Here is a 57,671-nt window from a genome sequence, read left to right as displayed (position 1 = left end):
AAACAGCTCATGCTGCGTGACGACATCATTGCTGCCGTCAAAGCGAACGAATTTCATATTTATGGTGTCTATACACTGAGCGAAGCATTGACGCTGATGACTGGTTTGCCTATCGATACCATGAACAAGAAAGGTCGCTATCGTAAAGACACGTTGTTTGGCAAAGTTTTAAGTCGTCTGATGTTATGGGATGAAAATCAAGATAACAATGACGATGGTATGGATGATAAAAAGTCCAAAAAGAAAGATAAAAAGAAGCAGAAAGCAAAACGTCAAAAAAAACGGGACAAGAGAAAAAAGGAAAAACACAAAGACAAGGCGGAGCACAACGAAGTCAGTATAAATGATGATCAAGGTATCAACCAAAGCATCAATCAAGGTATCGATAAGAATGCCACTAAAACGCCCATTGACGCCATATAAGCTGATTTATAGTGAAATTTAGCTGTATCAAAACCAATCCATAAGTCAGTGTGCTAATTGAAGACATGCCCTAGACGCTACGATACTTTTCTGCGATGATGAATGGTTAATACTCCGCTAAGCTATACAAAAGCCAACTCGTAATTTCATAAAGGTTATCGCTTAATGACTGTACATTCTACTGACGCCGACCACTCTCATGCTCAAACGAACTCTGTTGAGCAAGCTAATACTGTAGCGGCAGCGGACAGTCATGTCTCAGGAGATAACAACGATAATCGCCATGGCGCGGCGACGACGGCGCGCCAGTGGCAAGTGCTATCGCAACTACAGCGCAACCGCTGGGTGGGCACAACCCATATCTACGAGCAGCTGATGATGGCAGGTTTTGACATCAGCCTACGCACTGTTCAACGCGACTTAAATGCGCTAGCAAAACGCTTTCCTATAGAAAAAAACAACGCCAACCCACAAGGCTGGCGCTGGCGTGATGACGCGCCACTCCAAAGCTTACCGCACATGAATCTATCGCAAGCAGTCGCCTTTAATATGGTTGAAGCCAATCTAACTCAGCTACTACCACCTGTTATTTTAGATGAATTATTTCCGTGGTTTGACTTGGCAAGGCGGCAGCTAAAAAACAGTAAAGTCACCCATTCATGGATCGACAGAGTGCGTATTGAGCCTGCCACTCAGCCACTAATCGCGCCGCATATTGACTTGGATAGCAAAGACAATATTTACCATGCGCTATTTTATCAATTACAAATCAAAGCCTGCTACACACGCAGCAATAAATCACAGGCCAGTGAATATCTTTTGAATCCCATCGCTATTATCCAGCGCGGTGTGATTATTTATCTGCTGGCAACTCGTACTGATGATCCAAACTTTACCATTCGTACCTTTGCCCTACATCGATTTGCTAGCGTTGACATTCTTGAAAGCGCCGCACAAACACCTGAGAGTTTCCAACTCGATAATTATTTGGATGCGGGTGGTATGGGCTTTAGCCACCCCTTATTCGGTGAGCTGCCTAATCATGGCAAAAACACCGCTATTGAGCTACAATTCACCAAACAAGCGGGCAAAAGCCTGACTGAAAGCAAGCTCAGTGACGACCAAACTGTTACGTTGGATGATGACACGCTGACTATTCAAGCCACTGTCAACCTAACTTCACAACTGGTTTGGTGGTTGCGTGGTTTTGGCAATGGTTTATTGAATGCCAAACCAGCATTGTTACATCAAGCCGTATTGGATAAGTTTTTTGATCATAAATAACAACTGCGAGTAATGATGCTCAAATTTAACCGTATTCAGACGATTACCATTATTTAAAAATGAAGAACGAAAGTAGATAAGGAATGTTATGCCGACCACTACCTCATTGCCATTACTGTCAGACAGTTTAAGAGGACTGGGCTTAGACGCGGGAACCTTATTTTTTGCGCTAAACTATGAATTTACCAAGATTGAGCCAAAAGGCATGTTTAAGCGCTTTAAAAAAAACCAGAGCGCTATTGATATTGATTTGGCTTGCGTACTATATGACGACAATTGCACCATCAGTGATATCGTGTGGTTCAAACAATTGCGCGATAAAGCGGAATCAGTGAAACATCAAGGCGACAGTCTCAATGGCAAAGATCGCGGCGAACAAGCGATGTATTTGGCACCTCTTGACCAAGAGCAAATCAGGCTTTACTTAGATAAAATCCCAGCACATATCACCCACATTGCTATGATAGCCAACTCTTACCACGGTCATCCGTTTTCAAGAGTCAAAAAAGGCGAGATTCATCTAAGCGATGATGAAGGCAATCGATGCTTTGAAGTCAATCTAAAGCAACTGCCACGTGATTGCACGACGCTGTGGGTGGCACATTTACGCCGAGAAGTGGATGATTGGCATCTCACACTACAAAACTTACCCCTTACTGCCGAAGATTTAGCAACGGCGGCGCAGCAAGTCGCCCATGAATTGGCCCGTGCGCTACCCATTCCACAAGCTATCTAAATACCATAAAATATCCGTTTATTGCTAATAAAAAGGGTGCAACGTTCTGATAACATTGCACCCTTTTGTTAAACACCCATTTTTTGAAACCTGAAATAATTACTATAAAAGACTTACAGTGGCTCACCGCAATGTGGGCAAAAGTTCTTTTGTCGTTCTTCCACTTCTCTTTCGCGGCGCTCAAGCTCTTGTTCGCGTAATACCTGCAATACGATATTTTGCGCCTGCTCTTTATCCAGTCCCAGCTCACGGCGAATTTTATCGATCATCATCTGATTTTTCACCAAATCAAAATCGCTATCAATCAGCTGCGCTCGAAAGTCTTGTTCAAGCTCTTCACGGCGCTGAGCAAGCTCATTTGCTAAACCAGTCGCTAAAATACCTGCAGGTAATGCCGCCAGACCCACACCTAATATGGTAATAACCGCACCCAATATTTTACCCGCATTGGTAATCGGCGTGACATCGCCATAGCCCACCGTCGTTAGCGTCACCACCGCCCACCACATCGCTTTAGGTATCGACTCAAACTCTTCTGGCTGGGCGTGGTTTTCAACCAAGTAAATGCCACTAGATGCCGTCACAATCATAATTATTAAAATAAAAATAACCGCTTGGAATGAGCCTTTTTCTTTACTAATGACCACCAATAAGATGCGTAACGAAGCAAAATAGCGTGTCAGTTTGAGAATGCGGAATAAACGTAAAATACGTAAGAAGCGTAAATCAATCGTAACAAAGAAATTCAGGAAAGCTGGCGCAATGGCGACTAAATCAATCAACGCAGAAGGACTTTTCAACCACTCCCAACGCTGACGCCAAGTAGTGTCATCTGGTTTTTCCTCGGCCACACTCCACAAACGCAGCAAATACTCAATAGAAAACACCACGATAGAGAAATTTTCAAACCAAGTAAAATACTCCTGATAAGGGTAATACCAACTGTCAACCGACTCAGCAATGACCGCTGCTACATTGGTCATGATTAGAAATATTAAAAAGTAGTCAACGCAACGGCTAAACAGCGTATCGTGCTCATCATTTTGCAGAATATCGTATACGAAAAGACGCAAGCGCCGTATAGATTGGAATAGCATGCCGTCCCTATGCGGTGAAACACCGGTCTTATATTAATATAATAAAGCAGTCATCACAGAATATGACATTAATGCTCGGTCACCATCAGTATTTCATACCCATCACTACTTGACGATGTAGTGCTCTTAAAGCATTACTAGTGATAGGACTGGCTTATTTAGTATGAATCATGATCGGTGATTATACTAAATTTAAATAATACATGTAGGCAAACAAAATTAGCATCAGCACAATGGCGATGATAGCGAAGCGTAAAAATCGTTCGTCAGCGCGTAATTGCTGACTGATATCTTGAGCAGGCAGCAAAAATAAGTTGCATTCAGGACAGCAAGAGTCCATGCGATCCAATATCGTCACAGAACGTGCGTTTGTGCAGCGTAGAGGAGAATTACTACAATAGCCAAGCATAATATATTACCCCTCTTTTCCCACTCTCATTATTCATTCGAAAAGTAATGAGACTATCATTACCGGCTCTAAGTTTTTGACATTTTAATACGCTAAAAGTATCAGCGAGAGTTTAGCATCATTGACTATCGACCAAATTCTAGCGCCGTGCCTCTGTATAACATCGGTATGATAGAATCTAAGTCCTGCCTCACAAACACTAACTGTCCCAAGTAATTTTTAATTACCTCGACAAATATACCTTTTACGGTAAATTTATGCCATAAAAGCCATTAACATGCATTTAAAACCTTACAGTAAATATGGTTTTGTATTATAATGGCGTTGTAATGTTACAGGTTAGTCAATAATCATAACATTGTGTATCGGTACCTAATGTCATCCCTCGTTAGATAGCCACCGATAATCTTCTATCACGTTAAGGAATCAAATGATGAAACTACAATCCCTAGTTTTAGCCACTGCTGCTGCACTTACTATGACCACAGCATTTGCTGTACCAGCTGGTACTTGGTCTGTCGCTGCTGGCGCTCACATGGTTGACCCAAAGAGCGATAACGGTACTCTGGAAGATGGCACTATTGGTGTCGACGTAGACAGTGATGTTCAACCAACCATTAGCGGCGAATATTTCGTTGCCAATAACATTGGTATTGAATTACTAGCGGCTACACCATTCCATCATGACATTACCTTAACTGCTGGCGATGCTACTATCGATGCTAAAACTCAGCATTTACCACCGACTCTATCGGTACAGTATCACTTCGATGGCTACAACATGCCTATGAATGTGAAGCCATTTGTTGGTGTTGGTGTGAACTATACGACTTTCTTTAAAGAAAAAATCTATAGCGATGCTTTCGAAAAATTAGAACTTGATGATAGCGTCGGCGTTGCTGGTCACATCGGTCTTGACATACCTTTTGCCCCAACTGAATACTTCCGTATTGATGCTCGCTATATGGACATCAAAACAGACGCCAGCGTAAAAGCTAATGGTGAGACCATTGAACTTGGTGAAGTTGACATCAGCCCTTGGGTATATGGCGTTGCTTTTGTTAAGACTTTCTAATATAACATAAAGCAATGTGAATAAAAAAAGCTGGCTTAATCGCCGGCTTTTTTGTGCTTAAAGTTTAAGCGGCAATGACTATAGATAAAAAAATTATAGATAAAAACGATTGTGCTAAAGTCATTAACTGCTAAAAATCTGGTGACTATTAGTATCAAATTTTAATCATAAAAAAAGACCATCCTAAGACAGTCTTCTTTTTTCAGAGCCTTTTAGTACAAACGATTCTTATAGCAAAATACGGCGCGGATCAGCCAGCAATGTTGCGATATAGCGGGTAAATACGGCAGCATCTGCGCCATTAATCACACGGTGATCGTAAGACAGTGACAATGGCAGCATCAGACGCGGCTCAAAGCTTTGCTTTTTAGAATCCCAACGTGGCTGCATGCTTGCCTCAGACACACCTAAAATACCCACTTGAGGCCAATTTACTAATGGCGTAAAGGCAGTGCCACCCAAGTTGCCTTGGCTTGATATGGTAAAGCTTGCGCCTTGCAAATCTTTAGTAGTGAGTTTTTTGTCACGCGCTTTTACCGCAAGCTCACCAATTTCAATGGCGATTTGCTTCAAGCCTTTATCCTGCACATTTTTGATAACAGGTACGATGAGACCATCATCCGTTGCCACCGCGATGCCCATATTGACGCTTTTACGCAAGATAACTTGCGTATTGTCGTCGCTTAAATGACTGTTAAAGCGTGGATGCTGCGTTAAAGCATAGGCCGTCGCTTTGACCACGAACGCTAAAATCGTGAAGCCTATACCTTCAGCTTTCATACTACCTTTTAGCTCGCCACGCAGTTTTTCTGTCTCAGTGATATCAGACAAGTCAAACTGGGTCACTTGTGGCAACAAGGTATTATAGTTGAGCTGCGGTATCGAGACTTTTTGTAGACGGCTAAGGTCTTGGGTTGTTGTTTCACCCCAAATCTCAACGTTGCTCATGTCAGGTAAGCTTGGCAGGCTAGCGCTGGCTACACTGCCACTGGCAGGTGCCGCTTTTTGAGTGCTTAAGCTTTCTTTAACATGCGCAAACAAGTCTTCTTTTAGAATGCGATCATTTAGCGCCGAACCATTCACTTGGGTGATATCGACACCCAACTGACGTGCCAGCTTGCGCACGGCTGGACCTGCATACACGTCAACCAACTTTTCATTAACCTGTGCTTCAGTCAGCTTATCAGCTTGCTTACTAGCGACCGCATTAGGCGTTGTAGATTTTTCTGCCTGTTTTGGCTCACCCGTTGTTTTAGCAGCAGCTTTCTCTTCTGATTTGGCTGGTGCTGAAGGCTTTGGCTCAGCGCTATCTGATGTAGACTCACTTGTATCAGCAGCATCTGCACCACTACTCATGATAACGATAAAGTCTTGACCATTAGCGACCATGTCACCTGTTTCAACCAGTATTTTTTCAATCTTACCAGCGACTGGTGCGGGTACTTCTACCGATGCTTTATCAGATTCAATCAATAGAATTGATTGATCCGCAGTCACGATGTCACCAACACTGACCATGATTTCAGAAACTTGGGCTTCATCGACACCTAAATCTGGCAATGCATGAGTGGTCGATTTACCAGCGTTAGACGCAGGCTTTTCATTAGAGTCAGACGAGGCTGATTCAGTTGCCGCAGGCTCAGGTTTTATTTCTGGTTTAGCAGCCGTTTCATCTGCCTTTTGCTTCTCGTCAGCAGCGCTATTTTCTTTAGTGTCTACATTGCTTTCTGCACTGTCTTCTACGCTTTCAAGCTCAATCATTACCATACCTTCACTGACCTGATCACCAACAGCAACGCTGATTTTGGTGACTTTGCCAGCAGCAGAGCTTGGCACTTCAACTGAGGCTTTGTCAGATTCTAATAGAATGATGTTGTCATCTTTTGCGATGACATCACCCACTTCTACCATAATTTCGCTGACTTCGGCGCTATCAACACCCAAATCGGGGGCTTTAATATCCATGATTTATCTCCTAGTCTTATGATTATTATTCTTTGACATCACCGTTATTAAGTAAAGTCGCATCCGCTTGGTCTTCAGCCCGACCCTCGTTGCTGATTTCATCATCATCTTCAGCGACAAATTCAGGGACAGGATTTGGATTGACATTACCAGGTGCTGGTGCATCGGGAGAATGATCATAATAAGGCTGTTGTTGCCATGCTGGTGGCTGATCCACATCGATGCCTAAACTTGAGATGGCATCTTTCACCAAACGCATCTCGACTTCACCCTCATCCGCCAGGCGTTTGAGCGTCGCAACCACGATATGTGCGGCATCAACGTTGAAGAAACTACGCAAATTTTCACGAGTATCAGAACGACCGTAGCCATCTGTGCCTAGCGTAGTATAAGGACGATTATCTGGCAACCAAGCACGGATTTGCTCCGAATAATTGCGCATATAATCCGTCGCGGCGACTACGATACCTTCGTGCGGCGCTAACTGCTCAGTGACCCATGGCACCCGCTCTTCATCCATTGGATGCAAGCGATTGTAGTCATCACAAACCATGCCGTCACGAGTCAACTCGTTAAAGCTGGTCACACTCCAAACGTTGGAGGTGATATTGAACTCATCTTTTAGAATCTGCGCCGCTTTTTGTACTTCACGTAAAATAACGCCAGATCCTAACAGCTGCACTTGAGTTGAACCATTGTCTTCGAGCAAATACATACCACGCTTGATTCCTTCTTCCGCGCCTTCTGGCATCGCAGGTTGCTCGTAGTTTTCGTTCATTAGCGTTAAGTAATAATAAACGCGTTCGCCTTCACCATACATACGGCGTAGGCCATCATGCATGACGACTGCTAGCTCGTAACCGAAGCAAGGATCATAAGTCACACAGTTAGGCACGACGTTAAATAAGATTTGTGAATGACCATCTTGATGCTGCAAGCCTTCGCCGTTCAAGGTGGTACGACCAGCTGTTGCACCCAGTAAGAAACCTTGTGCTTGACAATCACCTGCCGCCCAAGCCAAATCACCCACACGTTGGAAACCAAACATCGAGTAATAGATATACATCGGAATCATTGGTAGCGCGTTCACAGAGTAACTGGTTGCAAGCGCAATCCACGTACTCATTGCGCCTGCTTCGTTGATACCTTCTTCTAGCATGTGACCGTCGATGGCTTCTTTATAGCCCATTAAAGCTTCACTGTCTTCTGGCGTATATTTTTGACCAACAGCTGAGTAGATGCCCAATTGACGGAACATACCTTCTAAACCAAAAGTGCGTGCTTCATCAGGTACAATCGGCACGACGCGATCTTGGATGTCTTTGTTTTTTAGCATGGCTGACAATAAGCGCACAAATACCATCGTCGTTGATTGCTCTTTACCATTGCTGCCTTTTAATACCCGATCAAATATTGACAGTTCAGGAATATTCAATGGGATATGCCCACTGCGGCGATTTGGTAAATGACCACCTAGCGCTTCGCGGCGACCTTTAAGGTACTTCATCTCCGCTGAACCTTCTTCAGGGCGATAGAATGGTAGCGTCTCTAGCTGCTCGTCAGTAAATGGTAAATCAAAGCGATCACGGAAATACATCAACGCTTCTTGATCGAGTTTCTTAATCTGATGTGATTTATTGACCGCTTGTGTTTGAGCTGATAAACCATAGCCTTTAACGGTTTTAACTAAAATAACGGTTGGCTGACCTTTAGTTTTCATCGCTTCACTGAATGCAGCATACACTTTCATTGGATCATGACCACCACGATTCAAGCGCGAAATATCCTCATCAGATAGCGCATCAGCCATCTCTTCTAACTCAGGATATTTACCAAAAAACTCTTTGCGAGTGAACTCAGCTGTACGGGCTTCGTATAGCTGATACTCACCATCGACCACTTCTTCCATACGATGTTTGAGCACGCCAGTTTTATCATTGGCAAGTAAGCTGTCCCATTTACCACCCCAGATAACTTTAATCACACGCCAGCCAGCGCCGCGGAATACAGACTCTAGCTCTTGGATAATTTTACCGTTACCACGGACTGGACCATCAAGACGCTGTAAATTACAGTTGACGACCCATATAAGGTTATCTAGCTTTTCACGGCCAGCGAGAGAAATAGCCCCTAAGCTTTCTGGCTCATCCGTTTCACCATCACCCAAGAATGTCCAAATCTTACGACCTTCTTTCTCTAGCAAACCGCGGTTTTCCATATAGCGATGTACATGCGCATGATAAATCGACATGATCGGACCAAGTCCCATCGATACGGTTGGGAACTGCCAATAATCAGGCATAAGGTATGGATGCGGATAGCTTGATAAGCCTTTGCCGCCGACTTCACGACGGAAATTATCAAGCTGATCTTCGGTCAATCGACCTTCTAAATAAGAACGCGCATAAATACCGGGTGCTGAGTGACCTTGATAATAAATCATGTCACCACCGAAATGATCGCTAGCAGCACGGAAAAAATGGTTAAAACCTGTCTCATATAGCGTGGCACTAGAAGCGAATGTTGCTAAGTGACCACCCAAATCGTCGTCATTTTTGTTCGCGCGCATGACCATGGCCAATGCGTTATAGCGAATCAAAGCACGGATTTTGCGCTCAATGGTTAGGTCGCCAGGGTACATCGGTTCATCTTCAACGGCGATGGTATTGATATAAGCGGTATCGAGACGATTGAACGGCAGGTCTTCTTGAACTGCCATATTGTATAAAGCTTTTAGCAGAAACTGAGCACGATCTTTGTCTGCATGTTTGATAACAGATTCAAACGCTTCCAGCCACTCTTGGGTTTCGGTGCTATCAGCATCCTTATAATAATTCATCACTATTGTCCTTTTTTATCAGTCAGTCCTGCCCGAAGACAGGATATTATTAAATCAAAGTGTTACTTCAATATTGTCGTGCGGGAATAATTTTCTCAATGACTTCCTTGTTAATTTTAAGAAGCGAGATTTATAGTAGGGTGCGGTTATGCAGCAGTATTTGACCGACTCATAACCTGGAGCAGCCTCACATAGCCAAAATAAAAACAGCGCTACTATCCATCGCATATGAACTGAGTATTTAAAAGTGGTTAGATAATAAAATGCTAACCCAACTTTTATAGTCAATTATCAAATGATAATAACTCTTTATTATAGGCTTTTATGCTGCAGTTGTTTATAGCTGTAAAGAAATGGTGATATGACAAGTATTTTTGAAATAAATAATCATTAGTTTTTTTAGAAATGTTTCAAAGAAATATAAGGATTGTTTGCTAACAAGCTAACATCTATAACCAGATACTGTAGCTGGTCATGAAATATCTGCCATTCATCCATTTCGTAGGACTTTTACGAAATTATTGCTTAATATGTTAAGTTACGTAATATATACATTAGTTTAGTTAGTGAAATAATTGAGAACTAGTTAAACGCTTATAGCAAGTTTTAGCTTCTTATAGGAATAATCATATGCATAAAATGCCATACGTTCTAAATTCAATAATTTCACAACTATTCAGTGAACATATATATCGGGTGCTGACATTGATAGCCGCGATTATTATGCTTTTAATAAATAGTTCAGCCTTAGCTGCAGTTGAGTGTCCTGTTGGTTATATTTCTGATAATTTTGATAGCAAGGATTATAATAGCTTAGCTCCAGTTGCCTCATCCCCAAATCCTAAAATAGATCAAGATATAGTTGGTATAGGCAATGAGAGTTACCTGATCGCTTCTAATGTTCTAACTACCGCTGGGATCTTAGATGCTGGAGGAGTAAATACATATCAATCAACATTCATTGCAGCTACTACCACTAGTACAGCGGCTCAAGTTTTTAGGTTTTATCAAGATTTTGCTAATAAAACAACAACAAGAACTGTCTCATATACCTTTAAGAATAAGTTTGATAAACAGCCCCAAGCGCTTAGTAATGTGAGCTTAAGTATATTTGATATAGATACAAACTATGTAGGGTTTACATCAAGCCCTACACGTAAAGATTACTTTGAATTTTTTGATCAAGTAATTATTGAAGGTGTTACTAGCTCAAATCAAGTAGTCGAGCCAACTATACAGTCTAAAGGCACAGGAATATCTAGCTCAGCACCTTATCGCCAAACCAACACTACTAGTAGCATTAGTTGTGGTGGTCTAGATAACAATTGTAAAGTGTCAGTGTTGTTTAGTCAGCCTATTGTCAGAGTAGATGTAACATACGGCAACAATACAGACTTGAATTATTATGATCAGAGCGATGATGATAAGGATGATGTCTTTTTTGATGATCCTGGCGATCAACTAGTTGATATTAGATTTGATAGTTATTGCTATCAGCCACAGCCGCGCTTAACATATTCAAAAGTGCTTTCGACTTATCGTAAAACGAATACTGATCAATTCACTGTGCAAATCAAAGATAATGCCGATAGCTCAGTCGTCACTAATGGCATCGCTTCAACTACAACAAGGGGTTCAGGTAATACTGTCACTACTGGTACGGGCACTACAGGGACTTTTAAAGTTAACCCTACTAAAACTTACACATTAACAGAAGCGTTAGCTGGAACGACTAACTTAGCAGACTATGCTGCTTCATATGTATGTAAAAATTCAGGTAATAATGAAGTCATAACCATTTTAGACCCAAAGAATATAAAGATGACTTACGGAGATAACTGGACTTGCATAATCACAAACGGCAGACCTAATTACGTGTTCTCAGGCATTGTTTTCAACGACAATGGTAAAATCATAAACCCAACTAAAGATGATGTATCTGATAAATATTTAAATAACATTTTTTATTTTAATGGTAGATACGATTCGTCAAATGAATTGGGAATTCCATTCACTTCAGGTCATACTATCACCTTAAATAAATGTACGGGTGATACGAGTACATTTACACCTCAAACTGTCAATATCAATCCTGATGGAACCTATAGTTTCACTCTGACACCTGCACAGCTTGGAAGCAATACGAGGCTCTGTGCTACTCAGAATGAACCTAATAATTACACATACTCTGTGGACACTACGAGCAATGTGCGACAAATAAACATTACAAATAATACATTTAATTATCCTGATAACAACTTCGGTGATGTTATTCAAGATAATGCAGCTCTAGTACTGTTCAAGAGTCAATATGTCCATGATTGCAGCTTGACTGACCTGACGACCATTAGTGTTAATTATACGGGTAGCGCCAGTACTGTTTATAGTACAAACCCAATATCTAACATCATACCAGGCCAGTGTATCGCTTATAGGATTGAAGCGGTTAACCGTGGTAATGTGCCTTTGACAGATATCATTATTAGAGACACCTTACAGAAAAAAGGAGAAAATGGTGCTCTTGTAACGTCTACTTTAGCCACGCCTACACCTATTGGAGAAAACAGCGGTGTACCTTCTTTTTCTAATAGTTCAGTATCGATTGGTAATAATGGTCAAGTGCTAACTAATGGCTTCCCGCTAGGAATTACTAGCTCCGATCGCCGTCGAGCTATTCGCTTCAACACCGAATACGGCACTACTGTGAATCCTTAGTAACTATTCCCCCTTGCTATATTATCAACTCTAAAGAATATTTTTTACTGACAAAAGCCCTATCTCTATAGATAGGGCTTTTACCGTTTGTGTACTCCAAAATACCATTTGTCGTTTTTGTGGTGAATATTTGTATTGTTTGCGTGACAATCATATTAAGGAACAATTCTAACTTTATCAGCATCTCTTATTCATAGTTGATTGCAGTTTTTACATTGCATGGGACGAAGTCAAGATTGACTTGATAATAATGGTTTAAGCAAGGAATACGATATGAAAGGTTTTAATTTTTTACGCAGTGCCATATTAGCAAGCTTAGCGTCGGTAATAGCACTAAGTGCTGCTCACGCCAATGATGCCTTAAAAATGGATTTAACAGCCAATCAAGTCACTAAAAACGCCGAAGGTAAGATCTCTTATCTACCAGTTCGTAATGCTCCAGCGGGTACAGTCATTCAGTATAAGGCAACATACAGCAATATTATTAACAAAGATATCCAAGATCTGGCGGTCGTATTGCCTATCCCTGCCAATATGGCTTTCACTGGTGAAGCTAACCCTACCAGTGCTCAAGCCAGTATCGATGGCAAGAACTATGCCGATATGCCACTGATGCGTAAAGTCGATGGCAAAATGGTCAAAATTCCGTTTTCTGAGTACCGTACCCTGCGCTGGAATATCAAGTTATTACCAGCACAAAAGTCTGCCGCCGTGGCACTTAACACGATTGTCAACTAGACCTCTCCTTCAACTCACAAAATCTTGCTTTTCTAATTTTAGGATATCTCTATGAAATCAAAAAACTTTAACCATTCTCTATTGGCCGTTGGCGTCGCTGCGGTAATGGGTTTATCTACTGGTGCTATCGCAGGTGAACAATCTACTGCAGGCTCTGCTTCTATTACTAACGTTGCCTCAGCAACCTACTCTGTTGGAGGTCAAGAGCAGAAGAAAGTTGATTCAAACCCAGTAGTAATTAGTATTACTGAAACAGTTAAATTCTCATTAGTGGCTACTAATATTGATGGCGATAATGACGTTAATACTAATAAAGGCATAGCTGTTATTCCTAACGGTACTATTACCTATAATCATACTTTGACCAATGGTGGTAACTTTACTGATAGTTATGATATGGACTTAGGTAGTGTAGATGCTACACAGCTTGCCAATATAACAGTTACTTACCAAACGCGTAATACTGCTGGCGACTTAGTCACAGTAACTAATCAGTCAGGTGCTGATTTTGCCAATGCCATTATTATCCTTAAAGCTGGTGATGTATCTTCAATTGTGATCAGTGAAAAAACTTCAGGTAATAAGGGTGGTTCTACTACAGATTTAACCCTGTCTGCTACTAGTGACTACTTATCTAAAGACAAAGTTACCGGTAACGAGAAAATCACTAACAACGATGATTCAATTACTAGACTACCAGTATTCAGTATCGTAAAGAGAGTAACTAACTCTTTAGATCTTAACAATATTAACGATACAGCAGAATATACTATTACTGTAAAAAATGACGGTAGCGCAACTTATGCAGCTGATGCTAAAAATATCAAAATCGTAGATATTTTACCCGCTGGATTGAAACTAGCAACAGCAAACGGTAGTACCTTACAACCAATTACTGTCACTAACTCCACAAGTGGTGATTCTGTTGGTACTACAACTACAACTAGTACTTCAAGCTCAGTTCCTAATGGTTTTACAATTGACGGTGCTAATTTGAAAGTTGGCAGCACCATCACTATCGTTTTCAAAGTCCAAAGGATTGATGCAACGACAGTATTAGCCGCCTCTACAGTCAACCATGTCCGAGTTGAAGACCTCTTAGATGATACTGCAAATACGACTAACACTAGTAAAGTGATAGATAGTACTAATGCTAGCCCTGCTGGCACTCAAGACGATCCTGCTCAGACTACTGGCACATACTATCCTAGTGGTAGTGATTCAGAGACTTTAAATGGTGCTGTGCCAACTACTGTTGGTAGTGACTATGCACAATCTTTAATAACCACTAAGCGTGGATTAAAGATTGAGGGATCAGCTACCAAAGAAATTCCAGTAACCACAAATGGAACAACTCGAGCCAACTACGAGTCAGTTATTACTAACTCTGGCGATCAGGTTGAAGGCGATGTATCAGGTGAGCTAACGTTCACTATCACTGGAGATACTACTGATACAGACGTAAACATTGGTAAACGTGCAAATACTCAAGTCAGAGATGTAACCGTAACGATAGGTACTGTCACAAGAGACATTTCTCCTACCACAGTAGGCGGCAATACATATGATATTTTCAGCGCTTTCCCTTCTGGTATACCTGCTAATGGAACAGCCACGATAAAATATAACGTTGTCTCTTCAAATGCCATTATCAATACTACTAACAATACGCCAAATGAAACTACTATCGTAACGTTAGTACCACTTGCACCAGGTAATGATAATAGTGTGCCAACAGAAGGTGCTCGAGTAGTAACTGACAATACTTATGTAAGAGGACTACTGTTGAGTAAAAAACAAGTCATAGACACAAACTGTAACGGCACAGTAGATAGTGGTGAAACATTAGTAAATACCAAAATATCAGCAATTCCTGGGCAATGTGTCATCTATCAAATCGTAGCGGAAAATAATTCATCTTCTTCAGCAACACCGACAGGCTTAGGCTTTAGTATTACAGATCTAATTATTTCAGATGAACTAGCTAAGTTCACAGGTAATGCTATTTATAAAGATGATGCTATAACCACTACTACTGGTGGCACTATAACAACAACAGCTACAACCTCAGGTGGCTTTGTTACAACTACTGTTAATCCGCTAACCCCTAAAGGTACAGCAACTTTACAGTTTTCAATTCGTATCAAACCTAATGCTGCGACAGTAACACCTAATTAATTTTATAAGAAATTCCAAATTCTACAAGCATCAAACGATGCTTGTAGGACCCCTCTAGCTTGACCTAATTCTTTTATATTAGCCAAGCTAGAGAATCTCTACCCTTACCCTCACTGATATTTTATTGGATAAGCGACATATGACTCTATCTACCATGACACCGTCTAATCGTACTGCATTGTGTTCAGCGAAGATCTCTGCGCTGTCATTGGCAATGTTGCTTATGCAATCAAATATCGCGATTGCAGCTGATGCAGCAAACCCTAAGCTGCAAATTATCAACAATATTGCAAATGCTAGCTATAACGTCAATAACCAGACTGACGTCACAATATCTAGCACCTCAAACCAAGTACAAGTCAAAGCCTCAGACCTTCCTGAATACGGTATTGAACTCACTCAACAGCCGTTACTCACCGTTATGCCTAACGCCTTGGTTAACTGGGTAAACGTCCTAAGCAATACCAGCTATAGCAACCAGACTGTGGAGCTAACATTAGCTGTATCTCCAACGCTCTCAAACTTAAAAGTCTATCAAGATCTAAATAAAAACGGCGTCGTTGATAGTGGTGATACTGAAGTTATTTTCGATAATTTAAGCGCACAAATCAAACTTGGACACAGTGAAAGTATCCAGTTTATCGTGCAAGCTTTATCAGATGCTAACGGCAAAAGTGGCGATACTGCAGATATTAAAATTGGCGCTGTCGTTCTAGAAGACCCATCCGTATCGAGTGTCAACGCAACTGATAGACTGATCATCGTTGAGCCTGAAATCAAATTTACAACGCCTAAATTTGACGAAAACAAAACCACCTCGCAAATCGATGAAAACGTCTATATCGATGCCAGCTATGCGCAGTGTAACGTTCAACTAGATAAGCCAGATCAAGTATGGGTCACGATTACCTCTTTGTTGACGGGTGACAAATACGCATTGAAAGCGATTGAGACGGGCAATAGTACTGGTAAATATCAGCTATCAGCACCAACACAAAACAATGCCAACGCTATCAATGACAAATTTATTCAGACTCTAGCAAATGATACGTTGACTGCAAGTCTAGATGCCTGTATCGCGCCTTCTGTCGGCACTGGCGCTGAGCAGCTACCAAGCGAAGGTGACTTCACCGTACGTATCGATGACTTAGATACACAAATCAATATCGTCGATGATAGCCCAAGCTTAGTCGTCACCAAAGAAAGCGACGTTAAAAGCGCTGAATTTGGTGATTATGTTAGCTACACCATTAATATCACCAATAGTGGCAACTCTACCGCTTACGATGTGCAACTAAAAGACGCCCTACCACGTGGTTTTGCTTATGTAGATGGTAGTGTACGTGTCAACCAAACTACTGATATCAATATCGACCAAGCGCAAACCACTGAGTTTAAAGCTGATGGTAAATATCAGGTGCTAAATTTAGGTAATATGGCAAATGGCGAAAGTAAAAAAATCACGTATCGTGTCTTAATCGGTGCCTCATCATTAGGCGGTGATGGCATCAACCGCGCGACTGCCGTTGCTAGCAATGAACAAGGTAAAAGCTTAGTTTCAAGAGAAGCACAGTGGAAGATTGAAGTAGAGCGCGGCGTCATGAATACTGATGGCATCATCATCGGTAAGGTCTACCACGATATCAACCGTGACGGCATTCAACAAAAAGAAGATGGCGAACTTGGCGTTGCAGGCGTGCGTATCTACATGGAAAACGGTAACTTTGTCGTGACTGATCCTGAAGGTAAGTATAACTTCTATGGTGTCAGTGCCAAAACTCACGTCTTAAAAGTTGACCGCACCACCATCCCTCACTCAACCGAGATGGTCACCCAAAGTAATCGCAATGCTGGTGATGCTGGCAGCCGTTTCGTTGACTTAAAATATGGCGAATTACATCGTGCCGATTTCGGTATCGTGGTCGGTATGGGCGATAGCACTGAGCGTTTGAATACAGAGCTTGTCGCTCGTAGCAAATCAGTGAGCGCTAAGAATGATAGCCTTGAGCAAGCAGTAAAAACCGAGCTAACCCTAGACCCTGACTACAATCGTGACTACGATGATAATGTAGACGCCAGTGGCTGCAACATCAATGGCGACTTAGATCTGGGCAGCAACTGTGACTCTGCTATCGTCAATGAGATGATCAATCCAGCCGCCAATCGTGTTGATATGACCGTAACTACGGTAGCACCGCCAGTAGAAAAAGAGTTGGAAGAATATCTCAAAGAAGTGGCTAACAATGACGTGGCTTTTATCAATTTAAACGAAGGTCAACAGCTCAGCACTTATAAACAAATGGTACAGGTGCAAGCGCCACTGGGTTCAATATTTACACTATATGCCAATGGAAAAGCAGTATCAGAACAACAAATCGGCAAAACAGCTGAGCAAGAAAAACAGAATGTGACTGCCTTTGATTACTATGCCGTCGACTTAAAACGCGGCAACAATACCCTTCGCGGTGTCGCTACTGACGTGAATGGCAAAATTATCTCTGAGCAAACCATTAAAGTATCAACGCCAGACAATTTACAAGCCATTGACTATCGCACTCAAGCGCAGCTAGTACCGGCAGATGGCGTTAGCGATTATCAAGTCGTTATTAGCCTAAAAGACCGTGATGGCCGTCCTTATATCGCCTCAACACCTATCACTATCGATACCAATATCGGCCGTATCAATCTTAATGACAGCAGTAAAGATCAAGCTGGTACGCAAGTTATTGTCTCAGGTGGTGAGCTACTCATACCCGTGACTGCACCAAGTGTACCGGGTAAAGGTGAGTTGGTCATCGACACTGGTAGCAGTAAACAGATTATCCCGTTACAATTTACCGCGCAATTACGTCCTCTCATTGCCGTCGGCATCGTCGAAGGCGCGATCTCACTTAAAGACTTTGATGGCAGCAGCATTACTGACGCCCAAGGCGCTTTTGAGCAAGAGCTCAATGATTTCGCTGGTAACGATGACTATACCGCTTCTGGTCGCGCCGCGATGTTCCTTAAAGGCAAAGTACGTGGCGATTATTTGCTCACTTTGGCTTATGACAGCGACAAAAAAGGCGAGCGTCTGTTCCGTGATATCGAGCCTGGTGAATACTATCCTGTCTATGGTGATTCATCAGCCAAGGGCTTTGATGCGCAATCTACCAGCAAACTCTATGTGCGCTTGGACAAGGGTCGCTCATTTGCTATGTATGGCGACTTAAAAACTCAAATCGATAACGATGAAGGTATTAAATTAGGTCAATATAACCGTACGTTGACTGGCCTAAAAGCCCAGTATGAAGATAGCAATACTCGCATTACTGCCTTTGTCGCGGAGACGAGTACTAGCCAGCGCGTCAATGAGACTCGTGGTCTTGGTATCTCAGGCCCTTATCCATTGGCTGAAAACTTTGATGCCGTATTAGAAAACTCAGAAACTGTCGAAGTGATCACTCGTGACGCTAACAATCCAGGCTTGATCATTAGCCGTGAGACCCTTACCCGCTTTGCCGATTATGAAATTGACCCTATCAGCCGTAGCTTATTTTTAAAAGCCCCTATCGCTAGCCAAGACATCGATGGCAACCCTATTTATCTACGAGTCACTGTAGAAGTCGATGAAGGCGGCGAAAAATACTTGGTCGGTGGCATTGCTGCCAAGCAGCAGTTGACTGATAAAGTCGCCATCGGTGGTAGCTATGTCAACAGTGATGACCCTCTTAACAAAGAAGAGCTGGCTAGCGTCAACAGCGTTATCAAGTTTAACGATAAGCTAAAACTGGTCGCTGAATACGCGATGAATAAAGCTGAGAATCCAAATTTTCAGCCAAGCAATCAAATCAATGCGACAGAATTAGACGGTCAGGACGCAGAAGGTAATGCCTTGCGTATCGAGCTTGACTTTGATAACAAGAAAAACACTCGTGCCAAAGCTTATTATAACGATACTGACGAAGGTTTCGTGACTGGTGCCTCGCCGCAGACTGCTGGGCGCGCTGAATCGGGCGTCGAAGTCACTCATTTAATTAATGACAAAAAGACCGCGCTAAAACTAGAAGGCGTGCGCACTAAAGATCATACCACTGATGCTAGCCGCCAAGGTGTCTTAGCCAGTATTGAACAGCGTTTGAGCACCAACATCGTTGGCGAGATTGGCTTACGTTATTATAAGCAAGATGCAACGGCAGCTTCACGCAATATCCAAGCGGTAACAGACGTCGTAGATGTGACTGACAACACTCTCTTTAATGACGATATTATCAATCAATCGGCGCTAAATAATGTCAGTGATTCTGAAAAAGATATTGAAGGTACTACCGCCCGCGCTCGTATCACGGCACGGTTGCCCAAGCTCAATGACTCTTTAGTATTTGCAGAATACGAGCAAGATATTGATAACAGTAATCGTAATGCCACCTCCATCGGAGGCGAGACGCCGCTAGGTGGTTTAGGCCGCCTATACGCCCGTCATGACTTGATCAACAGTCTATCTGGTAGCTATGGTCTTGATGATACTGAAGAACGTCAGCGTACCGTATTTGGTTTTGATGTCGCTTATATGAAAGATGGCAAAGTCTATAGCGAATATCGCATGAGTGACGCCATTAGTGCTCGCGAAGCGGAAGCGGCCATTGGTCTAAAAAACAAGTGGTATGTTCAAGAAGGTCTGACTTTAAACACCTTATTTGAGCGTGTTGAATCATTAGAGGGCGATACCGAGAACACCGCAACGGCAGCTGGCATTGGTGTAGAGTATCTTGCGAAAGAAGATTATAAAGCCTCGGCGCGTTTTGAGAAGCGTTGGGGTGAGACCAGTGACACATTGCTAGGTAGCGCTGGTATTGCTTATCGCTATACCGACGATGTGACTCTGTTGGCCAAAGACATCTACTCGCGCGTCGATTATGACGATGGCAATCGCACGATTAATCGCTTCCAGCTAGGAGCTGCCTATCGTGATTATGATAGCAATCAGTTAGACATGTTAGCCAAGCTTGAGTATCGCTTAGATGATAACAGTACTGGCGATGACGCCTATCAAAAAGATGCCGTTATCTGGTCATTGAGTGGTAACTATCATCCAACGCGTCCGTTGACGTTGTCAGGTCGTTACGCGGGTAAATATACTCAGTTTGATGCTGATAATATCAGTAGCGACAATACAGCCCATGCGCTTTATGCTCGTGGTCTATATGACATCAGTGAGCGCTGGGATGTGGGCTTGCAAGCAGGCACTTATTGGAACAAACAAGCAGATGATATGTCTTATATGCTGGGTGCGGAAGTAGGCTATAGCCCGATGACCAATCTTTGGTTGTCACTAGGTTATAACTTCATGGGCTTTGAGGATGAAGACATCGCTTATGACGATAGCACTATGGAAGGCGCTTACTTTAGATTACGTTTCAAGTTTGACGAAGACCTATTCAAACGTGATGATCCACGTAAGAACCAACGTTTGACGACTCACTCTACATTGTAATTTATCCCCATTGTCGTGTTATCATCTGACGACAATGCGGGCGTCATCGCGCTGTTCATCATATTATATGACAGATATATTTTAATAAGCGATGAGATCAGCGCCGAAAACCGCAAGTACCAATACCAATATTGATACTGATCCGCTTAATATGAGGTTTTGCATCATGCCTAATCCTGCCAACAAAGCAGCCCATTATAAACAGCCTATAAAGGCTTTATTATCAACCGTTTTCTTCCTGACAATGACCTCGGTTGCATCGGCGAGTCATCATACGCCTGAAGTGGCAGTAACCCATGACGCTACTCACTGTGCCAATGATGTTCAAACTCAGTCTCACCACCCAAAATACCAAAGTACGCGCCAACGTGCTATGAATTGTATGTTGAAAGAGTTACAAGCATATCAACAAAAAAATATGAGCGCACGTCAACAATACTTTGCCTATAAAGCTCAGGCTTGGCTTAACTACGCCATCCATCAAGACAGCATGAATAGTCGTTCACCTGCTGGGCAGCAAGCCGCACAGGCGTCAGAGACGATTTTGACTACCTTAAGAAATGGCAAGGAACAAGATCTCAACCTTATTCAAGACATACCCTCAAACTCTGCTCTCATGCGCCCCGATCTATGGGCAACCTTAAGCGCGCTAAAAGATAGCGGTGGTATCGAGTCAGCACCACGAGAGATAGCTTTCAGCGAGGTCGCTTTAATTTGGGCCGCTACGAACCAATGCGAGCGCGGCTGGCGGGAATCAGGCATCCATTTTCGCATGGCAGATCGTTGGCTTGAACAAGCCCGCGAAGCTTACGTCAATACCCATGATTCACAGACCAACGTCGCTTTGGAAGAGCTGATCGTCAGCTATTATAAGCAATATGAGACATTAGATGCGAGTGCTGATATTTGCCGTGGGCAAGTATTAACCCCTATCCGTTAAGTCTATTACTACCACTGCTCATCAAGGCAGTAAATACAAAAAAGCCGACATTATATGTCGGCTTTTTTGTATTTACTTAGCAGATATTAAAGCATGTTAACCATGCCCTAATGTCTATGCATCATCTAAATAGCGAAAAAACTAGCGATTCTTACGCGGTAGCTTTTCTGGTAGATAGCAACGCAAATAAGCGATAAACGCAGTGTTTGCTTCTTGGATATATTCATTGGTAATGCTTTGATGACGGCGATAAGACAATGTGAATATCGCATTGATAATGCTATAAGCAATCAATAGCGTGTCTTGAATATCATGGAAACTCGGCATCTCGTAGCGCTCTGATAAACGCTTATAAACCAAATCGACAATTTGATGATCAATATCTTCACCAAAACTATCACCTTCAAAATCAGGCGTGTTCGTGTCATAAATGAGCTTGGCTTTGGTTTCGTCGTTATGGAATATCGTCACACAATTATCAATAAGTGCCGTCAAATAGCCCTGCCATCTGTCATAATTACCAATATCGACTGTTTCTACTATTTCTAATATTTCGATAGCATTCAAAAAACGCAATGCTAAAAATATCGCTTCGATATTAGGAAAGAAGTGATAAGCAGAAGCTCTTGGAATGCCTGCTTCTTCACATACAGCTGCCAAAGTAATGTCATTGATAGGTTGGGTTTCACTTAACTTCTTGGCACCAGCCAAAAGTTTTTGACGGCGCGCACGGCCTTGTTGGCTGGTAAACTTAAACTTATTCGGGACCAGTTTTTTTGCCAGTTCCGAATCTACCAACACATCTTCAATCTTTTCGTCTTTATTTTCGCTCATCATAAGTCTCTTAATGTTACACCCTATTTTATAAATATAATCTTCGATAGATAGTATTCGCCCTAAATTGAAGAATTACATCCTATTAGCTAATAATGTAGCACTGATATTAGCGCTACTATGTCTAATGGAGAGGCATCATAAACGCTTGTACACTATCAAGCAAGGGAGATAAATGGGTTAAAAAATAATGTATAGGTCAACCATTTAATAGCGTTAACCACGTAATGTAAAAAATTTAATCATTGAGTTTAATTTTCGCTCTTATAATACCATGATCGATGACTCTATCTGCATAGTCCCACTTTAAATGGTCATTGAAATAGTCTACTCTTTCAACCTGACCCAGTGAAAACTTGCTATCAGGAAGAAACTCTTCTGAAACAAATAATTGATCAATCACTTCTGGCATACCTTGATATATATGGGTATATGCCACATCTTTCATCCAACCATAGCGTGCTTGGATACGCGCAGCATCGAATAATGCAACATCGCGCATGCCTTTATCGTAATTAACTTCACCAGTCTCAGCCATCAATTGGGTGGTGACGCTACCAGTGACATCGTTCATATCACCTAACAAAATCAATGGCTCACGAGTATGACGTAAGCGCTCTATAATAGACATCCGAATAGAAGCTGCTTCTGCGGCACGCATACATAAGCTACGGAGCTTGGCACGAACTCGAATATTTGGATCGTCCATGTCTTCTAACAAATTGCCACTTTCATCACGCAAGAAAAATGCCCGTTTACTTTTTAGATGCGCCGTAATAATCGTTATCGGTTGCCCAAAGGCATCGACCCGTACTACCAATGGTGGACGATTAAAGCGCTGGTAAAGACCAATATCAGGAATATCAATCACCGCTTTTGGTGCAATGTCTTCAAGCAAGCGGCTTTCTAATTGCTCAAAACGGCTAATAATACCAACAGCAGGAGTGTTTTGTGCCCCTTTGCCATGGGTATAAGGGCTTGAACGGTCGTTACTTGCCAACGGAACAACAACATGCTCGGGGTTAAATCCCAACGACACCGCCAACGCTTCAAGCGCATTACTATCCCAGACTTCTTGCACCGCAATAATATCAGCATGAGCTTTTGCTAATAAATCGGTGATGCCGCTTAGCTTGTGCTCGTATTCATAGTTACTGTAAGCTGGCGCATTGTCATAATAAATTCGGTTAGGGTTGGCAAAATTGAGCAAGTTAGCAGTGGCGATATAAAACTGTCTGGCGCTTCTAGCTTCCGCATTATTGTTCATAGATTACCTATTATTTTTATTCTAGAATATTGCTTCCAAAGATGATTGGCTGTTTAATATATTCATACTTAGTAATATACAGCAAAAAAGCCTCCAAAGAAATCTTTGAAGACTTTAAAATAACATAAATTGAAAGTATTTAGTCTATCAGCAGACCCAAGTCTACAATCAGACTAAGCCCAGTGATAAGGTAGTAAGCTTATATACTGTCTACTTACTTAAATCAAATGTGCTGTTAGTTTCGCTTATTACGATACACGATTCCATGCGTCATACGATGCTTTGCGTGCCTCTTCCCACTCCATGCGTGATTCACCTTTTACTTCATGCCATGAGCGCTCTAATTCAGCTTCATGGTCTTCAAAACGTGCATCCGCAGGATAACGAGCACGGTTGGCGTACCCTACTGCATAAGCTGGATGTAGATCACGGTCGAAGTCATAACCTTCTTTGTAATAATCAACATTTGCATATTCTGCACGCCAGTAAGCTTCTTCACGTGTTGGATCAATCGCTTCTGCTGCTGCATGTCCTGCACCGCCACCAACGATAGCACCAATCGCACCGCCAATGAGTGTACCAAGTGGTCCTGCCATTGTACCGATTGCTGCACCCGCTGCTGCGCCGCCAAGACCACCAATAGCTGTGCCTACTGGATGCGAACCTGGCTCACCTGTGATGATATCAGCATTCAGATCCTGCTTAGCTTCTTTTGACATATGCTTTACTTCACTGCGATCAATACCGTCATAGTTACTCATAATTTTATCCTTAAATTAATTTGTTATATTTTAGATTTATTAAGTGCTAAAAATTAGCGGTCTTACTCGATTCATGTGTTACTTGAGTCGCCTAAAGTATAGAAATTTATGGATAACAACAGATAGATAGGTTGTGTAAATTGTGTCCAGATTGCGATTGCCTTGCGTTACAGCCTGTATCTTTATAATGATTTTGTAGGACAGTGAAGCGTTTTAAGTAATTTTTCATTGAGTTGTTACAATATTTTAATGTGTCTGTTGAATACTTATAAGGATGTCAATGCTCTATCGATGGCTCGTTGCCACTTATTAAGATGTTGTTCACGGATATCACTGGACATCTGGGGTTCAAAAATACGATCGACTTGCCATGATGATTGCATCGTCCCTTCATCATATAACCCTGTTTTTAACCCCGCGAGCAATGCTGCACCTTTGGCAGTAATTTCTGTATCTCTCGGACGCAGGACAGGCACATCGAGTAAATCAGCTTGAAACTGCATCAATAAGTCATTGTTAGCCGCGCCACCATCTACTCTTAGCTCAGTTAATGGATGAGGACTGTCTTTTTGCATAGCAATGAGCACATCATAAGTTTGATAAGCAACCGCCTCTAACGCAGCACGAGCAATATGGGCTTTAGTCGTGCCGCGGCTCATACCAGTAATACTCGCGCTGATATCGGAGCGCCAATAGGGTGCTCCTAGTCCTGTGAATGCAGGCAGTAACACCACCTCTTCACTACTATCAACTTGGCGGGCTAAATCTTCGACTTCACTGCTTTGTTGAATCATACCCAGATTATCCCGTAACCATTGGACAATAGCACCTGCCATAAACACACTACCCTCCAAGGCATAAGTGACTTCTTTTCTGGGTGGCTGCAACATGCGTTTGCCTGACTGTACAATTTGATCGAACGACAAATTGTCTGGACGAGTCGGTGTGGATTTTCGTTGCCAAGCGATTGTCGTTAGTAGTTTATGCTCGCTAAGTTTGGGTTTTTGACCAATATTCATCAGCATAAAACACCCAGTGCCATAAGTGTTTTTGGCCATGCCAGCATCGAGGCAGCCTTGTCCAAAAAGTGCTGCTTGCTGATCGCCCAATACCGCTTGAATAGGAATTTGTTTGGCAAATAGTCCTTTTTTGGTTTTACCAAAGTCACCATCAGATGGTAGGACTTTAGGCAAAATACTCATAGGTATCGCAAAACGGGCGCACAGCTCTTCTGACCACTCAAGCTTGTGGATATCATATAATAAAGTACGGGAAGCGTTGGTCACATCAATGACATGCTCGCCACCAGTTAGCTTATATATGAGCCAACTGTCTATAGTACCAACCGCTATTTGGCCCCTACTGGCTCGTACGCTCAATTTCGGATTGTGCTCTAGTAACCAAGCGATTTTGCTGGCGCTGAAATATGGATCTAACCGTAGCCCTGTAATGCGTTGCACCTCGCTTGCCACATCATCATGGCTGTCATTCATCATGCTGCTAGCACTCTCAGCCGCGAGTGTTTTACAGTAGTTCGCCGTACGGCGATCTTGCCAAATGATGGCAGGGGCTAAAGGTTTACCCGTTTGCTTATCCCACATGACAATAGATTCACGCTGATTGGTGATCGCGATACTGGTGACGTCGGTAGCAAGCAGCCCTGCTTGATTAATCACATCATGGGCACAGCTAATCTGCGTTTGCCAAATTTGTTGCGCGTCTTGCTCGACAAAACCCGCTTTTGGGGTTTGTAAAGTGGTGGGCTGCTGTGCCATTTTTATCGGACGCGCACGATCATCGTACAATATCGCTCGACTCGATGTCGTCCCTTGATCCAAAGCCAAAATATATCCTGCCATTACTCATATCCTATTTTGTCGCATTCATTTTTTACAATTATATTTTATAGCCGAGTCTTTATTGATAGCACGTACTTTTTGGGAGTAACGCTTATCGCAATAGCCAGTTTTATTTACATTAGCACTGCGCCAATGAGCAACTGCCGACAGTTAAAATAAATGCCGTTCATTTTAATCTTGCTCAATGCTATAAGGTGCTGAAATATAGCACACACCACTGTTATGTATAGTTTATAAGCTGCTTTGTAGTACAACAATCATAACTAACCATCATTTTCGCTGAAAACTTTTAAAAGTGATCTAAAATCGATTTAAGTGCTAATGACTTGATAAACCTTTTATTATTAATTAACAAATGATGTTATTATTTGTCTTAACACCCGACCTCTAACATAAAATCATGGCTTATTCAACGCACAGTAAGCAAATACTGAGCATTGACCCGTCACTATTGTGCCACTACAGTGTAGCGCTTGTTATCCATAACAAAATGTTGGCTTCTGTTAATGGTTGACCATATTGAACTGTTTGAACAGGGTTTGAACACAATAGTTGATACTTTTTTGCCTGACTCTAAAATACTTTGCATTCTAATTAATGGCTTATGTGACTTATGAAATTTGCTTTATCGACTCTGTCTACTGCGGTGATGACGATTACGTTCATGGGTTTAGCGGCGCCTGCTTTGGCAAGCGCTACTGATCATAATATCGAGTCACCGAATGAGGTCACAGCCGTTGCAGTGACGCAAATTATCGACGCTGACACTCAATACAGTACTCAAAGCAGCATTCAAGACAGCGTTCAAGACAGCGCTCAAAACAGTACTCAAAAAAATGAGATTCAAAATAGAAGGTCAACGACAGATACAGATATGGGTCAAGCCGAGCAAAAAACTGGCTTAACAACGCTTATCGATCCCATTACCCATAAAAGTATTGATAATAGTTATCCATTAGCAGTATCTAGCCTGTTAAGCCTTGAGCAAGCTCAAAATATCTTATTACAAGTGTCACCGAAATTGGCCGCCAATCAAGCGGCGATTGCTGCTAGTGAATATCAAACGGATGCGCTCAAAACCTTGGACAATCCATTGGTGTTTGCCCAACTATCAGCCAACGCTTACAACTTAGACGCGGATCTTGACTTATCATCATTGAAAAACGGTATTGTTAATGACGTTAACAATGGTATCGATAATGTGATTCCGCCTATTCCACCGTTACCAGATTTGCCAAATTTTGGTGAATTGGTCGGTGAGCGTATCCCAGATTCTTATGAGTTAAAGCGCTCAGGCTCAACGGCTGGTGCAGGTCTGGGCGTGGTTTGGCCCATCTATACTGCTGGACGTACCAACGCTTTGACAGGTGCTTCCAATGCCCGTACCCAAGAAGCCGTCGCAGACAGTCTATTGGATAAAAACGAGCTTTATAACACCCTGATTGAGCGTTACTTTAAAGCACAGCTGGCCATCATTGCCGCTTATTTACGTGAAGATGCTTATGATACCTTGCAGCAGACTGACCATATGGCGCAGCGGCTTTTTGAAGAAGGTTTTATCTCACGTGTTGATCGCTTAGAAGCACAATCTGCGCTTGCCGATGCAAAAAGTGAGTCCGTCAATGCCAATAACGATGCTCGTCTTGCGATGATGGCTTTACAGCGGCTATTGCGTACCGACTATCGTATCAAACCCACGACACCGTTATTCGTTTCTAGCCGTCCTTTACCCGATGTAAACTATTTTCAGAATTTATCACTCACCAATCACCCAGGTCTACAAAAAGTCGCCGCCAAACGCGCACAAGCTGAGCAGCTACATGCGCTATCAGATACTGGTCACAAGCCTACCGTCATGCTCTATGGCTACGGAAAAATTGAAAAAGACCCCAGTTGGGTAGCCGGTATATCAGCCAGCTGGAAGCTGTGGGGTGGTCTTGATAAAAATGCGTCACTCGCATCGAGTAATGCCAAAATACGCCAAGCGGATCTGTCTGAAATCGAAGTCAGTGACAATTTATTATTACTGGTCGAAAAAAACTGGCACGATGTTAATAATGCCCAATCTCGTTATCAGGCATTACAAAGCAATGTAGATCTGGCCGCAGAAGTATTGCGTTTGCGCCAGTTGGGGCTACAAGAAGGTGTAAATACACCGATTGAGGTAGTCCAAGCACAAACGCAGTCGCTTAAAGCACGTACTGAACAAGCGCAAGCGGCGAACAGCTATGTACAATCGCTGGCCGCACTCATGCAAAGCTGTGGTACGCCTCTTGCCTTTAACGCCTATCTTAATGCTGCTGATATTCGATTACCGACTTTGTATACTGAGTAATGATTTAATTTGAAAAATATAGATAGTGTGGATAATCGTTTATATAGTTGATTCGATTTGAAAGTATGACAAGGCAGCTGAGCGAAGAGGTATATTTGATACCTCAAGCGAGGTTAACGCCGCAATACTATTATAGTAGCCTGACCATACTAATTATCATGAAGCTGCCATTAACCATACTATTGCTAACTCTATTGCGAATACTGTTTTATGAAAAACCCGACTTCTAAATTAATAAATAACTGGCTGCAGCCTTCATTAAAGACGTGGCGTATTGCGAACAACTCTAATGTTTGGGCACACTGCGCGAGCGTGGGATTTTTTGGTTTTTTATCAATTTTTCCATTAATGGCGGTGTTTGTGCTGCTTTATGGTCTCGCGTTTTCACCAGCTGAGATGCAAGAGCAAATCTCGATTTTGCATCCGTTTATACCTGATACGGTGTATGAAGTCCTCAATTCACGCCTAAGCGCATTGGTCTCTAATACCACATCCGCACTCACGTTCAGTCTTGTCTTATCGACCTTACTCGCCCTATATGCTGGCTCTAAAGGTGTTAAATCTTTAATTATTCTTATCAATCTTGCCTTTCATATCACTCAAGAGCGTAACTTCATACAAGGTAATATTTTAGCAGTCAGCTTAACCTTTGGCGCGGTAGTAATCTTGATTATAGCGGTCTCTTCTATTGCTATTATTCCTGTAGGGGCAGCCTATTTCCCCTTCCCGCAAATAGCTAAAACGATTGCGCTTTGGAGCAGGTGGCCTATATTGGCTGGTATCATATTTTTGAGCTTTTTAAGCCTCTATCGCCTAGCCCCAAACCGTGACGCCGTCGCGCTAAAAAAACTGGTGCCAGGAGCAGCTCTGGCGACCATTCTTTGGATTGTATTGTCTGTGCTATTTTCGATTTATGTGCAAAACTTTAATAACTATAGCGCTGAGTTTGGCGCGCTTTCAGCTGCCGTGGTCATTATGCTCTGGCTTTATTATTCAGCATTTATCGTTGCCTTTGGTGCGATTTTTAATTCTGAAGCCTTAGAAAGCGCCAAACCTTATGCTGTACGAATGTACTAATAACATACCCTTTATCCTCAATTTTGCTGCTTTAGGAATCTCACTGTCATGACTGAATCTACCAACGAATCAGACGACTCGCGCAAGTTAAACGACTCAGAGCAATCTACTGACTCAGTCAATAACCATAACGATCAAGCAACTGATGCTGAAAATGAGCAAGCAGTGCCTACTTATAAGCGCCATGCAGAAAAAGCGGATAAATCTGCCATGATAAAAAAGGCACTTCTGGCGCTATTGGTTCTGATTGTATTAGGTGTTATTGCCTATGGTCTATATAAAAGCAATCAGCATAGCGAGCCTGAAGTCGTGACTTTGCAAGGGCAGATGCAGATGCAGCAAACCTCCATCGCGGCAAAAGTGCCGGGACGTATTGCCAAAATTCTGGTCACAGAAGGTGATGCGGTGACGGTCGGGCAACAGCTGATTGAAATGGACTCGCCTGAGATTAACGCAAAGATCAATCAAGCGCTGGCTGGCAAGCAAATGGCACAAAGTCAGTTAGATAAAGCCGAAAATGGCGCCCGTCCACAAGAGATCGCTCAAGCAAAAGCGGCATGGCAAGCCAACAAAGCTGCTTCTGATTTGGCAGAGAACACTTACCAGCGTGTCAACCGCCTGTATGAAGAAGGCCTTATGGCACGGCAAAAACGCGATGAGGCGTATGCGCAATATCTGGCTACTCAAGATCAAACTGAAGCGGCACGCTTACAATACGACTTGGCTAAAGAAGGCGCACGCAGTGAAGATAAATCAGCGGCGACAGCACAAGTAGCACAAGTCGATGCCCAACTAGAAGAAGCACTGGTGGCAAAAGAAGAAGCCAACTTAAAAAGCCCTATTGCAGGTATTGTGGACAATGTCATTGTCAGCGCGGGTGAAGTCATCGGACAAGGCGTGCCTATCTTGACGTTGGTCAATACCGATGAGCAGTGGGTCGTACTTAATGTCACCGAATCCTACTTAAACCAGTTTGCGATTGGTCAGAAATTTACTGGTACGATTCCTGCGCTGTCATCAGCAAATAAGCCTTATACCAAACAGTTCACCGTTTATGCTACGTCAACATTGTCTGACTTTGCCACTTGGCGCCCGACCAATAATGATGATGGATTCGATGTACGTACCTTTGAAGTAAAGGCACGTCCGACGACTCCCGATGCACGTATTCGCTCAGGTATGAGCGTTATTGTACGCGTCAATCCAGCACTTACTAATGCAAGCCAAGAGTAAGCCATGCACCTGATGAAGTTAAGTAAGGCTTTTTTACGTAGTGCTGCCTATGAGCGACGGTTTTTGACCAAAAATCCGTGGGACTTTAGTATGGTAGTCTGGATACCACTGGCAACCGTCCTACTGATTTGGTGGATATTTTCACAAACACAGATTACGGATTTGCCCATTGGGGTGATAGACCAAGACAATAGCCCGATTGCCAATACCGCGGTACGCTATTTGGAAGCCAGCCCTACTCTAACGGTTAGACAACTTTATTACTCAGAGGCTGAGGCAAAAGCGGCTATTTTGCAGCGTGATATTTACGCTATTGTCATTATCCCTGAAGATTTTTCTCGGCATATTTTATCTGCTGAGCCTGCTCCATTAATTTTACAAGTAAATGCTCAGTACGGTACACATTCGGGCATTATCCAAACCAGCGTTCAAGCGGTCGCTGGGACGTTATCGGCAGGCGTTGAGATACAACGCTTGGTCAAACAAGGCATGGCACCGTCGCAAGCTGCGATTGCTTACTCACCGATTGGCATACAGCGTATCAGCCTGTTTAATGCAGCCACCGATTATCAGCAGTTTTTGGCTTCAACGGTCATACCCGCGCTGCTGCATATTTTAGCGATGGTGATCGGTGCAACGACGATTGGTCGTGAGCTGCGGGATAAACGACTCGGCCACTGGTATCGCTTTATCAGTACAGGTCATCCTAATTTGACACGAATCACACAAAACGAGTCAACATCAGGGCAAATATTAAATGCCGTAGAAAACAACCATAACATGAGCAAAAATGATCAAATCTCTGTCTCTAGTCATGCGAATGAAGATATGACGGAAAGTGCAAACGTTTTAGTATTATTGTTTGGTCTGTTAGGCAAATACTTTTGGCCTACATTGGCCTTTAGCATTTGGGCGATGTTGGCTCTATGGCTTGCCACGCCGCAAGAATCCGTTGCCATGAGCTCAGTGCTTGCAACTTATGCTGGTTTGATATTATTAATAATGCTATCGTTTTGGCTGGGTGCTATCTTTACCTTAGGCTCATTCTCATTACGCATGGGCTTGTCTGCTACTGGTTTTATTTCAGCACCTTCTTATGCCTTTGCTGGTGTGACCTTTCCTTATATTGCTATCAGTGACAGTGCTCGGCATTGGTCAGATGCACTGCCACTCACTCACTATCTAAAACTGCATATTGCACAATTACAGATGCAAGCGCCTGTTGCTGTGTCATTGCCGATCGTCTATGGTCTGGCTATTGCCACGACGATTGCGATGAGCTTGACTACTTTATTAACCAAACGCGCGCTGGCGCATCCTGAACGTTGGGGGGCGCGCTAATGTCATTACCACCAAAAGACCATTTATCTTCGACAACGTCAGATTCAACCAAGCAGTCTTCAACACCAAGTTTCTTAGGTAGTTTTTTACAGACCATTAAGGACATCTTTTCTGATAAAGGTGTGCTATTACTCTTACTGATTGCCCCTATTATTTATGGCTTCTTTTATCCTTGGCCGTATTCGACAGAAGTGGTCAACCATGTACCTGTTGGTATCATTGATAACGACAATAGTAATCTATCACGAACCATCGTTCGCTATGCGAGTGCCAGTCCGCAGTTAGACACTCAGCTTTTTCTCAACGAGCAGCAGGCTAAAGAGGCCATATGGTCAGATGAAATCGCTGGGTACATGGTCATTCCAAGTGGGCTTGAGCAGCAAGTACTATCGGGAAAAGCAGCGAGCGTCAGCGTATTGGGTAATGGCGGCTACTTTCTGTTAAATAAAAACGTACAAATGGGGTTTTTAAAAGCAGTCAGTACGGTATCAGCAGGGATTGAAGTCAAAAAAAATGTGGCACAAGGTGCTTATTCAGCAACAGCGGCTGCTAATACTCAAGCGGTACCATTAGTAATTATCCCTCTATACAATCAAACAGAAGGTTATGGCGCTTACGTGGTGCCAGCGGTCTCTATTCTAATTTTGCAACAAACCTTATTAATCGCCACAGCGATGCTGATTGGTACGTGGTATGAGCAGCGGCGACATGCGACGAGTATCCGTGGTTGGCTTGGGCGAATTGCTGCGCTCAGTATGTTTAGCTTCATTATTGGCTGCTTTTATTATGGTTGGACATTTGAGCTACACCACTATCCGCGCGGGCAAAACATGCTTGGCAGTTTACTGTTCCTTCTGTTATTTTGCCCAACCGTGGCGACACTTGGTTGCGTGCTTGGACTCTGGTTTCGCCAGCGCGAACGTAGTATGCAAATCCTAATTTTTAGCTCACTACCGATGTTTTTTGTCAGTGGTTATCCGTGGCCAGCAGATCAGCTGCCCACAGTTTTACAAATCATACGTTGGTTCGTACCCACGACACCGGGTATCAATACCTCCGTCCAGCTTAATCAAATGGGGGCTAGTATTTCCCAAGTTTCTACTGGATTTTATGCACTAGCCGCCTTATGGGTATTTTACTTTGCGCTACTTATGTGGGTGCGCTGGCATAACGCGAATAAAGCACTTAAAACAGTGTCCTAAAGCAAAAGACGATTGCATGTCATTAGCGCCTACCATCAATAAAAGCCAAATCAATAATCCTGAATCAAAAAAAAAGCGCCTGCTAACATAGCAGACGCTTTTTTATTTATAACGTTTTAAGATTCTATCACTTAAAAAACACGATTAAGACCATTTAGTGCCGCCACACGATAGGCTTCTGCCATCGTTGGATAGTTAAAAGTAGTATTCACAAAGTACTCAAGTGTATTATTACTCTTACACTTCATCACGGCTTGTCCAATATGGATAATCTCTGATGCATGGTTACCGTAGCAATGGATGCCTAAAATCTCCAACGTATCACGATGGAACAAAATCTTTAGTACGCCTGAGCGTTCACCAATGATTTGTGCACGTGCCAAATGCTTGAAGAATGCTTGACCCACTTCGTATGGGACTTTTTCGTCGGTTAGCTCTTGCTCAGTTTTACCAATACAAGAAATTTCAGGAATCGTATAGATACCAGTTGGCACGCTTGACACTGGTTCCGCATCGCTATCACCGACCATAAAGGCCGCCGCACAGCGTCCTTGGTCATAAGCGGCAGAAGCCAAAGATGGCCAACCAATCACATCGCCTGCCGCATAGATATTTTCGATTTCAGTACAATAGGTATCATCAACTTTTAATTGACCACGGCTGTTTGCTTTTAGACCAATCGCTTCTAAGTTTAAACCTTCCGTATTACCTGAGCGACCATTTGACCAAAGAATGGCATCAGATTTGATGCGCTTACCACTCTTTAGATGCAAGACGACATAATCGTCATGCGTTTCAAGATGATCAATCTCTTCATTACTACGAATCAATACGCCAAATTGTCTAAAGTCATGCGCGATAGCATCGCTAATCTCGCTATCGAGATAACTGAGCAATTGATTTTGGTTATTAATCAAATCAACCTTATAACCAAGACCCGTAAAGATAGAGGCATATTCACAACCAATCACGCCCGCACCATAGATGATAATTTTTTTGACCACATAATCCATTTGCAAAATTTTATCAGAATCAAAAACGCGCGGATGGTTAAAGTCTAAAATTTCAGGGCGATAAGGACGACTACCAACCGTTACGATGGCTTTATTAAAGGTAATGGTTTCAAAGACATTGTCATCGGTTTCAACACGCAAAGTATGAGCATCAATGAAACTTGCCCAACCTTGAATCACTTCAATGCGATTGCGTTCATAGAATCGGGTGTGCGTACTAACCTGATTGCGAATGACTTTTCGGGCATTGGCAAGCACTCTATTTAGAGGAACTTGCTTGTACTCCATCGCCTTGGTAAACATAGGATCACGGCGAAAGTTAATGAGGTTAAATACCGATTGGCGCAGTGCTTTACTTGGAATCGTACCCACATGGGTAGAGTTACCACCTACCTGATCACGTGGATCAATGACCACCACTTTTTTGCCAGATTTAGTCAATTTCATAGCCGCCGCTTCGCCAGCAGGACCTGCTCCTAAAACGACCGCATCATACTCATACTCGTGGTTATCGCCTTTTAAGCGACGTGAATCTTTTGTATAACCAGACTTGATATCGATTCGCGTATCATCGAGCGGATTAATAAGATCAGGATGGTGCATGACATCATCAGTGACCTGCTCATGGGTTTGTTCAATATTTTGTTTTTTATTTTTGCCTTCAGTATGTTCAGGATTCGGCACGCGACCGCTTTCTTTATTCGAGACTTCGGTATGAATGTCTTTACCAATATCATTGGTCGCGTCGCTTGGTTTTTTAGTTCCCATCGTGTCCTCTTTACATTTACTTATTTATTTAATTTTTAGACTGTGTGTGAATCAATAGGTGCTTGAGTCAAAATCACACGACTAAGGCGTGCCCACCATACGTTGTGACACAATATTTTGCAGTGTCCAATGCCCAGTCGCGCTTTTCTGTCCCTCGTCAATCTGCGGACGCGCACTAATCACATATTCTGTGCCAAGGCTTGGTTTAAAGTCATCAATCCAATCATAAGGTACCTGAAACACGCTGCCATCTTTGCTTGATTTGGCCAGTAAACACTGCATCGGTAATGCCGAGGCGCAGGCCACACGATTGGGCATAATTGTTAGCATTTGCGCTTCACCCAATACGATGGTTGGGATATAACGTGGCTCAGGCACTGGCTCACGTGAAAAAGGTGACGTTTGGCAAGCACTCAGTAAACTTACCGCACTCAGCAAGCTGGCCAATAATAAAGGGGTCTTGCTAGACTTATAAGATGAACTCATAGTATTCTCTATGTGATAATGAGATGGTATTAAATGATTATTAATAGTGATGCTTTAAATAATGGTTCTTTTTTGAGCAATCGTTATTGCTAAATAATTAATTGATTGATTGATTCAAGCCATTCATTGATAGCTTATATTTTATTAGCCGATACGGCGTTTGAGACCCGTCATCTGCAGGATGCGCGTAGCGATTTCTTCAACGGACATCTCAGAGACATCAAGGCTTGGAATACCATGCGTGATATAAATCCCTTGTATTGCCCGCTGCTCCTGCTGACATTGCTGATAGCTTGAATAACGACTGCCCGCACGGCGCTCTTGACGGATTTTCACCAAGCGATCGGTATCGATCAATAGACCGAACAGCTTGTCTTTGTGCTCGCGCAATGCTTTTGGTAATTGATTATCGTACAAGTCATCTTCGGTCAAAGGATAATTTGCTGCTCGAATACCGAACTGTAAGGCTAAGTATAAAGAAGTCGGTGTTTTGCCTGAACGCGATACGCCCACCAAAATAATATCGGCCGCATCGTAATGACGCGTACGCGCACCATCATCATTGTCTAAAGCGAAATGCACCGCATCGATACGTTCTTTATAAGTCTCAGAATCCACATCGTCGTGTGCATGACCCGAATGTCCGTCAGGCTCCACACCCGTTTCTTCAGCGACGCGACCTATCAAACCCTCATACATATCCAAGTTACAGCTTTGGGCAGAATTGATCTTTTCACGAATATCAGGGTTAACAATCGTATCAAAGACTAATGGCAACAGACCATCTCGTTGATACGCCATGTTGATTTGCTCAACGGCGTCTTCTGCACGCTCTAAGCTATCGACATATGGCAACACTCGTGTTTCAAAAGGTACTGAAGCAAACTGACTCAAGATAGCGCGGCCAAGCGTCTCCGCCGTAATCGCTGTGCCATCTGAGATAAAAAACGCGGTTCGAACGGCTTGAGAGCTGTCTAAGTTTAACGCGTTGCGATTTTGAATAGTGGGATTCAGTTGTTCAGCTGGATTACTTGAGTACATAACGTTGGCACCTCGATTGAAAACACAATGGTAATTTTCATTTGGCTTTTATTTTTGATCGGCTTTAGACTTGATTTTCAGACGTAATTTTCGTTTTGTATAAGCGCTAATATTACACATTTATATCAGGATAAACCGCTACTATTTATGCTCTACATTATACGCATAATAGCGACCTAATAGAAATCAATGTTACAGGCGTACACTTAGAAAGCCACAGTGCCCTTAATCTTATCATGCCGATTAATAACCATTATTGTGCTGACTGGTTATTCATACTAGCGCAGCATTACCTGCTATATATAAAGGCAAATACTATAAGAACATCCTAATACTCTTCTCTTATTTATTTTAAATCCTCTATTTATCAGCCGATTTATAGATATATCTTGATAATTAGAGTGGTCTTGACTCGCATTTTTACATCATCTCAAAAATAGAAAAATGAATAATCTTCTACTAATTATGTAGCAAAGCCCACAATTTGTATCTTTTTGACAAAAATATTGGTTCAACCCCTCGAAATTCTCCAAATATAGCGGTATAATTCACCGTTATAATCTTTACTAAATAACCTTATTTTCTGGAGTTATCATGGCAGCGCAATCTACAGCACTTGTAATCAATCTTGATCAGCTAGGAAAAGACGACATTGAAATGGTCGGCGGCAAGAACGCCTCATTAGGTGAAATGATCAGCCATTTGTCTGATTTGGGTGTTAGTGTTCCAGGCGGCTTTGCCACCACGTCAAATGCATTTAACCGCTTTTTGAATGAAACTGGCCTGCTTGACAAAATCAACAACGAACTAAAAACGCTAGATGTTGACGATGTCAAAAAACTTGCAGAAACGGGTAAAAAGATTCGTACTTGGATTATTGAGCAAGAGCTGCCAAGTGATCTTGAGCAAGAAGTACGTCAATCGTTTGAAACGATGAGCGGCGGCGAAGACATCGCGGTTGCTGTACGTTCTTCTGCGACTGCCGAAGATTTGCCAGATGCATCATTTGCGGGTCAGCAAGAGACTTTCTTGAACATTCGCGGTATTGATAACGTTCTGATTGCGATTAAAGAAGTATTTGCATCTCTTTATAACGACCGTGCCATCTCTTACCGTGTACACAAAGGTTTTGAGCATGAAGGCGTTGCCTTATCGGCTGCTGTACAGCGTATGGTTCGCTCAGAAACTGGCGCGGCGGGTGTGATGTTCACGCTAGATACCGAAAGCGGTTTTGATCAAGTGGTCTTTATCACCTCAAGCTATGGCCTAGGTGAAATGGTTGTACAGGGCGCGGTTAACCCAGATGAATTCTATATTTCTAAGCAATTACTAGCCAATGGCAAACCATCGGTGATTCGCCGTAACCTAGGCAGCAAGCATAAGAAAATGGTTTATGGTGATGAAGGTAGCACCACTAAATCAGTAAAAACTGTCGATGTTGAAAAGCAAGATCGTATGCAGTTCTCATTATCAACTGAAGAGCTAACTTCTCTTGCTAAACAAGCCGTGACGATCGAAAAGCATTACGGCCAAGCGATGGATATCGAGTGGGCAAAAGACGGCGATACCAACGAAATCTTCATCGTTCAGGCGCGTCCAGAAACCGTTAAGAGCCGCCAAGACAGCAATGTTATGGAACGTTATATCATCGACACGACTAATGCTAAAGTATTGTGTGAAGGTCGTTCAATCGGTCAGCGTATCGGTTCAGGTAAAGTCCGTATCGTTAGCAACTTAAATGAGATGGATAAAGTACAAGAAGGTGATGTACTGGTATCAGACATGACGGATCCGGATTGGGAACCTGTCATGAAGCGTGCTTCTGCTATCATTACTAACCGTGGTGGTCGTACTTGTCACGCAGCGATTATCGCTCGTGAGCTAGGTGTTCCAGCCATCGTTGGTTGTGGTAATGCCACTGAGCTATTGGTTGATGGTCAAGACGTCACTGCTTCTTGTGCCGAAGGTGATACTGGCTTCATTTATGAAAGCCAAATTGATTTTGAAGTACAGACCAACTCTGTTGAGTCTATGCCAGAGCTTGCCTTCAAAGTAATGATGAACGTTGGTAATCCAGATCGTGCCTTCTCATTCACGCAAATGCCAAACGAAGGTATTGGTCTTGCGCGTTTAGAATTCATCATCAACCGTATGATTGGTGTGCATCCAAAAGCACTACTGAACATGAACAGCTTACCACGCGAAATCGCCCAAGCCATCCAAGAGCGTATCGCTGGTTATGCCTCACCGGTTGATTTCTATGTTGATAAGTTGGTCGAAGGTATCTCAACGCTAGCCGTTGCCTTTATGGATCAGCCAGTTATCGTTCGTATGTCAGATTTTAAATCAAACGAATATGCTAACTTGCTTGGTGGTAAATTATACGAGCCATCAGAAGAAAACCCAATGCTTGGTTTCCGCGGTGCCAGTCGTTATGTGTCTGACAACTTCCGTGACTGCTTTGAGCTTGAGTGTAAAGCACTAAAACGCGTACGTGATGAGATGGGCTTGACCAACGTCGAGATTATGATTCCATTCGTTCGTACCGTTGGCGAAGCCAAAGAAGTCATCGAATTACTTGAGAAAAACGGTCTAAAACGTGGCGAAAACGGTTTACGCGTTATCATGATGTGTGAGCTACCAACCAACGCCCTATTGGCAGATGAATTCCTAGAGCATTTCGATGGTTTCTCAATCGGCTCTAACGACTTGACTCAGTTGACCCTTGGTCTTGACCGTGACTCAGGTATCGTCTCACATCTATTTGATGAGCGTGATCCTGCGGTTAAGAAACTATTGACCATGGCGATTGATGCGTGCCGTAAAGCAAACAAATATGTCGGCATCTGTGGTCAGGGTCCATCAGACCATCCAGATCTCGCGTTCTGGCTCATGGAGCAAGGTATCAGCTCAGTGTCATTGAACCCTGATTCTGTACTAGATACTTGGTTCTTCTTAGCTGGTGAAGAAGCGAAGTAAGCCGTAACGTTCAGTCACAGCAATAATTCACACAGTCATTAAAGAAACAATGATTAGGGTCTATTTGAAAAATATTAAATAGACCCTAATATTATGTATCATATATAGTGACTTAAGATATGACTAACTATGCAGGCAATTATGCAGATTTTCCTTGCTCGAAATAACGTACAAGCTGGTCCCTACAATTTGGAGCAGCTAAATATCATGTTGGCATCTGGTGAAGTACTGCTGGATGATTTGATGTGGCATGAAGGCTTAGACCAATGGCAGCGTGTCGGTAACTTGACCAATAATCAAACGGTTTATCGACCTACCAACCTTGGCAAGCCTCAGGTTAATGACTCTATTATCAATAATGTAACTGTTTTTCCTGAAGATAACGCTAGCAATAGCTCGGATAGCAAATCAGTTTCATTAGATAGATTGTATGGCAAGCCTGAACGTCCGAAAGACACGGATAAAAATGTGAAAGCTGACATGACCACCAATCGTCAGCAAACACCGCACAATAATGTGTCACTAAACAAGGCTAATAGCAATCAGGCTGCGTCTAGCAAAGACAAAGTCGTCGGCAATGTGGTACTTGCACCGATTATGTCGCGAGTATTAGCAACAGCCATCAATGGATTACTCTATCTACTGGCTATTTTTCCGCTAGTGATGGCATTGACAAAAATGGATGTGGATTATACCAAATTCCAAAATATCCAAGACATGGATGCGGCTTATCAGTATTCAATGACACTGATGGAGAGTCTTCCTAGTAGCACATTGATGATGTCGCAAGTGATGGTATTTGGCTTATTTGCGCTACAACTGGTATTTATCACACTGCGTGGTCAGTCACTCGGTAAGCTGATTACGGGTATTCGCGTGGTGGATCAAACCACTCATCGGCTGCCCTCTTTTACCAAGCTTATTGGTGTGCGTACTTTGTTATTGTTTATTATTTATAACTTATTGTTCTCGTTTACCAGCTTCTTAGGGTTCGTGATTATTGCTATTCATTATTACATGGCATCGAAAAGCCCTGAAAATATCGGTTGGCATGACAAGTTGGCCAAAACCTTAGTGGTAAAAGCAGATAGCAGTCAGTTAGTGAAAGAACCAAAAATAAAATAGCTTGTTTATTAACAATCCATCTTATTATTTTGATAAAAAAGCAGCGCGATATCGCTGCTTTTTTATGAACCGAGCATTTTTAATTATTGTTATAATTTATTAACGGTGGCTCAGTGATTAACCTTTGTGTTAGTTGCCGAGTACTGTTATAATACGGCGCTTTATAAACTAAGCTTATTTCTTATTATTTTTTATAATAATAGCTAGAAATCGGGCTTACCTTATAAATCTCCTTGCTATTAACATAGGGTTAATAGCTACTAATCCGTAAGGAGTCATAATGCGACATTACGAACTGGTGTTACTTGTACACCCAGACCAAAGCGACCAAGTGGTCGGCATGGTTGAGCGCTACATCAAGTTAGTTCAAGACAACAACGGTGTTATTCATCGTTTAGAAGATTGGGGCCGCCGTCAATTGGCATATCCAATCAACAAGATTCACAAAGCTCATTACGTTCTTTTCAACATTGAAACTGACGGTGAAACTTTAGCTGAACTTGAAGAATTATTCCGTTATAACGACGCGATCATTCGTAGTCTAGTTATGCGCCGTGACGACGCTGTCACTGAAGAGTCGCAGTTAGCCAAGAATGCCGATGAAAAACGCGCACGCAAAGCAACTACTCGTCGTCCAGACAGTCGTGAAAACGATAATGACGACAACGACAACAGTGAAGACTAATTAAAGGAGAATACTCATGGCACGTTTCTATCGCCGTCGCAAATTCTGCCGTTTCACTGCTGAAGGCATCACTCACATCGATTATAAAGATGTTGAATTGCTAAAACAGTACATCAGTGATAATGGTAAAATCGTACCAAGCCGCATTACCGGTACATCTACTAAATATCAGCGTCAACTAGCTACTGCTATCAAGCAAGCTCGTTATTTATCGCTACTTCCATACACTGATAACCATCAGGGTTAACCGTTAATTTTAACTAGGAATGACTCATGCAAATTATTTTGTTACAGCGTATCGTCAACCTTGGTAAACTCGGTGAAACTGTCGATGTGAAACCAGGTTACGGACGTAACTTTCTTATCCCTTTGGGTAAAGCACTACCTGCTACTGCAGCTAACATTGAAAAGTTCGAAGCACGTCGTGCCGAGCTTGAAGCTGAAGAAGCCAAAGAAGTAGCTGTTGCTCAAGAACGTGCTGATGCGCTAACTGACGTTAATGTCATCATGCGTGCTAAATCAGGCGACGAAGGCAAGCTATTCGGCTCTATCGGTACTCGCGATATTGCTGAAGCATTGACTAACTCAGGTCTAGAAGTAGACCGTGCTGAAATCAAGCTTCCTGAAGGCACTTTACGTCAAGTTGGCGAATACAATGTTGATATTCAGCTACATCATGACGTTACCGCTACTATTCTAGTTACCATTCTTTCTGAAGATGGCGACAACGAAGAGTCAGCAACAGAAGTTGAAGACGAGAACGAAGATTATTCAGAAGAGTAATTTTTTGAATATCTAGATCTAGTCTAAAAAAGCCAGTAACGTCATGTTGCTGGCTTTTTTGCGTTTTGCTATCGCGTTTAATTTAAGATTTTATCAGGTATCTTGAACAGTGATATATTCTAGCAACTATTTGTAATAAATAGCTTGGAAAGCCTATACTTAACAATAAGATACTACCTATAAAGTCATCTTTATTATTGTCACCTGACTTGATATGCTCGTTGTATTTGATTGATAGATTTTATTTAGATAACGATAGGCTGCAATGACATGATAAATACTGACGACAAATTACGATGTACCCAAGGCAATCACTTTTATAGCGAAGGTGAAATTTATAAGGTGGGTAGAATCGTTAATAATAAATACTTTCAAATCCTAACCGATAATGATGCAGACCACTGGTATGCAACACTGGATGATAGAGGCATTTATGTGAGCTTTGATTCAAACCTAGGATTAGCAGAAAACGAGAGAGCCTACTTTGAAAAAATCGATGAGCTACAAGCTGAAAGCTAGCAGCCTCCTAAATTATTCAAAAGCACTCAAAAGCATTCAAAATTTAAAAACGGTCAACATAATGGCCGTTTTTTAATTAAATATCAATACGATTACAGGATAGATATGCGACAGAGCGCGGCCACTCAGCGGCTGTTTTCGGCACTTCTTGGTCAGCAGCTATTATCTTGGCTGCATTTATCCAGCCTGTATGACCGATGACTAATACTGGGCTATCTTCTTGTTCAGCTGAAATCTTAACCAACCAACCTTCAACACGCTCAAATAGCTGCTGCAAGCTCTCTCCATGACTGGGGGCAAAATGTGCAAAATTATGACACCACTCATCAATCTCTTGCTTGGTGATTTGCGCCCACCGACATCCATCCCATTCGCCAAAATGAATCTCAGCCAATTCAGGTGCGACTCGACACTCAAAACCACGTTGCGCTAATATTTGCCCGACTTTTAGTGAACGTTGTAAGGGGCTGACCCAAATTGTTTTTGGCAATTGATGCAAACGCACAAAGCGCTCGATTTTATTGGCAAGACGTTTCAACTTACGTTTATCGACGCCGACATCCGTTTGTCCAATACAAATTCCTTCAGTATTCATCGGTTTGGGATGACGCCAAATATGAAAAATCATTTGCTGTTACTATCCTATTTTGAGCATCATTTTTATATCAGATAAACGGTATAGAAGCAGCCAGTCCGATATAAATAGCAATTTCACTAAGCTGCTGCGTCGCGCCGAGCCCATCGCCCGTGTAACCATCCAAGCGCCTGCGCAATAAACGTCGCATGTAGTCAGTGGCTATCAGCGCCAATATAAATGCTAACAACCATTGAGCAAGCCCAATCTGCTGCATCGTATTGGGAAATATAAGGGCGACTAAAATAATAGCCAATATTAGCCAGCCACTGCTATATAGCCCTTGTATTGGCGTCAACTGCTGCGCCATCGGTTTGGCTTTTGCGTGTTCTATCTCTCCACCATAAGGCAGTAAAGACAGCAGGCTAATGCAAAGTAAACGCGACGCGGTATGTCCTATGATAAGCGCGATGACAGCCATCGGTATGGGCATCGAGGTAAGTAAGCTGATTTTGAGTAATAGCGCCGACACCAAACCTAATACACCATAAGTACCTAGGCGCGAGTCTTTCATAATAGTCAGTGTGCGCTCGCGAGTCAGACCACCGCCGAGACCGTCACAGCTATCCGCAAGACCATCTTCATGAAAAGCGCCAGTGAGCTTAATTCCAAAAGCTGTGCTCAGCACTGCAGCAACTAGCGGCGTAAATAACAGACTGCTAAGCCAAAACACGCCAGCACAGAGTAAGCCCACCAGTAAACCGACTGCGGGGAAATGGCGACTGCTCTGATGCAACCATTGCGGATTATAATGTTTAAATGGCGGTACTGATAATCTCGTTAAAAATTGAATGGCGACCAGTAACAATATCCATTCATGCTTCATAAATTGAGTAAGATTTCGTCTAGGCGAGGATGGCTGATTTGATGGCTGATTTGATGGCTGATTTGATGGCTGATTTGATGGCTGATTTGATGGCTGATTTGATGGTTTGTTTAATGATTGTGACATCAGTTGTTTTGCTCACTGATACCAGCGTCACTAAAGCTTGCCATCTCATTAATAATGGCGCAAGCGGATTGCAACAATGGATACGCGAGCGCAGCCCCGCTACCCTCGCCTAAGCGCATGCCCATATTAAGTAAAGGCTCAGCATTTAGTGATTTCAATAAATGCGCGTGCCCCGGCTCAACAGAATGATGAGCAAAAATCGCGTATTGAGCAACACCGGGCGCTAGGCGTTCAGCCACCAATAATGCGCTACTGGCAATAAAACCGTCAATCAGGAGAATACGCCGTTCACTAGCAGCCTGAATCAGCGCACCCGCCATCATCGCAATCTCAAGCCCGCCCAATGCAGCGAGTACATCAAACGGTGCTTGTGCCTGTTGATGACACTCTAATACTTGCGTCAAAATATCCGTCTTATGCTCTAATCCTGCATCATCAAGCCCTGTACCGCGACCAATACAATCAGCAATAGACAAGTCGCCAAGTCTTGCGAGCAAAAGACTCGCTGCTGAAGTATTACCTATGCCCATTTCACCAACAATCAACAGATTGCCCGCTAGATTCTTGACGACTTTCATGCCGTTTTCTAGCGCTGCTAAACACTCTGTTTCTGTCATCGCAGGCTCTGTTAGCGCGTCTCGGCTACCATGGCGAACTTTATAATCTAGCAATTTTGGATGAGGAGCAAAGTCGGCATCCACCCCAGCGTCAACAACCTTTAACTCAATATTATGCTGGCGTGCCAATACGTTGATGGCGGCACCACCTTGCAAAAAATTATGAACCATTTGCGCAGTGACAGCACTAGGAAAAGCTGATGTACCATGCTTAGTCAAACCATGGTCTGCCGCAAACACTCGTATTTGCGCTTGCTCAATATGCGGTGTGATCGTTCCTTGAATCATGCCCAACTGCACAGCGAGTGCCTCTATTCGCCCAAGCGCGCCCAGCGGCTTGGTTTTTAGGTCTATAATCTGCTGTAGCTGCAGACGTAATTCATCATTTTCTATATTGGCTATAGTAGGCGCAGTAAATATGGTCAAGGTAGGCATCCTGATAATGGTACGTGTGAAGCAAAAAGCACATACTAGCAGAGTATCTAAGCTTTACCATGAATAAAATCAAATATGAGCCGAATAGATTCCCTAGCAGCTTGGATTTACTATAGAATATGCCCCTTTAAAAATCCATATACCTATTGATGCTGCTATTAATGAAATAATAGCTCAGTAGCAGCATCCACAATTATCGCTATCAACCCTACATGTAGAGACAGTAATGATCGTATTTTGGCTTGTGCTGACCATTCTTTTTATTATTTTTGCCACAGCAAAGTTAAAGTGGCATCCTTTTTTAGTATTGATATTATCAGCCTTTTTAGTAGCGCTATTTTACCAAGTGCCGCTTAATACCGTTGCTAAAACCATCTCTGATGGCTTTGGCGGTATTTTAGGTTACATCGGTCTGGTTATTGTCTTCGGTACTATCATAGGGCTAATCCTTGAAAAAACAGGCGCCGCCATTGTAATGGCAGAAACGGTCATCAAAGTTTTGGGACCTCGCTTCCCTACTTTGACCATGTCTATCGTTGGTGCTGTGGTTTCAGTGCCAGTATTCTGTGACTCTGGCTATATTATTTTAAACTCATTAAAAGAAACATTGGCCGAGCGTTTACACGTATCCAGTGTGGCGATGAGCATTGCCTTAGCGACAGGCTTATACGCAACTCATACCTTTGTACCACCAACCCCAGGTCCAATTGCCGCAGCAGGTAACTTAGGACTAGAGTCCAATTTAGGCTTGGTTATTATGGTCGGTGTGGTGGTGACAGCGGTTGCTGTACTGGCTGGCTGGTGGTGGTCCAATCGCTTCTTGAATGTCGCTCCCGACAATATCGACGCACTGGATGCGCCAGCAGCGACTTTGCCTGAAAACATGAAGACACGCGACGACTATAGCAGCATGCCGTCCGCAACAATGGCGTTTTTGCCTATTATTGTCCCTATCGTATTGATTTGCTTATCGTCTGTTGCGAACTTCCCAAGTGCACCATTTGGCAGTGGCACGTTGACAGATATTTTAGTGTTTATCGGCAATCCACTCACGGCATTACTGATTGGTTTATTCTTGTCTTTCTTGCTAATTAACACTGAGCAAAAAACGCAGCAAATTAGCGACAGCATCTCTCAAGGTTTGGTTGTGGCAGCGCCTATCCTATTGATTACTGGCGCAGGTGGTGCATTTGGTGCCATGCTAAAAGTAACACCTATTGGTGACTATTTGGGCACAACGTTATCTGCGTTAGGGCTTGGTATTTTTATGCCATTCATTGTCTCTGCTGCTCTAAAAACGGCACAAGGATCAACCACAGTCGCCTTGGTCACCACCTCTGCGATGGTTGCGCCGCTATTGGATCAAATTGGTCTCGACAGTGAGCTTGGTCGCGTATTTTGTGTGATGGCCATTGGTGCAGGTGCCATGACTATCTCGCACGCCAATGACAGCTTTTTTTGGATTGTCAGTCAGTTTAGTCGTATGAGTGTGGCGCAGGCTTACAAAGCCCATTCTATGGCAACGGGCATTCAAGGCGTGACCAGCATCGTCTTTATCTGGTTATTAACCTTGGTATTTATTTAAAGAGATTCAAAGAGACATTCATGAAAATTTTAATTGCTCCCGACTCATTTAAAGAAAGCTTAGACGCACTGGATGTTTGTCGCGCCATTCAATCTGGCTTCAGTCAAGTGTTTCCAGAGGCTGATTATAAGCTATTGCCGATGGCAGATGGCGGCGAAGGCACGTCTGTGGTACTGTCTTATGTATTGGGTGGACGCTGGAAAGAAGTGGTGGTCAATGATCCACTGATGAGACCGATAACGGCAAAGTATTTATTATTGCCCGACGCTACGGCTGTCATCGAAGTTGCTCAAGCCTGCGGATTACATCTACTGACAAGCGATGAACGCAATCCTGTCATTGCTAGTAGTTACGGTGTCGGCGAGCTGATTGCTGATGCGTTAGAAGAAGAAGCTAAACGTATCGTGATTGGTCTAGGTGGTAGCGCAACCAATGATGCAGGTCTTGGCATGCTAATGGCATTGGGCATCACCTTTCACGATATCAATGACACTCTACTCACTCATGGTGGTGGCGCACTTGCCAGCCTACATAGGCTTGATAATATAAATCTTCATGCAAAGGTATTAGACACAGTATTTGAAGTCGCTTGTGATGTGACCAATCCATTATGTGGTCTTTTGGGTGCGAGCGCAGTATTTGGTCCACAAAAAGGCGCTTGTCCAGAGCAAGTAAAAGCTTTAGATAAAGCACTCAGTCACTTTGCCACCATGTGCGGTCATCACGGTTATGAGGACTGCCAACATGTCGAAGGCGCTGGAGCAGCTGGTGGTCTTGGCTACGCGATGATGACATTCTTTCAAGCTAAGCTAAAATCAGGTTTTGACACAGTTGCTGAGGTGGCTCATTTGTCGCAGCATATTGCAGAGGCTGATCTCGTTATCACTGGCGAAGGTAAGCTCGATGCGCAAACAGCCATGGGTAAAGTGGCAGGTGGTATCAGTCAGCTTGCCAAAGCCAGCCATACGCCAGTCATTGCTATTTGTGGTAGTGTTGACGGACTCAAACCTGCGCAAACCAGCCAGTTCGAGGTCATCATGCCCAGTATTCAAAAAGTAGATACCATTGAAAACGTACTGAGTCAGGCTTATGAAAATATTGAAACCACGGCTGTAAATATCGCTGCAAGTATCAAACTTGGGCAAAACTTGAAATAACGATAGTCTATTAAATAAGAGACTTCTATTAAATGCACAGCTATTTAACCTTTGATAGCTGTGCATTTATCATTCATTCTCAAAATATCTATAGCCATTTCGTTACTTCATCAATGACAGTATGCATTCTATTAGAGAGTGCATGCTGTCGTCTTACTGCAAGATATAGCGTCTCGCTAACGGCAACAGGCAGATGATGGTTTTTAATAAGCTCAGGCTTTTGATAAGCAGCCACTGCATGTGCAGGTAGCACGGTAAAGCCTATACCCCTACTCACTGGCTCTAAGATTAATCCTATCTGATTCGAAAAGCCTTTTTTCTCAAAATCATTGATGTGCTGGAATCCAGGATAATTAGCGCTTAGCAGCATACCTGCATGATGTGCACCATCTGGATGATCAATAAAACCAAGCTCGGTGAGATGCTCCCAGCTCGGCTCCACCGTAGTTGCAGGTGTTACTAATATTAGCGCTTCTTGAGCCATAGACTTACAACTGACTGTCTCCTCATCTGAGACATCCGTCATAAAACCAATGTCAATCTCATGATTGGCAAGCGCCTTCTCTATATCAGAATTTGGAGCAAAGCGATAATCAATCACTAGCTTTGGATGCTGCTGTTGTAAGGTCAAAAGCTGCGGATATAGCTTGAGTCCCACACTACCAGGCGACATCAAACGTACCAACCCTTCATAATGAGGATCTTCACCGATGCGCTGCTCCAGATTTGATAAGCGCTGCAATATCTCCCCTGCTTCTTTATAGAGCTGTTCACCTGCATTGGTCAGTGAAAACTGCTTTCCTTGACGAATCAGTAAGTCTGTGTCCAACTGATCTTCTAGCTTACGTATATGCTGACTCACGCCAGATTGGGTCATGTGTAAGCGTTCAGCCGTACGAGTAAAGTGCCCGAACTCGGCAAGCGCACAAAAAGTGCGCAACCATGTGATATTTATCATTACGATACATAATTATTTATATAATATTTGATAATTTTACATAATAATCGTATGTTTGTATACTGGCCTCACGTTAAATAAGAGTACAACTAACAGGAGCAAAAGCTATGAACAACGTTTATCCAAGGAGTTTTTCGCACATCGGCCTGTCAGTCCCTGACTTAGAAGCCGCCGTAAAATTTTATACTGAAGTAATGGGTTGGTACACCATCATGGAGCCAACAGAGATTGTTGAAGATAATAGCCCGATTGGTGAGATGTGTACTGAAGTATTCGGTTCAGGTTGGGGCAGTTTCCGTATTGCTCACCTATCTACTGGTGACCGTATCGGTGTTGAAATTTTTGAATTTAAAAATCAAGAAAACCCTGAAAATAACTTTGAATATTGGAAAACAGGTATCTTTCACTTTTGTGTTCAAGATCCAAATGTTGAAGAGTTGGCTGAGTGCATCGTTGCAGCAGGTGGTAAAAAGCGTATGGAAAAACCACGCTATTATTACCCTGGTGAAAAGCCTTACCGCATGATCTATATGGAAGACCCGTTTGGCAATATCGTCGAGATATACAGCCACAGCTACGAGCTTATTTATAGCGAAGGCGCATACTAAGTTCAGTGTAAATACAGCCTTGGCGTGTATCTGACTGATAAACAAATAGCGACCTCAGAATATGAGATCGCTATTTTTATTTGTCTGCTTTCTACATGGCTTACCTATTATATAAGAGGTAAGCCATGCTACTATTTAGGTAGCTATACATAGCATCTACCAAACGAAACAACCCATTATCAAGGATGATAAATGACAAACTCTGACGTTGCCTTAGCCATGGACGACTTTCTCGTTATTAGAAAAGATGATAGAAAAAGTGGCGTGGTCACTCTCACCTTAAACCGACCAAAGCAATTCAATGTCTTATCCGTTGAGCTACTCTCTGCGCTACAAGCGGAACTGGACAGTATCGCTCAAGATGACAATATCCGTGTAGTCGTCATTGCAGCAAATGGTAAAGCGTTTTGTGCCGGTCACAATCTAAAAGAGATGCGCGCACATTCATATGAAGCCTTTCAGCGCGCCCTATTCCAACAATGCAGTCACATGATGCTCACTATTAATCGTATGCCGCAAGTCGTGATTGCAAAAGTGCAAGGCATCGCGACAGCAGCAGGGTGCCAACTGGTTGCCGCCTGTGATTTAGCCGTTGCCTCTAATGAAGCCAAATTTGCCACTTCAGGGATAAACGTTGGGCTTTTTTGCTCCACACCTGCTGTAGCCGTCAGTCGCAATCTACCTCGTAAGCAAGCGTTTGAGATGCTGATTACTGGTGAGTTTATCGATGCACATACCGCCTTGCAATATGGATTGATTAATCGAGTAGCGCCAGCGGGACAATTAGAGCAAGTCTTGCAGTCTTTAATCACAGCTATCACCGCCAAATCTCCAGTAGCGGTAAGAACTGGCAAAGATATGTTTTATAAGCAATTGAATATGAGCGTCGAAGATGCTTATGACTATGCCAGTGAAGTGATGACTTGTAATATGATGGCAGACGACGTGAGTGAAGGTATTGACGCCTTTGTTGAAAAGCGCCAAGCCGTATGGAAAGGATGCTAACGGTTTGACAAAAACACTCTGACTAAAGAAAGATGACGTTGCTATTATTATGAAGCCATTAAAGCGCCCACAATCATAAATGCAACGGCTATGAGTGATCTCAAAAATGGTGAACTGCACTCTGCCCAGCGAGTGATAATAAAGTATAAATTGGCAAATGGAAGAAATAGATATAACAGCCCCCACAGTACCGACTCTTGGAAGGCTATAATAATTAACTTAATACTATAAATAATGCACATGATGCTTGCGATGACAAGTAAAATAACACCTATGAACTCCACGTGAATTTCCTCAAAAACTTTAATAAAAGGCAAACTTATAATTAGCTAAAAAAGAGAGTCATAATATTGCTGCTATCAGTGCTAAAGCACTTTACAAGTTCTCAATATATATGAATTATCTCAGGACTGTTGCTGGCGTATAATAACAGGTAACGTGAAAAATACATAATATTATAAAACATAAGTTGAATAAATATGACTTAATCTGCTTTGATCGTTTATAAAAACATATTCACAACCAAACCATAAGATGACAAGAAAGGCCATGATATCGCTATCATGGCCTTTTTTAAACAACTACTACAATCAATCTGTTACTTACTCAGCGGCGATGGCAATCATCTCAACCAACAGCTCAGGACGTGCCAATGCAGACTCGCCACAAGCACGAGCTGGCGGCTGAATGCCTTCAAACCACTGGTCATAGACTTCATTCATAGCAGCAAAGTCTGCCATATCTTTTATCCAAACCGTTACTGATAGTAGCTTTGATTTATCGCTACCCACTTCTTCTAACAACGTTTGAATTTTTTCCAAACAAGTCAATGTTTGCGCTTTGATATCGTCTTCTGCATTACCTACCTGACCACACAAATAGATAGTCTGGTTATGGATTACAGTTTTGCTCATACGTTGATTGCTATGCAGCTTCTTAATCATGTTATATACCTTCAATTTATTAATTTAAGTCTGTGCTAAATCTGTCAAATGCGCTGTTAATTAGAAAAACGCTGAGCACTGAATGGCGCAACATCTACTAATAATGGCTTGTCATGAATCATCTCTTCAACCAGACGCCCTGTCATAGGCCCTAAAGTAAAGCCTTGATGACTGTGACCAAAGGCAAACCATAGTTTTTCATGCTTGTCTGCAGGACCAATAACTGGCTTCATATCAGGCATACAAGGACGTGATCCTGCCCATGCTTCAGACTCTACCGCGTCTTCTAACGGTAAGATTTTTCTTGCCAGCTTCAGAACCGTTTTTAATTGACCAAAGTTCTTTGGTGCATCCATGGTAGTCATCTCAGCACCGGTCGTGATACGGATACCCTGCTGCATTGGCCCCATCACAAAGCCTTTGTCCATATCGAACATACTGTGATTGATGGTGTTTTTTTCTGTCACTTTGAAATGCTGATGATAGCCACGCATTGGGAACAATGGCAGATTATAGCCAAGTGGCTTGATCAAATCATTAGACCATGGACCTGCTGCGATAACCAACTTATCACTATAATAAGTGTCATTATCAGTAATGATTTTCCAACCTTCACCGTCTTGTACGATTTCTTTTACATCGCTCTCTTTAATTGTACCGCCCATCTCTTGGAAATTTTTCGCATAGGCTTTTACTAGCGAACTTGGGTTTGACACTTGCCAAGAATTTTTCCAATGAATCGCACCAACGAAACCTTCAAAATTAGCGCTAGGCTCCATGGCTTTTAGCGCTTCAAGGTTTAGTACATTATGCTCAACGCCTTGATTGCGCGCATCAATGGCTGATGCTTGTGCTTCTTTAAACGTTTCTTCCGAGCGATGCAATTGCAACCAGCCGTCACGAGTGATTAGTTCGTCAGCACCAGATGCTGAAATCATTGTCTGATGCTCACTGGTACAATGCGCGATCAGTGTCTGCCATTCTGATTCTATTTTTTTGACCGAAGCGGGCGTAGAGTATTTCCAGTACTGTAGCAGCGCTTGATGGTAACGCAAAATTGCTGGAATACGATAGCGAATATCAGTGCCTTGGTTCGGCAATACTCTGATCATTTCAGTCAGTTGACGAGGAAAAGGATGGGTATGAATGGCTTCGCGCTGAATCAATCCTGCATTGCCATACGAGGTCTCTGACCCTGGCAACTTCTTGTCTAACATCAGTACTTTTGAATTATTTTTTTGTAAATGCCACGCGACTGACGTGCCAACCATACCTGCACCGATAACGATCACTTCATAGCGCATAACCTATCCTTTTCTTATGGTGTTAATACAGAGTATCTAATATGAGGGTCTAACGGAATAAGGTGGTAATAGTAACGCATTGAGCTGAATATTAAACCCCAATCTCATAAATATTTTTGCTATTAAATACTTTTGGTTATGGGGTTTTTGAAAAGGTATTTTTGATAGGAATAATGAGAGTTTGGGTGATAAAATAGTAATGATTAGCCATCATTTTTAAAAATACTAGATGCGACTTAGTGCTATCAATTTCTGTGCTATAGTTTGGTATTTTTTTTAATTTATAAATGATCAGCCGCCTAAGCATTTTAATTATAAAGTCTGATAAACAGTATTTATGATGTGCCAGCAAGGTCAGGGCTAATATTTTGATGATTTGGAAGGTTTAACAAATGAGTATTTACGCACAAAGACTGGCCTCTCAAATTGAGTTCATCAAGCAGTGTGCTTTGATGAAAAAAGCGCCTACTCAAGATTTTGCTAAACACAGTGATTTCACTTGTACCGAGGAGCAATTATTAGGCTTGCCGGGTATCAATCTTAACATCACCGACGATACCTCAGAGGACGTTTGGCTCCGTTTAGAGCGATTGCGTGAAAACTCAGCACCTAAACCCAACAGCGCACTGTTAGCACATTGGTTAAAGTTTCCAGCCAAATTTAGCGAACCACCGTCACTAAAAGAAAAAGCATCTGTGCAATCATTCATAGATGATGGTCTTTTGTCCTCGGGCGCTACAGAGGTATTCACTCCGTTTGAAGTTGAAAATAATCATAAAAATGAATCGTTAGATTCAGACGAGACATTAAAGACAGAAGTTTATTTAAAAGATTTCTCTGAAAGAGAAGCTTTACAAGAGGAATATAACAATTACCTCAAAGATATTTGGAAACCTTGGCTAGCAGAAGAAAAGCTCGTTCGCCAAAGCATTGCTTTGTATTCTAGTCTATTCATGCTTAACCAACAGCTTCAGGGCAATCTCGCTGATGCACAGTTAGAGTTGGTGTGGGGTGTGGGTATTGCCACACGAAAAAGCACGGACGATGAGCAGAGTAGCAAGCAGATAAAGTATCCACTATTGACGCAATCTGTTGAAATCACCTTAGATCAAAAGACAATGGCATTACTCATCAAGCCTACCCTATCTGCTCCCACGCTTGAAACGGAGCCTTTTTCTATAGAAGAAAATCAGGGTTTAGCGAAGTTATTAAAGAACAGCAAAGATTTTTATGATTCAGAAGATGTGTCCTTAAGTCCTTTTTTACCGAGTAGCTATGAGCCTATCTTAAAATCAGCGGTTACTTTGCTTGACTCCTCTGGCGTTTATCAACCAGATCATACTAGTGCAGATGATCGAAAAATCCCTAAAGCGCAAAACAACCTGATTGTTACTGACACATGGGTCATTATGGCGCGTCCTAGAAGTAACAATATCTTTTTGCAAGACTTAAACAACTTATCCATTCAGCTAGAATCGGTCACTGACATTGATTTACCGAGCGCCCTTAAGGCAATGCTGACAGAGCCTGCTACAGAAAACAAAGAAAATATACTGCCTGCTTATCGTGGTTTGTCTATGGTGAGTGGCAGTGATAGCTATATCGGCACGCCAGCCGAGCTATATTTCCCCAAAGCGTTCAACGATGAACAAGTACAAATCATACAGCAGTTAGATGTCCACGATGGAGTCGTCGTTCAAGGCCCGCCCGGCACAGGTAAGACCCATACTATTGCTAATGTCATTTGTCATTACTTAGCACTTGGCAAGCGGGTACTGGTCACATCGATGAAAGACCCCGCGCTAAAGGTACTACAAGGACAACTGCCTGAATCTATTCGCCCGCTCGCCGTTAGCCTACTGACCAGTGAAAACGAGGGTCTAAAGCAGTTTGAACATACCATCAAAAAAATATCGAGCGAAGTATCTAGTATCAATCGCGAGGCCTACAAAAAAGACATCCTCATGTTTGACAATCAAATTGATACCATCCATGCACAGTTGGCCAGCACTGATCATAAAATTACGGCTTGGGCACGGTTGAACCTTGATGATATCACTATCGATAATGAAACTATCAAGCCCATAGATGCCGCGACTGAGGTTGCTCAAAACAGACAGCTTACCGAAAGCTTTCCCGATAAGTTGGGTATCGAAGAGACCTTTAAACCTCGATTTACTCATGCTGATATCACAGCCCTAAAAGACGCAAGAGTAAGCCTCGGCAGTGATTTGAGTTATCTTAATAAAAAAATTCCTGCCGTTGCAGACATGCCTCCTACCAACGCTATCAAGCAACTTCATAAGGATTTAAGCTATCTCAATGAGTCACAAGCAGCTGAGCAGCAAGGAGAATTGGCAAGCTTAATCAATGACAGTGCTAGTACAATAAATATTGCTCAGGAAATCACTGCTAATACATCTCGTCTAACTGACCTACTACAAAAAATTGTCGCGGCTGGGCAGCGCTGGACGACGGATATTCAACAGCATTTAGCTAATGAGACTAAGCAAGACATTATCGGCCATCTCACTATACTGAACGATGAGATCAAAGTGCTTTTTGATGAGAGAACTATTTATTTAACCAAACCTATTACAATGGCTGATGATTTTGATAAAAATCCAGAGCTCGTTGACGCGGTGAAGAATTTATCTGAAGGCAAAAAGTCATTTGGTCTCGCTGGGATTTTTGGCAAATCTGCTGAAAAGAAAAACCTTGAGTCTATTACGATAGTCTCGTCAGCACCATCAAGTACGGCAGACTGGCAGTATATATCCAGCTTTATAGCATTTAGAAAAAAATCTCAAGCGCTTATCCTTCGCTGGAACGCTTTATCAAATGAGCTGTCCTTACCGATATTTGAGGTATCGCCCAATAATCTGTCTGCGTTACATTCAGCCGTTCATCTATACGATGAAATCGTTGCTAGTCACAACTTGCAGCACAGTATCAAGCAGGCGTTAAGCACTATATTCGTAGATTGGAGTGTTATTTCTGCAGCACCTTATGACAAAGATACTTTGATTGAAATTGAGAGTGTTCTTAAACAACATTTAAAGAGACATAATCTGGCTGAAAGTCTCACGTTAAAAGAAACCTTACTTACTAATCTTGCCGACTGCAAAGGGTCAATTAGTGAAAAAATGATGGCCTTTGTCACTCAAAATATTGGTGATCCGAGTTTATCTGACGATGAATTACAAACAGACTATCAAGAACTGTTAAATGAGCTGCAACGCGTGAATAATCTTGCAACAGACTTACAGACAATCGCTGACGTTACCCAACTCATTGAAGATAACGGCGCCCCACTTTGGGCGAAGAAATTGCGTTATGAACCTCATAATAATTCTCAAGACACCTTGGCATCAGATAACTGGCAGCAGATTTGGCGAATTGCTAGATTGACCAGCTTTATAGACAGCATCGATGGTCGCAAGGAGTTGGTTCAACTGGCCAAAACTCGTGGCAATTTAGAAGTAAATCTGGCAAGACTCTATCAAGAAGCCATCACCAAAAGAGCTTGGTTAAAAGTCGCAGAAAATGCAACGCCAAACGTGAGAGCGTCTTTAGAAAAATACCGCTCTGCCATTATGCGTATTGGTAAAGGAACGGGCAAAGGTGCGCACTATTATCGCCGTGAAGCGCGCGAAGCCTCTGCAGGAGCAAGTGCTGCTATTCCGTGTTGGATTATGCCGCATTATCGCATTTCTGAATCCTTGCCAGCAGAGTTCGGCAGTTTTGACTTGGTTATCATCGATGAAGCCTCTCAATCTGATTTAACGGCATTGCCAGCCATCATGAGAGCCAAAAAAGTGTTAATCGTTGGTGACGATAAGCAAGTGTCACCAGAAGGCGTCGGTCTCGATATCGAAAAAATTCGCAATCTGATGGCACAGTATTTGAGCAATCAAGTCCCTGTCTATCGCTCACAGATGTCGCCTGATCGTTCAATCTATGATTTATTCAAAGTCGTTTTTGCAGATAGCAGTGTGATGCTAAAAGAACATTTTCGTAGTGTGGCACCTATTATTGAGTTCTCAAAACGTGAGTTTTACAACCATGAGCTGATACCTTTGCGTAAAGCAAAACCCTCAGAGCGCTTAGACCCTCCATTGATTGATATTTATGTCACCGATGGCTATCGGATTAAAGGCTCTGATATTAACCCATCAGAAGTCAGATTTATTATCGATGAAATCAAAACCCTCGTTTCTGATCCAGCTTATAAAGGTAAAACCATCGGTGTTGTCTCATTGCTAGGCAATAAGCAAGCACATAATATTATG

General features: G+C 42.6%; 41 protein-coding genes (2 of these 41 running past the window's edge). 25 read left to right on the top strand and 16 right to left on the bottom strand.

Annotated elements, in window-relative coordinates; genetic code table 11:
* The 3 genes from JMX95_RS00660 to JMX95_RS00650 all read left to right on the top strand — a co-directional run.
* Nucleotides 1-423 carry the final stretch of an ATP-binding protein gene (locus tag JMX95_RS00660; protein WP_201559784.1) on the top strand. It extends 2,433 nt beyond the left edge of the window, so only the last 423 of its 2,856 coding nucleotides appear in the window; its start codon lies beyond the left edge, outside the window; it ends in the stop codon at nt 421-423.
* Between the two features lie 165 nt (nt 424-588).
* A complete protein-coding gene (locus JMX95_RS00655; protein WP_201559783.1) occupies nt 589-1,707 on the top strand; it encodes a helix-turn-helix transcriptional regulator in 1,119 nt (372 codons plus the stop codon).
* 88 nt (nt 1,708-1,795) lie between these two features.
* The gene (locus tag JMX95_RS00650; protein WP_201559782.1) at nt 1,796-2,443 is read left to right on the top strand and encodes a TerD family protein; all 648 of its coding nucleotides are present in this window, start codon (nt 1,796-1,798) and stop codon (nt 2,441-2,443) included.
* Nucleotides 2,444-2,556: 113 nt separating this feature from the next.
* On the opposite strand, the gene JMX95_RS00645 is transcribed toward JMX95_RS00650, so the two are convergent.
* Nucleotides 2,557-3,540 (bottom strand): ion transporter, encoded by a 984-nt coding sequence (locus JMX95_RS00645; protein ID WP_087814355.1) that lies wholly within the window; start codon nt 3,538-3,540, stop codon nt 2,557-2,559.
* A gap of 842 nt (nt 3,541-4,382) precedes the next feature.
* Between JMX95_RS00645 and JMX95_RS00640 the strand changes: the two genes are divergently transcribed.
* Entirely contained in the window at nt 4,383-5,024 is a 642-nt protein-coding gene (locus tag JMX95_RS00640) for an OmpW/AlkL family protein (RefSeq protein ID WP_201559833.1), read from the top strand.
* Between the two features lie 228 nt (nt 5,025-5,252).
* On the opposite strand, the gene JMX95_RS00635 is transcribed toward JMX95_RS00640, so the two are convergent.
* Both JMX95_RS00635 and aceE read right to left on the bottom strand, forming a co-directional pair.
* Nucleotides 5,253-6,989, bottom strand: coding sequence for a 2-oxo acid dehydrogenase subunit E2 (locus JMX95_RS00635; protein WP_087814353.1), 1,737 nt, complete (start codon nt 6,987-6,989; stop codon nt 5,253-5,255).
* 25 nt (nt 6,990-7,014) lie between these two features.
* Nucleotides 7,015-9,828 (bottom strand): pyruvate dehydrogenase (acetyl-transferring), homodimeric type, encoded by a 2,814-nt coding sequence (gene aceE, locus JMX95_RS00630; RefSeq protein WP_087814352.1) that lies wholly within the window; start codon nt 9,826-9,828, stop codon nt 7,015-7,017.
* A gap of 630 nt (nt 9,829-10,458) precedes the next feature.
* Between aceE and JMX95_RS00625 the strand changes: the two genes are divergently transcribed.
* The 5 genes from JMX95_RS00625 (at nt 10,459) to JMX95_RS00605 (ending at nt 21,872) form a co-directional block, all read left to right on the top strand.
* Nucleotides 10,459-12,543: a hypothetical protein gene (locus JMX95_RS00625; protein ID WP_087814351.1), complete on the top strand. Its 2,085-nt coding sequence runs from the start codon at nt 10,459-10,461 to the stop codon at nt 12,541-12,543.
* A gap of 273 nt (nt 12,544-12,816) precedes the next feature.
* Nucleotides 12,817-13,281: a hypothetical protein gene (locus tag JMX95_RS00620; RefSeq protein WP_060490843.1), complete on the top strand. Its 465-nt coding sequence runs from the start codon at nt 12,817-12,819 to the stop codon at nt 13,279-13,281.
* Nucleotides 13,282-13,332: 51 nt separating this feature from the next.
* Nucleotides 13,333-15,459 carry a hypothetical protein gene (locus tag JMX95_RS00615; RefSeq protein ID WP_201559781.1) on the top strand — a complete coding sequence of 709 codons (2,127 nt, stop codon included), beginning with the start codon at nt 13,333-13,335 and terminating at the stop codon, nt 15,457-15,459.
* Between the two features lie 139 nt (nt 15,460-15,598).
* Nucleotides 15,599-20,932 carry an SdrD B-like domain-containing protein gene (locus tag JMX95_RS00610; protein ID WP_201559780.1) on the top strand — a complete coding sequence of 1,778 codons (5,334 nt, stop codon included), beginning with the start codon at nt 15,599-15,601 and terminating at the stop codon, nt 20,930-20,932.
* A 166-nt stretch (nt 20,933-21,098) separates the two neighbouring features.
* The gene (locus tag JMX95_RS00605; protein ID WP_087815052.1) at nt 21,099-21,872 is read left to right on the top strand and encodes a hypothetical protein; all 774 of its coding nucleotides are present in this window, start codon (nt 21,099-21,101) and stop codon (nt 21,870-21,872) included.
* Between the two features lie 141 nt (nt 21,873-22,013).
* Here JMX95_RS00605 and JMX95_RS00600 read toward each other — a convergent pair whose 3' ends face one another.
* The 4 genes from JMX95_RS00600 to glpK all read right to left on the bottom strand — a co-directional run bounded on the left by JMX95_RS00600 (nt 22,014) and on the right by glpK (nt 26,593).
* On the bottom strand, nt 22,014-22,706 hold the full coding sequence (locus tag JMX95_RS00600; RefSeq protein ID WP_055124242.1) for a TetR/AcrR family transcriptional regulator: 693 nt from the start codon (nt 22,704-22,706) through the stop codon (nt 22,014-22,016).
* Nucleotides 22,707-22,944: 238 nt separating this feature from the next.
* Complete coding sequence (locus JMX95_RS00595; protein WP_201559779.1) at nt 22,945-23,973, bottom strand: endonuclease/exonuclease/phosphatase family protein; 1,029 nt, start codon at nt 23,971-23,973, stop codon at nt 22,945-22,947.
* 248 nt (nt 23,974-24,221) lie between these two features.
* A complete protein-coding gene (locus JMX95_RS00590; RefSeq protein WP_045446919.1) occupies nt 24,222-24,734 on the bottom strand; it encodes a hypothetical protein in 513 nt (170 codons plus the stop codon).
* Between the two features lie 266 nt (nt 24,735-25,000).
* Nucleotides 25,001-26,593 (bottom strand): glycerol kinase GlpK, encoded by a 1,593-nt coding sequence (glpK, locus tag JMX95_RS00585; RefSeq protein ID WP_201559778.1) that lies wholly within the window; start codon nt 26,591-26,593, stop codon nt 25,001-25,003.
* A gap of 613 nt (nt 26,594-27,206) precedes the next feature.
* Here glpK and JMX95_RS00580 point away from each other — a divergent pair.
* The 5 genes from JMX95_RS00580 (at nt 27,207) to JMX95_RS00560 (ending at nt 33,781) form a co-directional block, all read left to right on the top strand.
* On the top strand, nt 27,207-28,928 hold the full coding sequence (locus JMX95_RS00580; RefSeq protein ID WP_201559777.1) for a TolC family protein: 1,722 nt from the start codon (nt 27,207-27,209) through the stop codon (nt 28,926-28,928).
* 210 nt (nt 28,929-29,138) lie between these two features.
* A complete protein-coding gene (locus tag JMX95_RS00575; protein ID WP_201559776.1) occupies nt 29,139-30,005 on the top strand; it encodes a YihY/virulence factor BrkB family protein in 867 nt (288 codons plus the stop codon).
* Nucleotides 30,006-30,053: 48 nt separating this feature from the next.
* Nucleotides 30,054-31,238, top strand: a complete 1,185-nt coding sequence (locus JMX95_RS00570; RefSeq protein WP_087945569.1) for an HlyD family secretion protein — start codon at nt 30,054-30,056, stop codon at nt 31,236-31,238.
* Nucleotides 31,239-31,241: 3 nt separating this feature from the next.
* Nucleotides 31,242-32,579 (top strand): ABC transporter permease, encoded by a 1,338-nt coding sequence (locus JMX95_RS00565; protein ID WP_201559775.1) that lies wholly within the window; start codon nt 31,242-31,244, stop codon nt 32,577-32,579.
* Entirely contained in the window at nt 32,579-33,781 is a 1,203-nt protein-coding gene (locus tag JMX95_RS00560) for an ABC transporter permease (protein ID WP_201559774.1), read from the top strand. The genes JMX95_RS00565 and JMX95_RS00560 overlap by 1 nt, the downstream gene beginning before the upstream one ends.
* A 131-nt stretch (nt 33,782-33,912) precedes the next feature.
* Here JMX95_RS00560 and sthA read toward each other — a convergent pair whose 3' ends face one another.
* The 3 genes from sthA to JMX95_RS00545 all read right to left on the bottom strand — a co-directional run bounded on the left by sthA (nt 33,913) and on the right by JMX95_RS00545 (nt 37,089).
* Nucleotides 33,913-35,562 (bottom strand): Si-specific NAD(P)(+) transhydrogenase, encoded by a 1,650-nt coding sequence (gene sthA, locus JMX95_RS00555; RefSeq protein ID WP_045452107.1) that lies wholly within the window; start codon nt 35,560-35,562, stop codon nt 33,913-33,915.
* A gap of 81 nt (nt 35,563-35,643) precedes the next feature.
* Nucleotides 35,644-36,048 (bottom strand): DUF4377 domain-containing protein, encoded by a 405-nt coding sequence (locus JMX95_RS00550; RefSeq protein WP_201559773.1) that lies wholly within the window; start codon nt 36,046-36,048, stop codon nt 35,644-35,646.
* A gap of 144 nt (nt 36,049-36,192) precedes the next feature.
* Nucleotides 36,193-37,089: a pyruvate, water dikinase regulatory protein gene (locus JMX95_RS00545; protein WP_045446910.1), complete on the bottom strand. Its 897-nt coding sequence runs from the start codon at nt 37,087-37,089 to the stop codon at nt 36,193-36,195.
* A gap of 594 nt (nt 37,090-37,683) precedes the next feature.
* Between JMX95_RS00545 and ppsA the strand changes: the two genes are divergently transcribed.
* The 6 genes from ppsA (at nt 37,684) to JMX95_RS00515 (ending at nt 43,180) form a co-directional block, all read left to right on the top strand.
* Nucleotides 37,684-40,068 carry a phosphoenolpyruvate synthase gene (gene ppsA, locus JMX95_RS00540; protein ID WP_201559772.1) on the top strand — a complete coding sequence of 795 codons (2,385 nt, stop codon included), beginning with the start codon at nt 37,684-37,686 and terminating at the stop codon, nt 40,066-40,068.
* Nucleotides 40,069-40,197: 129 nt separating this feature from the next.
* Entirely contained in the window at nt 40,198-41,193 is a 996-nt protein-coding gene (locus JMX95_RS00535) for an RDD family protein (RefSeq protein WP_201559771.1), read from the top strand.
* Nucleotides 41,194-41,473: 280 nt separating this feature from the next.
* On the top strand, nt 41,474-41,878 hold the full coding sequence (rpsF, locus tag JMX95_RS00530) for a 30S ribosomal protein S6 (protein ID WP_045446907.1): 405 nt from the start codon (nt 41,474-41,476) through the stop codon (nt 41,876-41,878).
* Between the two features lie 16 nt (nt 41,879-41,894).
* Nucleotides 41,895-42,125 (top strand): 30S ribosomal protein S18, encoded by a 231-nt coding sequence (gene rpsR, locus JMX95_RS00525; protein WP_010198808.1) that lies wholly within the window; start codon nt 41,895-41,897, stop codon nt 42,123-42,125.
* A 26-nt stretch (nt 42,126-42,151) separates the two neighbouring features.
* Nucleotides 42,152-42,661, top strand: a complete 510-nt coding sequence (gene rplI, locus JMX95_RS00520) for a 50S ribosomal protein L9 (RefSeq protein ID WP_045446903.1) — start codon at nt 42,152-42,154, stop codon at nt 42,659-42,661.
* 270 nt (nt 42,662-42,931) lie between these two features.
* Nucleotides 42,932-43,180, top strand: a complete 249-nt coding sequence (locus JMX95_RS00515) for a hypothetical protein (protein ID WP_055124252.1) — start codon at nt 42,932-42,934, stop codon at nt 43,178-43,180.
* Between the two features lie 76 nt (nt 43,181-43,256).
* Here the strand turns inward: JMX95_RS00515 and JMX95_RS00510 are convergent, their stop codons facing one another.
* Genes JMX95_RS00510 through cobT form a run of 3 tightly spaced genes read right to left on the bottom strand, consistent with a single transcriptional unit; the run spans nt 43,257 to nt 45,818 of the window.
* Nucleotides 43,257-43,808, bottom strand: a complete 552-nt coding sequence (locus JMX95_RS00510) for a histidine phosphatase family protein (protein ID WP_055124253.1) — start codon at nt 43,806-43,808, stop codon at nt 43,257-43,259.
* A 37-nt stretch (nt 43,809-43,845) separates the two neighbouring features.
* Nucleotides 43,846-44,766, bottom strand: coding sequence for an adenosylcobinamide-GDP ribazoletransferase (locus JMX95_RS00505; protein ID WP_201559770.1), 921 nt, complete (start codon nt 44,764-44,766; stop codon nt 43,846-43,848).
* Nucleotides 44,766-45,818: a nicotinate-nucleotide--dimethylbenzimidazole phosphoribosyltransferase gene (cobT, locus tag JMX95_RS00500; protein ID WP_227675914.1), complete on the bottom strand. Its 1,053-nt coding sequence runs from the start codon at nt 45,816-45,818 to the stop codon at nt 44,766-44,768. Before cobT ends, JMX95_RS00505 begins: the two co-directional genes overlap by 1 nt.
* 226 nt (nt 45,819-46,044) lie before the next feature.
* On the opposite strand from cobT, the gene JMX95_RS00495 reads away from it, so the two are divergent.
* Complete coding sequence (locus JMX95_RS00495; RefSeq protein ID WP_201559768.1) at nt 46,045-47,403, top strand: GntP family permease; 1,359 nt, start codon at nt 46,045-46,047, stop codon at nt 47,401-47,403.
* 20 nt (nt 47,404-47,423) lie between these two features.
* Nucleotides 47,424-48,560 carry a glycerate kinase gene (locus JMX95_RS00490; protein ID WP_201559767.1) on the top strand — a complete coding sequence of 379 codons (1,137 nt, stop codon included), beginning with the start codon at nt 47,424-47,426 and terminating at the stop codon, nt 48,558-48,560.
* An 88-nt stretch (nt 48,561-48,648) separates the two neighbouring features.
* Here JMX95_RS00490 and JMX95_RS00485 read toward each other — a convergent pair whose 3' ends face one another.
* Nucleotides 48,649-49,518 (bottom strand): LysR family transcriptional regulator, encoded by an 870-nt coding sequence (locus JMX95_RS00485; protein WP_201559766.1) that lies wholly within the window; start codon nt 49,516-49,518, stop codon nt 48,649-48,651.
* Between the two features lie 107 nt (nt 49,519-49,625).
* Between JMX95_RS00485 and JMX95_RS00480 the strand changes: the two genes are divergently transcribed.
* Nucleotides 49,626-50,126 (top strand): lactoylglutathione lyase family protein, encoded by a 501-nt coding sequence (locus JMX95_RS00480; RefSeq protein WP_201559765.1) that lies wholly within the window; start codon nt 49,626-49,628, stop codon nt 50,124-50,126.
* 192 nt (nt 50,127-50,318) lie between these two features.
* The gene (locus JMX95_RS00475) at nt 50,319-51,131 is read left to right on the top strand and encodes an enoyl-CoA hydratase (protein WP_201559764.1); all 813 of its coding nucleotides are present in this window, start codon (nt 50,319-50,321) and stop codon (nt 51,129-51,131) included.
* Nucleotides 51,132-51,733: 602 nt separating this feature from the next.
* Here the strand turns inward: JMX95_RS00475 and JMX95_RS00470 are convergent.
* The gene (locus tag JMX95_RS00470; RefSeq protein ID WP_055124581.1) at nt 51,734-52,072 is read right to left on the bottom strand and encodes a RidA family protein; all 339 of its coding nucleotides are present in this window, start codon (nt 52,070-52,072) and stop codon (nt 51,734-51,736) included.
* 59 nt (nt 52,073-52,131) lie between these two features.
* On the bottom strand, nt 52,132-53,379 hold the full coding sequence (locus JMX95_RS00465) for an NAD(P)/FAD-dependent oxidoreductase (protein WP_109590201.1): 1,248 nt from the start codon (nt 53,377-53,379) through the stop codon (nt 52,132-52,134).
* Nucleotides 53,380-53,771: 392 nt separating this feature from the next.
* Between JMX95_RS00465 and JMX95_RS00460 the strand changes: the two genes are divergently transcribed.
* Nucleotides 53,772-57,671: the 5' portion of an AAA domain-containing protein gene (locus tag JMX95_RS00460; RefSeq protein ID WP_201559763.1), read on the top strand. The gene runs 744 nt beyond the window's last position; the window shows 3,900 of its 4,644 coding nt (coding positions 1-3,900); the start codon lies at nt 53,772-53,774; the stop codon falls past the right edge of the window.

Source organism: Psychrobacter sp. NC44 (assembly GCF_904846655.1).
Lineage (GTDB): Bacteria > Pseudomonadota > Gammaproteobacteria > Pseudomonadales > Moraxellaceae > Psychrobacter.
Note: the sequence above shows the minus strand (reverse complement) of the source record. Positions and strands in the feature narration are given on the sequence as shown.

Excerpts from the sequence above, each read along its gene's own strand:
- JMX95_RS00605 (WP_087815052.1), top strand. The coding sequence starts at position 21,099 with ATGCCTAATCCTGCCAACAAAGCAGCCCATTATAAACAGCCTATAAAG.
- JMX95_RS00465 (WP_109590201.1), bottom strand. The coding sequence starts at position 53,379 with ATGCGCTATGAAGTGATCGTTATCGGTGCAGGTATGGTTGGCACGTCA.
- JMX95_RS00510 (WP_055124253.1), bottom strand. The coding sequence starts at position 43,808 with ATGATTTTTCATATTTGGCGTCATCCCAAACCGATGAATACTGAAGGA.
- JMX95_RS00645 (WP_087814355.1), bottom strand. The coding sequence starts at position 3,540 with ATGCTATTCCAATCTATACGGCGCTTGCGTCTTTTCGTATACGATATT.
- aceE (WP_087814352.1), bottom strand. The coding sequence starts at position 9,828 with ATGAATTATTATAAGGATGCTGATAGCACCGAAACCCAAGAGTGGCTG.
- JMX95_RS00620 (WP_060490843.1), top strand. The coding sequence starts at position 12,817 with ATGAAAGGTTTTAATTTTTTACGCAGTGCCATATTAGCAAGCTTAGCG.
- JMX95_RS00655 (WP_201559783.1), top strand. The coding sequence starts at position 589 with ATGACTGTACATTCTACTGACGCCGACCACTCTCATGCTCAAACGAAC.
- JMX95_RS00615 (WP_201559781.1), top strand. The coding sequence starts at position 13,333 with ATGAAATCAAAAAACTTTAACCATTCTCTATTGGCCGTTGGCGTCGCT.
- JMX95_RS00495 (WP_201559768.1), top strand. The coding sequence starts at position 46,045 with ATGATCGTATTTTGGCTTGTGCTGACCATTCTTTTTATTATTTTTGCC.
- JMX95_RS00600 (WP_055124242.1), bottom strand. The coding sequence starts at position 22,706 with ATGAGCGAAAATAAAGACGAAAAGATTGAAGATGTGTTGGTAGATTCG.
- JMX95_RS00580 (WP_201559777.1), top strand. The coding sequence starts at position 27,207 with ATGAAATTTGCTTTATCGACTCTGTCTACTGCGGTGATGACGATTACG.
- JMX95_RS00545 (WP_045446910.1), bottom strand. The coding sequence starts at position 37,089 with ATGTACTCAAGTAATCCAGCTGAACAACTGAATCCCACTATTCAAAAT.
- JMX95_RS00575 (WP_201559776.1), top strand. The coding sequence starts at position 29,139 with ATGAAAAACCCGACTTCTAAATTAATAAATAACTGGCTGCAGCCTTCA.
- JMX95_RS00505 (WP_201559770.1), bottom strand. The coding sequence starts at position 44,766 with ATGTCACAATCATTAAACAAACCATCAAATCAGCCATCAAATCAGCCA.
- JMX95_RS00535 (WP_201559771.1), top strand. The coding sequence starts at position 40,198 with ATGCAGGCAATTATGCAGATTTTCCTTGCTCGAAATAACGTACAAGCT.
- rpsF (WP_045446907.1), top strand. The coding sequence starts at position 41,474 with ATGCGACATTACGAACTGGTGTTACTTGTACACCCAGACCAAAGCGAC.
- JMX95_RS00570 (WP_087945569.1), top strand. The coding sequence starts at position 30,054 with ATGACTGAATCTACCAACGAATCAGACGACTCGCGCAAGTTAAACGAC.
- JMX95_RS00475 (WP_201559764.1), top strand. The coding sequence starts at position 50,319 with ATGACAAACTCTGACGTTGCCTTAGCCATGGACGACTTTCTCGTTATT.
- JMX95_RS00550 (WP_201559773.1), bottom strand. The coding sequence starts at position 36,048 with ATGAGTTCATCTTATAAGTCTAGCAAGACCCCTTTATTATTGGCCAGC.
- JMX95_RS00560 (WP_201559774.1), top strand. The coding sequence starts at position 32,579 with ATGTCATTACCACCAAAAGACCATTTATCTTCGACAACGTCAGATTCA.
- rpsR (WP_010198808.1), top strand. The coding sequence starts at position 41,895 with ATGGCACGTTTCTATCGCCGTCGCAAATTCTGCCGTTTCACTGCTGAA.
- glpK (WP_201559778.1), bottom strand. The coding sequence starts at position 26,593 with ATGGCAGGATATATTTTGGCTTTGGATCAAGGGACGACATCGAGTCGA.
- sthA (WP_045452107.1), bottom strand. The coding sequence starts at position 35,562 with ATGGGAACTAAAAAACCAAGCGACGCGACCAATGATATTGGTAAAGAC.
- JMX95_RS00640 (WP_201559833.1), top strand. The coding sequence starts at position 4,383 with ATGAAACTACAATCCCTAGTTTTAGCCACTGCTGCTGCACTTACTATG.
- JMX95_RS00610 (WP_201559780.1), top strand. The coding sequence starts at position 15,599 with ATGACTCTATCTACCATGACACCGTCTAATCGTACTGCATTGTGTTCA.
- JMX95_RS00485 (WP_201559766.1), bottom strand. The coding sequence starts at position 49,518 with ATGATAAATATCACATGGTTGCGCACTTTTTGTGCGCTTGCCGAGTTC.
- rplI (WP_045446903.1), top strand. The coding sequence starts at position 42,152 with ATGCAAATTATTTTGTTACAGCGTATCGTCAACCTTGGTAAACTCGGT.
- JMX95_RS00625 (WP_087814351.1), top strand. The coding sequence starts at position 10,459 with ATGCATAAAATGCCATACGTTCTAAATTCAATAATTTCACAACTATTC.
- JMX95_RS00590 (WP_045446919.1), bottom strand. The coding sequence starts at position 24,734 with ATGAGTAACTATGACGGTATTGATCGCAGTGAAGTAAAGCATATGTCA.
- JMX95_RS00565 (WP_201559775.1), top strand. The coding sequence starts at position 31,242 with ATGCACCTGATGAAGTTAAGTAAGGCTTTTTTACGTAGTGCTGCCTAT.
- JMX95_RS00635 (WP_087814353.1), bottom strand. The coding sequence starts at position 6,989 with ATGGATATTAAAGCCCCCGATTTGGGTGTTGATAGCGCCGAAGTCAGC.
- cobT (WP_227675914.1), bottom strand. The coding sequence starts at position 45,818 with ATGCCTACCTTGACCATATTTACTGCGCCTACTATAGCCAATATAGAA.
- JMX95_RS00595 (WP_201559779.1), bottom strand. The coding sequence starts at position 23,973 with ATGAACAATAATGCGGAAGCTAGAAGCGCCAGACAGTTTTATATCGCC.
- JMX95_RS00650 (WP_201559782.1), top strand. The coding sequence starts at position 1,796 with ATGCCGACCACTACCTCATTGCCATTACTGTCAGACAGTTTAAGAGGA.
- JMX95_RS00515 (WP_055124252.1), top strand. The coding sequence starts at position 42,932 with ATGATAAATACTGACGACAAATTACGATGTACCCAAGGCAATCACTTT.
- JMX95_RS00490 (WP_201559767.1), top strand. The coding sequence starts at position 47,424 with ATGAAAATTTTAATTGCTCCCGACTCATTTAAAGAAAGCTTAGACGCA.
- ppsA (WP_201559772.1), top strand. The coding sequence starts at position 37,684 with ATGGCAGCGCAATCTACAGCACTTGTAATCAATCTTGATCAGCTAGGA.
- JMX95_RS00480 (WP_201559765.1), top strand. The coding sequence starts at position 49,626 with ATGAACAACGTTTATCCAAGGAGTTTTTCGCACATCGGCCTGTCAGTC.